This is a genomic window from Nocardioides eburneus, from assembly GCF_040838215.1.
Taxonomy (GTDB): domain Bacteria; phylum Actinomycetota; class Actinomycetes; order Propionibacteriales; family Nocardioidaceae; genus Nocardioides; species Nocardioides eburneus.
Window position 1 is genome coordinate 1 of sequence record NZ_JBFPJR010000012.1, and the last position, 57,191, is coordinate 57,191.

Consider the following 57,191-nt stretch of genomic DNA (forward strand, 5'->3'; position numbering starts at 1 on the left):
GTTCGAGCTATGCCCCACCGCCGGCTGGACCTGGGTCCTCAGACCGGGATCACCAACCGCGCTCAGCGAGCCGGTGCGGCTGAGGGATCTCGTCGACGTTGATGCCGACCATGGCCTCGCCGAGACCGCGCGAGACCTTCGCGACGACGTCGGGGTCGTCGTAGAACGTCGTGGCCTTGACGATGGCCTCGGCCCGCTCGGCCGGGTTGCCGGACTTGAAGATGCCGGAGCCGACGAAGACGCCCTCGGCGCCGAGCTGCATCATCATCGCGGCGTCGGCCGGGGTGGCGATGCCGCCGGCGGTGAAGAGCACGACCGGGAGCTTGCCGGTCGCGGCGATCTCCTTGACCAGGTCGTACGGCGCCGACAGCTCCTTCGCGGCGACGTAGAGCTCATCGGGGCTGAGCGCGCCGAGCCGGCGGATCTCCTTGCGGATCGTGCGCATGTGGGTGACGGCGTTGGAGACGTCGCCGGTGCCGGCCTCGCCCTTGGAGCGGATCATCGCCGCGCCCTCGGTGATGCGCCGCAGCGCCTCACCCAGGTTGGTCGCGCCGCACACGAACGGCACGGTGAAGTCCCACTTGTCGATGTGGTTCTCGTAGTCGGCCGGCGTCAGCACCTCGGACTCGTCGATGTAGTCCACACCGAGCGACTGCAGGACCTGGGCCTCCGCGAAGTGGCCGATGCGGGCCTTGGCCATCACCGGGATCGAGACGGCCTCGATGATGCCGTCGATCATGTCGGGGTCGCTCATCCGGGAGACGCCGCCCTGCGCACGGATGTCGGCGGGGACCCGCTCGAGCGCCATCACGGCGACCGCGCCGGCGTCCTCGGCGATCTTCGCCTGCTCGGGAGTGACGACGTCCATGATGACGCCACCCTTCAGCATCTCCGCCATCCCCCGCTTCACGGGAGTGGTGCCGGTGTGCTGCTGGTTCGCCTCGTCCGGGGAAGTGCTCGCTGCCATGACCGAAATGCTAGGCCGCTCTCGGGCATGAGCCGTCATCGGCGGCCACCGCGAGACGAGGCTTTACCGAGCGAGGGCGGCGCACACGTCCGCGACCGCCGTCGGCACACCGGTCACCGACCACACGACACCCGCGGCCGAGACCTGCCGTCCCACGCCGCCGACGCCGAGGACGAGACCCAGACCGGGCAGCCGATCCCACGGCGGCACGGAGTGCTGGCAGGACACGTGGAGCCGGCCCTGCGCGACGGCGGTGAGGTCCATGGAGCCCGAGCCGAGCATCCGCAGCGTCGCCGCACCGGACGCCACCTGGCTGAACGCGTCACCGACCGGATCGCCGAAGAAGGGCGGATGGAGGTACGTCGTCAGGCACGACTCACCCAGCGGCCGGTCCTCGAGCGTGGGCAGGCGCTCGCCGTTGCGGGTGGTCGGAACGTCCGGACCGCCGACGTACAGCACGTCGTCGTGGGGGTGGTAGACGGCGCCGAGAACCACCCTCTCCTCCTCGCCCTCCCCCTCGGTGAGCGCGAGCGCGGAGCACCACCAGGTGAGGCCGCTGACGAAGTTGTAGGTGCCGTCGACCGGGTCGATGACCCAACGCCGCCCGCTCGCACCCTCCCGCGCGGCGCCCTCCTCGCCGAGGACGGCGTCGTCGGGACGCTCGCGCCCGAGGCGGTCGACGACGAGCCGCTCCGCGGCGCGGTCGGCCGCGGTGACGAGGTCGGAGACCGAGGACTTCTGCTCCGCCGCGATGCCGCCGCGACGCATCTCGAGCGCCAGCCGCCCCGCGTCGCGGACCAGCGCGCCCGCGAGGCGTACGTCGTCGGTCAGCGTCGGGCGAGCCGTGGTCACACCGCGGCCCGGCTCTCCGCGAGCGCCTGCTGGCGGACCACCCAGATGCGCTGGCCGACCGTGATCGTCGAGGCGACGGCCAGCGCCCACAAGGTCAGGTAGATCAGCCAGTCGACGTCGAAGATGCCGGCGAAGCCCGTCATCACCAGGATGGAGACCAGCCGGTCGGACCGTTCCGCGATCCCGACCTTGGCCTGGAAGCCGAGACCTTCCGCGCGCGCTCGGGCGTACGACGTCACCGACCCCATCACGAGACACACGACCGCGAGCCAGGTGTAGAGCCGGCTGTCGCCCGGACCGGCGAAGTAGAGCGCCAGCCCGCCGAAGATCGCGCCGTCGCCGATCCGGTCCAGCGTCGAGTCGAGGAACGCCCCGAACTTGCTGGTCGTGCCCGTCAGCCGCGACATGTGGCCGTCGATGAGGTCGCTGAAGACGAAGCAGGTGATGAAGATCGTGCCGCCCAGGCGGTGCCCCTGGGGGTAGAACGCGAGCGCGCCGACGCAGACGCCGACGGTGCCCACGAGGGTCACGGCGTCGGCGCTCACGTGCAGCTTGATCAGCAGGTGGGCGACGGGCGAGAGGACCTTCGTCCAGAAGGCGCGGAATCGTTCGAGCATGGCGGCAGCAGGCTACCGGTCCCGGCCGCGGGCGCACGGATCGGTGCCGCGCGGCGGGTTCAGCACAGGGCGCCCACGCGCTGCGGGTCCTCGAGCACGGCCTCGAAGGCCAGCTCCGCGGCGCCGACCAGGCTCGAGTCCTGCCCGAGCCGGGCGGCGACCACCGTGACGTCGGCGGGCGGCGAGAGCAGCACGCTGCGTCGTACGGCCTGCTCGACCCGGGCCGACGCGCTCTCCCACAGCTGCGCCAGGCTCCCGCCGAGGACGATCACCTCGGGGTTGAAGATGTTGATGATCGACCGCAGCCCGACGCCGACCCAGCTCGCCACCTCGGCGACGGCCTCGGCGGCGCGGACCTCCCCCGCCTCGGCGGAGGCGATGACCTCGGCGACGGCTTCGGGCCCGCCGCCGGGCAGGCGTCCGGCGAGGGTGAGCAGCCGGTTCTCGCCGACCTTCATCTCCCAGCAGCCGACCCCACCGCAGCGACAGGTGGGCCCGCTGCCGTCGACCTGCAGGTGGCCGACCTCGCCGGCGTACCCGCCGACGCCCTCGAGCAGCGTGCCGCCGACGAGGAACCCACCGCCGATGCCGACGCTGGCCGAGAGGTACGCCGCATGGTCGTGTCCCACGGCCGCGCCGCGCAGGTGCTCGGCGACGGCGCCCAGGTTGGCGTCGTTGCCGCTGCGGACCGGCAGCTCGAGCCGCTTCGCGAGGAGCTCGGTGAAGGGCTCCTCATGCCACCCGAGGTTGGGGGCGAACTGGACCAGGCCGTCACCCGCCCTGACGGCGCCCGGGACCGAGACCCCCACCCCGAGGTAGCGCTCCGGCGCGTCCTGCTCGAGGATCTGCCCCACCATCTGTGCGATCGTCTCGACGACGTGGTTGACGTCGTGCCTGCCGCGCTGGTGGCGCCGCACCCGCCGGTCGAGGACCGTGCCGCCGAGCCCCACGAGTGCCACCGCGACCCGGTCGACCCCGAGGTCGACCGCCACCACGGCGTTCTCGGCCCGCGGCTCCACCAGGTGGGAGGGCCGCCCGCGGCCCTCGCGGGCGGCCACCCGCTCCCGCACGAGGCCGAGCCCCATCAGCTCGTTGGTGAGGCCCCCGACCGTGCTGCGGTTGAGGCCGAGGAGCCGGGTCAGCTCCGACCGCGTCAGCGGCCCGCGCTCGTGGACGGCACGCAGCACCGCACGGAGGTTGCCCCGGCGCAGCTCCTCGGTCCCCCCGCCGACCGCGGGCGCCGCCGTCGCGGACGCCATCAGACGTGCCCGGTCGCACTCGCTCGCTTGCGGCTGAGAGCGTCGACGCTCGCCGCGAAGAGCAGCACCAGCCCGGTGACGACCCAGACCCTGCCCTGGGACTGGTTGAGCAGCCCCATGCCGTTCTGGATGACGGCGACCACGGTGCCGCCGATCAGCGCGTCCACGACGCGCCCCTTGCCGCCGAAGAGGCTGGTGCCACCGATGACGGCCGCGCCCACGGCGAAGAGCAGTGTGGTGTCGCCACCGGTGTTCGGGTTCACCGAGTTCGTCCGGCTCGCGATGAGGATGCCCGCGATCGCCGCGATCGTGGAGGAGACCATGAAGCAGCTCAGCTTGATCCAGGCGACGTTGATGCCGGCCCGGCGCGCCGCCTCGGCGTTGCCACCGACGGCGTACACGTGACGGCCCCAGGCCGTCCGGCTCAGGGCGAAGCCCAGGACCAGGAGCAGGCCCACGATGATCAGCAACGAGTAGGGCACGCCCTTGAGCGAGTTGAGCGCCGGGTTGCGGCTGCGCTCCTTCGACAGGTAGGCCACGACCGCGATCACGACCACGGCCACCACGCCGCTCTTGACGGCCCAGACCGCCAGCGACTGCGCGGTCAGTCCCTTCGCGCGGCGGCGGGTCATGGTGAGGAAGCCGAGGCCGGCGTACGCCACCACCAGCGCGATGCCGAGGACCCATCCGAGCCAGACCGGCATGCTGTCGTTGTTGAGGGCGTTCACGAACTTGTCCTGGTAGGGGATCGTCCCGCCCTCGCCGATGATCAGCAGCAGCACACCCTGGAAGCCGAGGAAGCACGCGAGCGTCACGACGAACGACGGGATGCCGAGCCGCGCCACGAGCAGGCCGATCCCCCAGCCGATGACCGCACCGGTCAGCAGCCCCGCGATCAGCGACGGGACCAGTGGCCAGTCGTGCTTGGTGAGGACGACGCCGAGGACCGCGGCCGACGTACCACCCGAGTAGCCCGCCGACAGGTCGATCTCCCCGAGCAGCAGCACGAACACCAGGCCCATGGCGAGCACGGTGACACCGGCCGACTGACCGATCAGGTTGGCGAAGTTGAACGAGTTCGTGAACGTGTGTGGCCGCAGGATCGAGAAGACGACGACGAGCGCGACCAGCCCGAGGACGGCGGGCAGCGAGCCGACGTCGCCGCCACGGACGCGGGCGAGGTACGCCGAGAACGCCTGCCCGAGCGAGTCGGACTGCTGCGGTGGCGGCGGCTGCTCCTGCGGCGCCGCGGGCTTGGTCATGGTGGCACTCATGACGCGCTCCCTTCGTCGGAGCCGGGGACGCGACCGGTGGTGATCGCCTGGACGACCCGCTCCCGGTCGGTGTCCGCGACCCGGATCTGGCCGACCATCTGACCGAGGTAGAGCACGGCGACCTCGTCGGCGACCTCGAAGACGTCGTTGAGGTTGTGGCTGATGAGGACGACGCCCAGGCCGCGGTCGGCGAGGCGGCGGACCAGCTTGAGGACCTGCTCGGTCTGCGCGACGCCGAGCGCCGCGGTCGGCTCGTCGAGGATGACGACCTTGGAGTTCCACAGCACCGCACGCGCGATGGCGACGGTCTGCCGTTGGCCGCCCGAGAGCGACGCGACGGGGGTGCGCACGGACTTGAGCGTGCGAACCGAGAGGCCGTCGAGGGTCTCCCGCGCCTGCTGCTCCATGGTGTCCTCGTCCATGACGCCGCGGCGAACGATCTCGCGGCCCAGGAACATGTTGTGGACGACGTCGAGGTTGTCGCAGAGCGCGAGGTCCTGGTAGACGACCTCGATCCCGAGCTCGTTGGCGTCCTTCGGTCCGTGGACCTTCACGGGCCGTCCTTCGAAGAGGTACTCACCCTCGTCGAAGGAGTGGATGCCCGCGATGCCCTTGATCAGCGTGCTCTTGCCGGCGCCGTTGTCGCCGACGAGGGCGGTCACGGCACCGGGGCGTACGACGAGGTCGACGCCGCGCAGGACGTGCACGGCTCCGAAGCTCTTCTGCATGCCGCGCAGCTCCAGCAGGGGCGCGGCGAGATGGTCGGGCCCGGTCTTCTCGGGCGCTTCGACGGTCACGAGGACCCTCCCTAGGGATGTGGGGACGTGCGGGACCGGTGGCCCGTCCACGTGGGGCGGGCCACCGGCGGGGCCGGCTACCTCAAGCCGTACTTCGTGCAGAGCTTGGCCACGGCGCCCTTGCAGACCTGCGAGGCGTCCGCCTGCTTGTCCTGGACGACCTGCTTGGCGTTGTCCTTGGTGACCCACACCGGCGTCGCGAGGACGGACGGGATCTCCTTCTTGAGCTTCGTGTCCTCCACCTTGCCCGTCGCGAGCTTGTCGGCCGCGGCCTTGTCGCCCTTGATCAGGTCGATCGCCAGGTCCGAGGCGGCCTTCGCCTCCAGCGTGGTGTTCTTGTAGACCGTGCCGCACTGGTAGCCCTGCAGGATGTTCTGCAGACCCTCGGTGCCGGCGTCCTGCCCGGTGACCGGGATCTTGCCGGCCTGACCATCGGCCTTGAGGCGCGCGATGATGCCGCCGGCCATCGTGTCGTTGGCGGAGATGATGCCGTCGATCTTGCCGTTGTTCTGCGTGTACATCTGGTCGAAGACCTGACCCGCCGTGGTGGCGTCCCAGTTCCCGGACTGGTCACCCACCAGGTGGTAGTCGCCCGAGCTCAGCTTCGGCTTGAGCGCCTGGGCATAGCCCTGCTTGAACAGCGCCGAGTTGTTGTCGGTGGCGGCACCGTCGACATAGACGATGTTGGCGCTCTTCTTGCCCATGTCGGTCAGGCACTGCTGCAGGCCCTGACCCATGAGCTCGCCGACCTTCACGTTGTCGAAGGAGACATAGTAGGAAGCGCCGCCGCCGAGGGTGAGTCGGTCGTAGTCGATGCTCTGGACACCGGCGTCGGCCGCCTTCTTCAGGCAGGCTCCGCCCGATTCGGAGTCGAGGTTGGTGATCATGATGACCTTGACGCCCTCGTTGATCATCGTGTCGCACAGCTCACCGAACTTGGCGGTGCTGCCGCCCGCGTTCTGGATGTCGGCCTTGAGCCCGGCCGCCTGGAACGCCTTCTGCAGGTTGGGTCGGTCCTGACCCTCCCAGCGAGGCGATGTCGTCGCGTCCGGCAGGATCACGCCGACGTCGGCCGAGGAGCTGCTGCCCCCGCCGCCTCCCCCGCTTCCGCCATTGTCACTGCTTCCACACGCAGCCAGCGACCCGAGCGCCAGCAGCCCCGCCGCGGTCAGCGACGCGACGCCAAGAGTTCTGCGCCTGTCCATACTTCTCGACCTCCATTGCTCGAGCATGTGTGACTGCCGTCACAGATATGTTGCGGACCACAACTTAGTGATCAGCGTCACCTCGAGCAAGGCCTCCCGCGAAGTTCCCCAATTTGGGCCGCTGGGGACTGCGCCGTCCCGGTCGGGCGCCTCCCGCGGACACGCCAGCACCCGCGCGCCGAGGGGCATGCGGGTGCTCGGGAACGAGGAGCGTGCGGCTCTCAGCCCCAGGCGTCAGCGAGCAGCGCGCGGGTGTCGGTGAGGAGCTGCGGGAGGGTCTTGGTGTTGCCGATGATCGGCATGAAGTTCTGGTCCCCCACCCACCGCGGGACGACGTGCTGGTGCAGGTGGGCCGCAATGCCGGCGCCGCCCGCCTCGCCCTGGTTCATCCCGATGTTGAACCCCGAGGCCTGCGAGACCTCGCCGAGCACGGCCACTGCCCGCTTCGTGAGCACCGCGATCTCCGCAGCCTCATCCTCGGTCGTCTCGACATAGCCGGCGATGTGGCGGTAGGGACAGACCATCACGTGGCCGGGGGCGTACGGATAGAGGTTGAGCACGACGTACGCCAACTCGCCGCGGTGAACGATGAGGCCGGTCTCGTCGTCGAGCGTCGGGACGCGGCAGAACGGGCACTCCCGCGCGGACGCGTCGACCGGCTTGTTCTCGCCGCGGATGTAGGCCATGCGGTACGGCGTCCACAGCCGGTCCAGCGCGTCGGCCTCGCCCACGCCGTCCTGTCGCAGCACGCTCACGTCCTCGGTCACGCGGGCCAGACTAACGAGCCCTCGTCCGACATCGGCACGGCGCCCGTCAGGGCGTCGTGGTGAGCCGCTCGGGCTCGAGCAGCTCGACGACGGGCATCGTCGGGTCGATCGAGAGGCCGAAGGTCCGGGCGTGGCCGTCGACGACGAACCAGACGGACTGGGCGACCAGCTTCTCCAGCGCGTCGGCAGACAGCTGCCGGTCGCTGCTCGTGAGCCACCGGCGTACGACGCCGAACACCGCGCCCACCAGGCCGAAGACGAGCGGATCCAACGCCCTGGCGTCCTCCTCGGAGAGCGTCCCGCCGAGCACCAGCATGCCCGCCGCGACGACCTGCGAGACCTCGGTCGCGATGCGCTCCATCCCCTCGCGCAGCGGTCCGTCGACCGCACCGTCGGGATCATGGTCGGCGGCGAGGTGGAGCGCCGGGTGGGCGACCGCCCAGCCGACGTAGGTCCCCACGATGCGGCGGATGATCTGCGGGACGGTGCCGTCGAGGCTCATCGCCGGGTGCAGCTCGCGCCACAGGCTCTCGATGATGCTCTGCTGGACGGCGCGGTCCAGATCGGCGCGATCCTCGAAGTGGCGATAGATCACGGTCCGGGAGATGCCGGCGTGGGCCGCGATCTGCTGCACCTTGACGTCGGCGCCCGGCTCGTTCTCCTCGATCGCGGCCATCGCGGCATCGATGATCTGCTGGCGTCGGGTCTCGTTGTGCTTGTCCCAGCGCGCCTGACGGCCATCGCTCCTCGTCGCCGCCATGGGTCAGTCCCGTCCTCCGCGCAGCCGCGCATAGCGCGGCCCACGCGCGGTCGCGGCGACGCGGAGCATCTCGTCGACGTCGACGAGCTTGACCCGCGGCCGCCCGGCCGCGGCGCCGCGGCGCTTCTCCTCCGCATCGATCGCCTGCCAGCCGGCCAGGTCGACCATCGCCGGCTGGCGTCCACGGATGATCGCCGCGACGCTGCTCGCGTCACCGACGGGCTCGGGGATGACGCCGCTGTCGAGATCGTCGAGCAGCTGGTCGACGCTCTCCTCGGCATCGGTCTTGTTGGTGCCGATGAACCCCGTCGGACCACGCTTGACCCAGCCGGCGACGTAGACGCCGGGCACGACCCGGCCCCGGTCGTTCGGCACGGTGCCGGTGGCGGCGTCGTACGGCAGGTCGGCGACCGGCAGCCCCTTGTAGCCGATCGCGCGCAGCAGCAGACCGGTCTCCAGCAGCTCCGTCTCGCCCGTGGGCACCGCGCGAGTGACACCCCGATCATCGGTCTGGAGCCGGTTGCGGCCGACCTCGACCGCGCGGACCCGGCCGTGGTCGCCGGCGACCACGGCGGTCGGCGAGGCGAGGAACCGCAGGACGATCGTGCGCTTGGCGGGGTCGACCGGGCGGCCGTGGAGCTCCCTGAGGAGCCGCGACTTCACCGAGTCGGCGGCGAACGCCTCCTCGGCCGGCAGGTCGCCGGTGTCGACCACGACGTTGATCCCGGTGTGGCCGGCGAGGCCGACCAGCTCGGGCACCGTGAACGCCGCCTCCGCGGGACCGCGGCGTCCGAGCACGACCACCTCGCGGACGTTGCTGTCGCGCAGCGCCGCGAGCGGACCGTCGGAGACGTCCGTGCGCGACAGCAGCTCCGGGTCCTCGGCGAGGATCCGCGCACAGTCGAGGGCGACGTTGCCGTTGCCGACGATGACGACGCGCCCGGCAGGGTTCGACGCGGCGTCGATCCGGACGTCGAGGTCCTGCTTGTCGGGGTGGCCGTTGTACCACCCCACGAAGTCGGTGGCCGAGAGCGAACCCGGCTGGTCGTCGCCCGGGACGCCGAGCGGCCGGTCGCTCGCGGCTCCGACCGTGTAGAGCACGGCGTGGTAGCGCGCGGTCAGCTCGGCATGGGAGATGTCCTTGCCGACCTCGACCCCCAGGAAGTAGCGGAAGCCCGGCTGGCTCTCGATCTGGCTGAAGAGGTTCTCGACCTGCTTGGTGTGCTGGTGGTCGGGCGCCACGCCGGCACGCACGAGGCCGTACGGCGTCGGCAGCCGGTCGAAGACATCGACCGTGATCTCGGGGTGCTTGAGCAGCTCGTCGGCGGCGTAGAGCCCCGCCGGCCCGGCACCCACCACCGCCACCCGAAACGGGCCGGTGCGTGTGAGCCGGCGTTGCGGGTGGACTAGCGCCAGCGGCGTCCGATCACGGTGCGGGAAGACCTGGAAGTACTCCGCGTTGAGCGCGAGGAACGGCTCCTGGGCGGGCGTCAGCGTGGTGTGCGGGACGATCGCGTCCGCCGGGCAGGCGGTGGCGCAGGCGCCGCAGTCGACACAGGACGCGGCGTCGACGTACAGCATCTCGGCCTCGCCGAACCCGGGCTCGCCGGGGGCCGGGTGGATGCAGTTGACCGGACACGCCACGACGCACGAGGCGTCGGCGCAACAGGATTGGGTGACGACGTGGGGCACGGCTGACCGTTCTTGCTCGAGAGGCCGCAGCCTCGGGAGTCCGGAGTTGTCTCAGTGAGCGGCAGAGGCCGGCTCGCTGCGGAAGCGGGCCGGGCGGCCGTCGATCTTCATGGCCTTCCAGATCTGCTTCGTGACGCGGTTCCGCAGGCCGAGGTTGTCGGCGAGCATGCGCACATCGGAGAAGAGGTCGCGCAGCATCTTGCGGGACTCCGGCGACTCCCACCAGATCTCCTTGGCGACCTCGTCCGGGATGCCCATGTCGGCGAGCGCCTTCCTGCTCGGCTTCATGATCACGTCGCAGAGCCAGCGCATGATCACCGGGTAGAGCGCCGCCAGGAGCTGCTTCTTCACCGGGTTGAGCTCGGGCACGTGGTGCTCGAGGAACTGGTGGGCGAAGCCGATGTGGCGCGCCTCCTCGGCGATGTGGATCTGCATGACGCGGTCCATCAGCGGATGCATGCCACCGGCGCGCATGACGTTCTTCTGGAGGTGGTCGATCGGCTCCTCGCCGGCAAGGATCCCGACGAAGAACGCCTCGGGGAACCAAGCCCCGGCGGTCGCCAGCAGCGGAATCAGCGTCTTGAAGTACGCCGACGAGCCGGTCGCGTCCGGGCAGACGCGGTTCACCAGCTCCTGGAACATCTGGGTGTGGTGGGTCTCCTCGGTCACCTCATGGGTGGCGTAGCGGAACTCCGGGTTGTCGTTGCGGCTCCAGAGCAGGTACTGCATGACGCCGCTGATCAAGAGCTGCTCGAACTGCAGCCCGACCTTGGCGACCATCGCCATGCGGTACATCCCGATCTCGATCTGGCGCTCCTTGGGAAGCGCCTTGTACCACGGGTGGGCGCCGATCTCGTCCGCGTCGGAGAGGATCCAACGCTCGTCGTTCGGGACGACGGCGAACTCCGGCGACTCCCAGTCGATGTCCTTGAAGGCGTCGAAGTGCTGGTCCACCGAGGCCTGCGACAGCGTGCGGAGCGTGTCGTAGTAGCCCTGCCTGCCCTGCGCCTGGTGAGCGCCGGGGGCGACGGCCTTGTCGTGCTTCTCCTGCTGGACTGCAGTCATGTCGAGCACCTCTTCAGCATCGAGTTCAGCGTTGAACGAACGAGGACGTGACCCAGGTTACGCAGACTCGTGTCCCGTAAACAAGAGTACGCGCGACATGGAGTCACATTTATCTTTCATCCACCTCCTGGCCGGTGCGTGCCGGGGCTGAAATGCACGACGACCCGGAGCCGCCCGGCTCCGGGTCGTCGCGTCGCGTGGCGCTGCTAGACCTGCTCGTGCGACTCCACGGCCGCCACGACGCGTGCGATCGCGTCCTCGATCGGCACACCGTTGTCCTGCCGGCCGTCGCGGTAGCGGAACGAGACCGCCCCCTTCTCGGCGTCCTCGCCGCCGGCGATCAGCATGAACGGCACCTTCTGCAGCTGCGCGTTGCGGATCTTCTTCTGCATCCGGTCGTCGGAGTCGTCGACCTCGACGCGGATGCCGGCCCTCTTCAGCCGGTCAGCGACGTCGTAGAGGTAGTCCGTGAAGGCGTCGGCGACCGGGATCGCCTGCACCTGGACGGGAGCGAGCCACGGAGGGAACGCGCCGGCGTAGTGCTCCACCAGGACGCCGAAGAACCGCTCGATCGAGCCGAACTTCGCCGAGTGGATCATGACCGGCTGCTGCCGGGAACCGTCGGCGGCGGCGTACTCCAGACCGAAGCCGGCGGGCTGGTTGAAGTCGTACTGGACCGTGCCCATCTGCCACGTGCGGCCGATGGCGTCCTTGGCCTGGACGGAGATCTTCGGGCCGTAGAAGGCCGCACCGCCCGGGTCGGGAACCAGCTCGAGGCCGGTCTCCTTGCCGACCTGCTCGAGGATCGCGGTCGCGGTCGCCCAGTCCTCGTCGCTGCCGACGAACTTCTCCTTGTTGGTGTCGTCGCGGGTCGAGAGCTCGAGATAGAAGTCGTCCAGACCGAAGTCCTGCAGCACACTCAGCATGAAGTTGAGGAGGTGCTTGACCTCCTCCGGCGCCTGCTCCTTCGTGCAGTAGGAGTGGCTGTCGTCCTGGGCGAAGCCACGCACGCGCGTCAGCCCGTGGATCACGCCCGACTTCTCGTAGCGGTAGACGTGCCCGAACTCGAAGAGCCGCAGCGGCAGCTCGCGGTAGGAGCGGCCCCGGCTCTTGAAGATCAGGTTGTGCATCGGGCAGTTCATCGCCTTGAGCTGGTAGTTCGCGCCCTCGAACTCCATCGGCGGGAACATCGTGTCGGCGTAATAGGGCAGGTGGCCCGAGGTGTGGAAGAGGCCGTCCTTGGTGATGTGGGGCGTGCCGACGTAGGAGAAGCCCTCCTCGATGTGGCGCCGACGGACGTAGTCCTCCATCTCCCGCTTGATCACCCCACCCTTGGGATGGAAGACCGGGAGGCCGGACCCGATCTCGTCGGGGAAGCTGAACAGGTCCAGCTCGCGGCCGAGCTTGCGGTGGTCGCGGCGCTCGGCCTCCTCGAGCCGGTGGAGATGCTCCTCAAGCGCCTCCTTGGTCTCCCACGCGGTGCCGTAGATGCGCTGGAGCTGCTTGTTCTTCTCGTCGCCGCGCCAGTACGCCGCCGCCGACCGCATCAGCTTGAACGCCGGGATGCGCTTCGTGGTGGGCAGGTGAGGGCCGCGGCAGAGGTCCTTCCACGCCGTCTCGCCCTTGCGGTCGAGGTTGTCGTAGATCGTCAGCTCACCGGCGCCGACCTCGACGTTCGCGCCCTCGGCGGCGCCCTCCGCGTGGCCGGAGCCCTTGAGGCCGATCAGCTCGATCTTGTAGGGCTCGTCCTGGAGCTCCTCGATCGCCTCCGCGTCGGTGACGACGCGCCGGGAGAAGCGCTGGTTCTCCTTGATGATCTTGCGCATCCGGGACTCGATCTTGACCAGGTCCTCGGGCACGAACGGGGTCTCGACGTCGAAGTCGTAGTAGAAGCCGTCCTGCACCGGCGGGCCGATCCCGAGCCTCGCCTCTGGGAACAGCTCCTGCACCGCCTGGGCCATCACGTGGGCAGTCGAGTGCCGCAGGATGTCGCGACCGTCCGCGGAGTCGATCGCGACGCCCTCGACCTCGTCGCCGTCCTGCAGCTCGTAGGCGAGGTCCTTCAGGCGGCCGTTGACCCGCCCGGCGATGATCGCCGGCTCGTCCTTGAACAGCTCCCAGGCCTTCGTGCCCGTCGTGACCGTCCGCTCCTCACGCCCTGACGCGGTGAGTACGACGATCTTCAGCTCGGACACGGTTGCTCCTGTGGTCGGGTCGGATGCCGCCGAACGGCGGTCGCTCGATCGTATCCGGAGCGTCGGGGCCGGCGCTCATCGGTGAGCCGCGCCGCGCGGTCACCGTGAAGCGAGTCGTGGCGAACCGCAGCCGCTGGTTCGCCGTACGCACGATCTCGAAGCCGAAGCCCACCTGGCCCACCGTCGTGCGCGTGGGAAGCAGGCCGCGCCGGACGAGCGTGCGGAGGGGCTTGAGCAGGCCCAGCGTGCCATGCGCGAGCCGGCGCCCCGGGACCAGCGCGATGTAGGAGTGCCCGGAGCCAGTCCAGATCTGCCACCGGACGTGGTTGAACCACAGGTGACCGGCACGGCGCCCGTACGGCACCTGGCGGTGGTTGTCGGTCCAGATCATGACCTCGTTGCTGTTGTTGTCGGCCACGCCGTTGAGCCAGAGGTCGTACGCCGCGTCGTAGATGCCCCGTCCAGGCGTCCGCGCCGCCCAGGAGGTGCGCAGGACGTGGAACGACGAGAGCCGCGGCTCGTGCCCGGTCGCCCAGTTGTGGAAGTCGCGGTGCGTGTTGGGGTAGCTCTTCACGGCGGTGTCGGTCGGGTTCGCGACCTTCGCGTCGACCGTCCACCGCGCCCGGCTGCACACCCGCAGGTGCTGCGACATGCGGTAGCCCGACGCGTTCCACATGTCGTTGTCGACCGTGTAGGCCCCTCGGCTCCACATGCCGTGGTGGGCCCAGGTCGCATAGACCGGATGCGGACAGGCGGGTGTCGTCGCCGTCGCGGGCGAAGGCCGGGCCACGAGCGCCAGCAGCGGCACGAGGAGGAGGATGGCGAGCGGCGCAGCCGCCGCCGTCGTACGACGCAAGAGCCTGGTCGAGAGCACCGCCCCACCCTCCTGTCTGTCGAACGCGCCCACCATCCCCAGAATTGGGTATCCGACGGCGCCGTCGTCATGCCGCCATCACACCCGTCGGCGGCAGGACCCATGACACGGATCACCCAGGAAGCCGGATAGATCGAGCGGTCCCCGACGTTCAACCCCCAGGAGTCGCCCGGCCCGACCGCTGCGTCTCCCGCTGTGCCGGAACCCACCCCGTGCGCGTTCCCGCCGCAAAGCAACTGTCTCCGTGCACGAGGAACTCCCCCGCTTGTCTTCACCGTTCAACACGCCCCTCCGCTTCGCCATCGCCGCGCCCGCCCGGGCGATCTCCCTGTCCGCCGCCATCGCCATCGCTGCGACCCTCGTCGTGGCGGTCCACCGGCACGACCACTCCCCGGAGGCGACCGCGAGCGGCGCGCGCCCACCCGTCGCCGCGAACGCACCCGTGCGACGCGAGCTCGCCGTGTCCCGCTCCTGGGATCGCCTGGACAACCAGGAACGCGTACGGCACGCCGCGCCGGCGCGCACGCACGCGGCCGGGCCGCCCGCGAGGTCTCGACCGCCCCTCCGGAAGGCTCCTCACCCGCGGCTCCCGGTCGCTCCCAGCGACGCCGCGCAGACCGTCGCCGCGGCGATGAGCTCGACCGTCAACGTGCCGGGACAGTGTCTGGCGTGGTCGCGTGAGCAGGCGGGGATCCCGTCGAAGTACGCCGACGCGACCAGCGCCTGGGACCACGCGACCGGGCGGCACCCCGACTCCGCGGACCCGCCGCGCGGCGCCGCCGTCTATTGGACCGGCGGCAGCAGCGGACACGGGCACATCGCCATCTCGCTGGGCGACGGGCAGGTCCGCTCCTCCGACGCCGGCGGCACCGGCCAGGTCGCGACCGTCTCGATCCGCCATCTCAGCCTCGAGTGGAACCTGCAGTACGCCGGGTGGGCGAACTCGATCAACGGCTACACGATCCCCGGGGTCGCCGCCGCCTGACCGGTGGACGGTGTCTGCATCCGCCGGGACGTCGCTGTATCTTCACCCGAAGTGAGGCGCGTCACCAGGAGGTAGGTGTGGCGGCGAAGTCGGATCTCCCTGCGACGACGAGTCGATACCTGCGCTTCGGCCACCCCGGAGCGTTCAGCTCGGCCGTCAGCGCGATGTATCGCCCCGTCGTCTTCGAGTCCGCGCCGCGCGGGCGGTTCTCCGGGACGATCGGGGCCTACCAGGTCGAGGACCTGTTGGTGACCCACGTGGACGCGACGACGCACGAGTTCCGGCACGAGGGCAGCGGTCCCGCACCCGACGCGGATCCGGTCAAGGTCTTCGTGCCGGTCGAAGGAGTGGCGGTCCTGCGGCAGCGGGAGCAGGAGGTCGCTCTCCGGCCCGGAACACTCGGCCTGGTCGACACGGCGCAGACCTACTGGATCCACGGCGACCACGGGTTCGACTGCCTCATCCTGATGCTCCCGCGCAACGCACTCGGCCTGGAACCCGACGCGATCGCGGAGCTCGCCGCCGCCCGTCTCGGCGCGGGCTCCCTCGAAGGCGTGGTCGTGCCGTACCTCTCGGGCCTGGCGCGGAACCTCGACGTGCTCGCCGGCGCCAGTGGACGCCGCGTCGCCCACACGACCGTCGAGCTGCTGTCCACACTGCTCCACGCCGAGCTCGGTCCCCGCCTCTCCGTCACGGGGGCGCAGCGGGCCGACCTGCGGCAACGAGCGCACGCGTACGTGCGGGAGCACCTCGACGACCGCACGCTCTCCCCGAGCACCATCGCGGCGGCTCTCCACGTCTCCCCGCGCTACGTGCAGAGCCTGTTCAGCGAGACCGGAACGACGGTGACCGGCTTCGTCCGGGCCCAACGCCTCGACGCGTCCCGACGCGACCTCGCCGACCCCCTGCTCGCCCACATCGGCATCGCCGACGTCGCCGCGCGGTGGGGCTTCGCCGACGGGCCACACTTCACCCGGGCGTTCAAGCAGGCCTTCGGCATGACGCCGAGCCAGTACCGCCGGGCCGCGGGCGCCGTCGCTGCCCACTGACGTCCTGGGCGTCAGGCGCCGTACGCGACGGCCACTGTGCGCGCTCGTGCAAGGTGTTGTGCGGCGTCGTTCAAGCCCTCCGCACGAGACCGTTGCCAGCATGTGAGAGCCGTCACACCGATGGCTCTGACTTGCGGAGGTTTCCCCGATGAGCGTTCACCAGCTCAGCGCCCTGCTCGCCGCGGCCGCCGAGGCCGGCGGCTCGGTCCCCAACTTCTCCGACCCGCCCCAGAAGGCGCGGGCGGACTTCGCCGCGTTCCTCGGCGGCCTGCCGGTCCCGGACGGGATCGCCGTCGAGGCCCGCGAGGTCGCCGGCGTCCCTGGGCTGCAGGTGACCCCCGTGAACGGCTCCGACCGGGTCGCGGCCCTCTATCTCCACGGCGGGGCGTACGTCGCCGGCGACCCGCAGGGCTACCTCGGGATCATCGGCGGGATCGCCAAGGCGAGCGGCTTCGCGGTCTTCGCCCCCGACTACACGCTCGCGCCGGCGAAGCGCTTCCCCGGTGCGGTCGACGAGGCGCTCGCGGTCTACCGCGTCCTGGCCGAGGAGGTGGGTGCCGACCGGCTCACCGTCGTCGGCGACTCCGCGGGCGGCGGCCTCGCGCTCGCACTCCTCGTGGCGGCCCGCTCCGCCGGCGTACCGCAACCGGCTGCTGCGGTGCTCCTCTCGCCGTGGGCGGACCTGACCTGCTCGGGCGAGTCCGCGTCGGGGCGCGCCGACCGGGACCCGCTGCTCTCCCGCCAGCAGCTGCTCGACGCGGCCGCGGTCTACCTCGACGGGGCCGACCCGCGCGACCCGCTCGCCTCACCGGCCCTCGGCGACCTCTCCGGGCTGGCGCCGATCACGGTCCACGTCGGCACCGAGGAGGTGCTCTACGACGACGCCGTCCGCGTCGCGGACGCCTCCGGCGGGACGCTGCGCGCCTGGGACGGCATGGTCCACGACTGGGCCCTCTTCTGGTTCGCCGTCGACGAGAGCGCCGAGGTCCTCGCTGAGGTCGGCGCGACGGTGGCGTCCGCGACGTCCATCAAGGAGACGATCTGACATGAGCACGACGACCATCCCCGAGCAGCGCGACGTGATCATCATCGGCGCCGGCATCGCGGGCCTCTACATGCTGCACACCTGCCGCACGCTCGGCCTCGACGCCGTCGTCCTCGAACGCGGCGACGGCGTGGGCGGCACGTGGTACTGGAACCGCTACCCGGGCGCCCGCTGCGACGTCGAGAGCCTCGACTACTCCTACTCCTTCGACGACGACCTCCAGCAGGAGTGGCGCTGGGCCGAGAAGTACGCCACGCAGCCGGAGATCCTGGCCTATCTGGACCACGTCGCCGACCGCTTCGACCTGCGCCGCGACATCCGACTCGCCGCGAACGTCGTCAGCGCGGAGTTCGACGAGCGCACCGAAGGCTGGACGGTCGACACCGAGGACGGCCGGCGGTTCACGGCGACGTACGTCGTCGCGGCCACCGGCGTGCTCTCCCAGCCGAAGGTCCCGAGCTTCCCGGGGCAGGACGACTTCCGCGGCACGGTCCTCGTGAGCTCGCAGTGGCCGAGCGACGGGTTCGACTTCACCGGCAAGCGGGTCGCCGTCATCGGCGCCGGCTCGACCGGCATCCAGATCACTCCCCTGGTCGCCGAGCAGGCCGAGCAGGTCTTCGTCATGCAGCGCACGCCGAGCTACTCGATCCCGGCGTACAACCGGCTCCTCACCGACGAGGAGTTCGCCGCGGCCGTCGCGGAGTATCCCGAGCGTCGCCGGACCGCCCGCACCACGTTGCTCGGCGTCGACACCCGCAACCCGAACGTCTCCACCTTCGAGCTCCCGGAGGCCGAGGTGCGGGCGGCGTACCAGCGCAACTTCGACTACGGCGGCCCGATGAAGCTGCTCACGACCTTCAACGACCCGATCGTCGACCAGCGGGCCAACGACGTCGCGGCGGCGTTCCTGGCCGAGCGCATCCGCGAGCGGGTTGGCGACCCGGAGCTCGCCGAGCGGCTCATCCCCGACTACCCGGTCGGCTCGCGGCGCCTCTGCGTCGACACCGACTACTACGAGACGCTGCGTCGCGACGACGTCGCGCTCGTCGACCTGCGCGAGGCGCCGATCGTCACGTTCACCGAGAGCGGGATCCGGACGGCCGACGCGGAGTACGCCGTCGACGTGATCGTCCTGGCGACCGGGTTCGACGCCATCACCGGAGCGCTGCGTGCCATCGACCCCCGCGGCAGGTACGGCGCCTCGCTGCGCCGCAAGTGGGATGAGTACCCCGCCAGCTACCTCGGTGTCATGGTCGCCGGCTTCCCGAACCTCTTCACCATCACCGGGCCACTGAGCCCGTCGGTGAACAGCAACATGTTCGTCGCCATCGAGCAGCACGTGGAGTTCATCGCCCGCCTGCTCGAGCACGCGGTCGACCGTGGTCATGCCCTCGTCGAGGCCACCGTCAAGGCCGAGGAGGGCTGGATCGCTCACGCCGCCGAGGTGGCGAACATGACGGTGTTTCCGCTGGCCGACTCCTGGTACACCGGCGCGAACATCGCCGGCAAGGCGAGCGCGGTCATGCCCTACCTCGGCGGGATCGGCGGCTACCAGCAGGTGATCGACGAGATCGCCGACGACGACTTCCGCGGCTTCAAGGTCTCCGAGCGAGCCCTCGCCTCCGCCTGACCAACCCCTCGATCCACAGGAGAACCGATGAGCATCCAGATCCGAGCCAGCGTCGTCGAGAAGGTCGGCGCACCGTTCACCTACACCGACCTCGAGCTCGACGAGCCCGGCGCCGGCGAGATCCTCGTCCGCATCGTCGCGTCCGGCGTGTGCCACACCGACGCCAACACCCGCAGCGGGGACATGCCGCTCCCCCTGCCCGGGGTGCTCGGTCACGAGGGCGCCGGCATCGTGGAGGCTGTGGGCCCCGGCGTCACCTCCCCCAAGGTCGGCGACCACGTCGTCCTCGGCTGGCCCTACTGCGGCGAGTGCAAGAACTGCCTCGAGGGCGAGCCGCGCTACTGCCTCAGCATCGGCCCGGCGCTCGTCGCCGGGGTCCGGTTCACCGGCGAGAAGACCGGCACCAGCGGCTACCGCCGCCTCGATGGCTCGTCGGTCTCCGGCCACTTCTTCGGCCAGTCCTCCTTCGCCACCCACTCCCTCGCCCTGGCGCGCCAGGCTGTCGTCATCCCCGAGGACGTGCCGCTCGAGATCGCCGGTCCGCTCGCCTGCGGCATCGCCACCGGCGCAGGCGCGGTGCTCAACACCGCCCGTCCCCAGGTCGGCGCGAGCATCGTGGTGTACGGCGCCGGCGCGGTCGGCCTCGCGGCGATCATGGCCGCGACGAACACGCCGGCCACCACGATCGTCGCCGTCGACGTCCACGAGTCCCGTCTCGACCTGGCCGCGAAGTACGGCGCGACCCACGTCGTCAACGCCTCCTCGACCTCCGACGTCGTCGCCGCCGTGCAGGAGATCCTCGGCGGCACCGCCGACTTCGCACTCGACTGCACCGGGGTCATCCCGGTCGTCGAACAGGCCATCGACACCGTCGGCATGCTCGGCACCGCGATCCTCATCGGCGGTGCCCCGGCCGAGGCCACCTTCACCGCCGACCACTTCCGCACCCTCTTCGGCAAGCGGATCGTGGGCACGCTCGGCGGCAGCGGACGCTCCGAGCGACTCATACCGGCGCTCCTCGACCTGTGGCGCCAGGGCCGCTTCCCCTTCGACGAGCTCATCGAGGCCTTCGACTTCGAGGACATCGAGGGCGCCCTCGAGGCCAGCCACCGCGGCGACGTCATCAAGCCCGTCGTCCGCATGCCCGAGCCCGCCGGCCACTGACCGACCCTGACACGAGGAGTCCCCATGACCACCGACACCATCTCCACCTCCGTCTGGGAGGGCAAGCTCTACTCCGACGGCTGGCAGCCCGGCTCCGGCGAGCCGATCACCGTCACCGCGCCCGGCACCCGAACCGTTCTCGGCAGCGTCGGCACCGCGACCCCGACCGACCTCGACCGGGCGGTCGCCTCGGCCCGCGCCGCCCAGCGTGCGTGGGGCCGCGCGCCGTACGCCGAACGCGCCGCCGTGATGCTCAAGGCGGCGGCGCTCCTCCAGGCCGAACCTGAGCGCCTCGCGCCGATGCTCGTCGCCGAGTCGGGATCGGGCCAAGGCAAGGCAGGCTTCGAGGTCGGCCTCGTCGTCTCCGAGCTGCAGGAGTGCGCGGCGCTGGCCTCGCACCCGTCCGGCGAGGTGCTCCGCTCGGTCAAGCCGCGGCTCTCGCTCGCCCGCCGCGTCCCGATCGGCGTCGTCGGCGTGATCGCACCGTTCAACTTCCCGGCCATCCTGGCGATGCGCTCGGTCGCACCCGCGCTCGCGCTCGGCAACGCCGTCGTACTCAAGCCCGACCCGCGGACCTCCCTCTCCGGCGGCCTGCTGCTGGCGGAGCTGCTCCAGGAGGCCGGCCTGCCCGACGGCGTCCTCCACGTCCTCCCCGGAGGCGGCGATCTCGGCGCCGCACTGGTCGCCCACCCCGACGTACCCTGCATCTCCTTCACCGGCTCCACCGCGGCCGGACGTCGGATCGGTGAGGCGGCCGGCCCCTTGCTCAAGCGAGTCCACCTCGAGCTCGGCGGCAACAACGCGATGCTCGTGCTGCCGGACGCCGACGTCCAGGCCGCCGCCTCCGTCGCCGCCTGGGGGTCCTTCCTCCACCAGGGCCAGATCTGCATGACCACGGGGCGTCACCTCGTGCACCGCTCCATCGCCGAGGAGTACGTCGCCGCGCTGGTCGACAAGGCGAGGAACCTGCCCGTCGGCGACCCGACGGACCCGGCGAACGCCCTCGGTCCCCTCATCGACGACCGTCAGCGCGACCACGTCCACGCGATCGTGACCGAGGCGGTGGAGCACGGCGCGACGCTGGCCGCCGGCGGCTCCTACGACGGCCTCTACTACCGGCCGACCGTCCTGACCGGCGTCACGCCCGACAACCCGGCGTGGACCCAGGAGATCTTCGGCCCCGTCGCGCCGGTGCAGGTCTATGACGACGTCGACGAGGCGATCGACATCATCAACGCCTCGGAGTACGGCCTCTCGGTCTCGATCCTGACCGCGAACCCGTACGCCGCGTTCGAGCTGTGCGACCGCATCGAGTCGGGAGCCGTCCACGTCAACGACGCGACGGTGGACGACGAGGCGGTGATCCCCTTCGGCGGGAGCAAGGCGTCCGGGGTCGGCGGCCGCTTCGGCGGACCGCACGCCAACCTCGACACCTTCACCGAGACCCAATGGGTCACCCTCCAGGGCGATATCGAGCGCTACCCGTTCTGAGCGGCGACGCCGCCAGGCCGTTGGTGCCCCTGCCGCAGACACCTGGTTGACCAGAGGCTGAGCCACCCTCTGAACTGGGTCCCAGGCACCGTGACCCGGGGCCGGCCCTCCCGCGGCCGGCCCCGGGAAGACGAACGAAGGAGTGAACGATGTATTCGGACCTTCAGGACAAGGTCGCGCTCATCACCGGCGGCGCAGGCGGTCTCGGCGCGGCGACCGCGAGGGCCTTCCTCAACGAGGGGGCGAAGGTCGCCATCGTCGACCTCGACCAAGGCGCGCTCGACGCCACCGCGGCCGACCTCGCGGCCGATCCCGACCGACTCATCTCGATCGCTGCCGACGTCAGCAAGGATGAGGACGTCAAGCGCTACGTCGACACCACCGTCTCGACGTGGGGTCGGATCGACGCCTTCTTCAACAACGCCGGGATCGAAGGCAGGGTGGCCCCGCTCGTCGACCAGGCCGTCGCCGACTTCGACCGCCTCGTCTCGATCAACATCCGCGGGACCTGGCTCGGCCTCCACTACGTCCTTCCCGTGATGTATGCCCAGAAGTCCGGCAGTGTCATCAACACCTCCTCCATCGGCGGCCTGTCCGCCGGTCCGCTCCCGGTCTCGCCCTACGTCACCTCCAAGTTCGCGATCACCGGGCTGACCCGCATCGCGGCGGTCGAGTCCGCGCCCTATCAGGTCCGGGTCAACTCCATCCACCCCTCGCCGGCCAACACGCGCATGATGCGCTCGCTCGAGGAGGGCTCCGGCGCGGCCCAGGAGGACATCGCGCACTCGATCCCGCTGGGCCGCTACGCCGAGCCCGGCGACATCGCCAACCTCGTGCTCTTCCTCGCGTCGACGCAGTCCGCCTTCATCACCGGCTCGCAGCATCGCATCGACGGAGGCATGCTCAGCTGAAGTGACGGGGCTGATGAAGTCGGATGCCGTGGTGCTGCCGCACCACGGCATCCGAGTGAACTCCCTGCACCCGGGGCTGATCCGCACACCGATCACCGAGGGCATCGCGACGACATGATCCCGACGACGACATGATCCCGATCCCGCTCGGCGCCGCGCTCCGGGCAGCCCGAGGAGGTCGCCGCATTCGTCGTCTTCCGAGGAGTGGTCGTATGCCACCGGCTGGGAGTTCGTGACGAACGTCAGGAGCGCGCAGGCGGACGCGTGAGGTCGGGGACGGCGAGGCCATGGACGTCATCAGCGGCCACGAACCGGTCGGGGCGCAGGGCGATGACCGTGGTCCCGTAGCGGCTCATCCAGTCGAGCATCGCGTGGTCCAGGTCGATCACGTCCGTCTCGGCCTCGGAGTAGGCGTCCTTCGGGCGAACCGTCACGTAGCGAGCACCGAGGGCGTCCCAGCCGGCCTTCTCCTCCGGCGTGAGCACGGTCGCCGGATCGACGTTCGCGCCGAGCAGAATGAAGCCCTCACCGATGAGATCATCGAGGAGGTGCTCCAGGCCCATCGGGTCGCACACCCGGGGCTGCGGGATCATGCGAGCGATCGCGGAGTCGTCGCTCGCCACCGGGCCGCGGAACCACCCATCGGCCAGGACGGGGTCGCGCGAGAGCGGCGGCCCCCACGGGGTGACCTGGAAGGACGGGTCCGGGGCGCTCATCTCCGCGATCTCCTCGGGAGTGGCGAGCCCCTTGATCACCCGGCCGTTGGTGACCGCGACGTGAGTGTAGAAGGCGACGTTCGGCCGGCGTTCCGCCTCGTAGGTGTCGAGCACCGCCTCGTCGAGCCGGCCGTGGAGCACACGAGCGAGCTTCCAGCCGAGGTCGTAGCTGTCACGGATGCCGGACTGCATGCCGGCACCGGCCCACGGCGGCATGAGGTGCGCAGCGTCGCCGGCGAGGAAGATCCGCCCCTGGCGCCACGTCTTCGCCATCCGGACGTGGTGGCGGTAGAACGCCCACTGGTGCAGCGTGACGTCCTTCTCGTCGTGGCCGAGGGAGTGGATGAGCGGCCAGACCTGCTCCTCGGTGGCGTAGTCGTCGGGGGTCTCGCCCGGACGCAGCGGGATCTCCCAGCGGTGAGCGCCGGTGCCGACGGCGACGTCGACGACCGGGCGGTCCCGGTCGGTCCAGAACGTGAGGAAGTCACGGTCGGGCCACCATCGCTTGGCGTGACAGTCGATGATGATCCACTGCTCGTTCTCGGTGTCTCCCTCGAGCGGGATCCCGAGCATCTCCCGGGTGGGGCTCGACCCGCCATCGGCCGCGATGGCGTACTTCGCGCGGATGACCCGGGTGGAGCCGTCGGAACCGATCGAGGTGACGGTCACGCCGGTCACGTCCTGCTCGACCTTGAGGACGTCCGCGCCGTAGAGGACGGTCAGGTGCTCGCCGTACAGCTCCTGGGCAGCGGTGCGGAGCTCGGCCTCCATGGTCGGCTGGTAGAGGTTGTAGAAGCGCGCGTCCGCCCCGAGGTTCGACGGGTCGTGCCATACGCGCATGACCTCCTTCCGGTCGTAGGTCAGCCACCGCAGGGCGAGCTGCGGGTCGATCGCACTCCGCATCCGGTCACCGACCCCCAGGTTCTGCATGATCCGCATGGTCCAGTCGTTGACCGTCACCGCGCGGGCGCGGGGATAGATCGACTCCTCGCGCTCCAGCGCGATCACGGAGACGCCGTACCGGGCGAGCGTCAGGCTCGCCGCCAGGCCGGTCGGCCCATAGCCGATGACCGCAACATCCGCGTCGTAGCCGTCGCTCATGTGGAGAACTCCCTCTCGTCTCGATGGAAGCCGCGCAGCGTCAGTTGTGCAGCACGAAGTCGGTGACCAGCCGGTTGAACTCATCGGCGTGCTCGAGCTGAGCCCAGTGCCCACACCGGTTGATCAGCACGGCGCGCGAGTTCGGGATGGCGGCGGCGAGGAACAGCGTGGACTCGAAGGAGACGACACGATCATCGCGACCGTGGATGAGCAGGGCCGGCGCCGTCACACCCGCCAGCTTCGTCTTGTCGGCCCAGATCGGGATCGGCGCCTTCGGGCCCGCGGCGACGACGTTGTCGAGATGCTCCTGACCCTTGAGCGCCGCCGTGGAGCGCTCCTCGGTGAGCTCGGCGCTGGCGAAGCGCGCCTTGTCGTAGACCATGATCTCGACCAGGCGACGCATGCCTTCCGGGCTGGCGTCCCGGTAGGCGTCGTACATGATCTTGAGCCCCTCGCTGAGGCCCCCACCCGCACCGAAGAGGAAGGGGCCCATCTGCAGCGGCGGGCCCATCGTGATCAGGTGGGAGACGCGCTCGGGCCGCTCCGAGGCGAGCCGGATCGAGGTGTGGCCGCCCATCGAGTTCCCGACGAAGGCCGCCTTCTCGATGCCGAGGGCGTCGAGCAGCTGTACGGCGACGTCGACGTGGTCGAGGGTGGCGAAGTCGACCGGGTCGGAGGCCCCCCAGCCGGGCATGTCCGGCGCAATGACGCGGAAGTTCTGCGAGAGCGCCTCGATGTTGGGCGAGTAGTTGCTCCACCCGGTGGCGCCCGGGCCGCCGCCGTGCAGGAGCACGATCGGCGGTGCGTCCGGGGAGCCCGCCTCGTTGTAGTGGATGTGCCAGTCCTGGGTGTGCAGGTCCTTGCCGGTGGATTCAGCGGTGATGGCCATGGCGGGGGTTCCCTCTCGGTTCATAGGGGCGGTACGGGAGTGTGTGGCGAGCGGTGGGGCTCAGCGGATGTAGTCGTCGTGCAACTGGCTGGCGACCTCGCTGGCCGGCCGGTGGCCCCAGCTGTTGAGACGGTCGAGGGTCTTGACCTCCCAGGTCGCGTCGTCGATGAGCAGGCCGCCCCAGCCGTACTCCACGGCGAAGCCGGACGGGGTCTTGACGTAGAAGCTGAACATCATGTCGTTGGGGTGCATCCCGAGAGTCATCTCGAACGGCTGGTGCGCCGCGAGGCAGCGATCCCAGGCCATGCCCACGTCCCGGATGTCGCTCACCTCGATCATGAAGTGATGCGTGCGCTTGGTGTGCGGCATGTCGCCCAGTGCGACGGTGTGGTGGCGCGGGTTGCAGTGCAGGAAGATCAGGTCGGCGAAGACGCCGGGCTTGACCTCCTCGATGATGACGTCACTGATCTTGAATCCGAGAAGGTCGACGTAGAAGGCGAGATACTCCTCGCGCGAGACGCCCTTGGACATCAGCACCTGATGGCCCGCGCCGCCGGCTCCGGTGACGAAGGTCCCGAGCAGGTACTTCGACTCGAACGGCGCCTCCGCGTCGGCGAGCCCGGTGACCAGCTCGATACGGTTGCCGATCGGGTCGGTGGTGGCGAACAGGCGTTGGACCTGACGCTCGCTGGTGAGTGCGCTGTCGCCCTCGGTCACGTCGAGTCCGGCGTCTCGCAGCCGCGCCACCAGCTCGTCCAGCTCGGCGTCGCTGGCCACCTCGTAGCCGCTGGCGACCAGGTCGTCCGCGGGCCCCTCCTCGAGGACCCAACGGTGGATCTTGTCGTCGGTACGCAGCGTGAAGCCGTTCGCGGTCTTCTCGCCGTACTCCATCCCGAGCAGGTGGACGCCGAAGTGCTCCCACTCGGCCAGGTCACTGACCTCGTACACGACGTATGAGAGTTCCTTCACTCCGCTCATCGCAGAGTCTCCTTCCGATGCCTTGGTCTCGCCGCGGAGCCGGGGAGCTCCGCCGTGCGAGGAGTCTTGGGCGGTGAGACTCACCTCACAAGGCCGCTGTTCATTCAATGAGCCGGCGCCAGGGGCGATCAGAACGCGGTACGTCGCTGCGCCGGCCGCCACCCGAGCATGCGCGAGATGTTCAGCCCGCTGGTCACCACGGCGGGCAACACGGCGTGCTCCTTGACCGACCCCGAGCGCACCACCACCGAGAGGGCCGCGACCACGGCCCCCTCGGCGTTGAAGATGCGCGTCGCGTAGGAGTTCGCGCCGGTGGTCAGCTCGCCGCGTACGACGGCGGTGCCGCTGGAGCGGACATCGGCGAGCTCGGCTCGGAGGCGATCGGGATCGGTGATGGTCTGCGGCGTGAACGCCCTGAGATCGCGGCCGAGGACGGCGTCGATCAGCTCCGTGCCGGCATGACCCAGCAGCACCTTCCCCACCGCCGAGCAGTGCAGCGGCAGGCGTCCGCCCACCTGCGAGATGAGCCCGACGGCCTTCGGAGCGGAGAACCGTTCGATGATCACGGCTTCGTCGCCCTCGAGCACGGCGAGCTGCACGTGCTGGCGCAGGGCCGTGTAGAGGTCCTCGATGAAGGGCTGGGCCAAGGTGCGCAACGGCTCGGTGAACGGCGCCAGCGTGCCCAGTCGCCACATCTTGAGGCTGATGGTGAAGCGGCCGTCGGCGGTGCGGTCGAGCGCGCCGGCCTCCGCGAGCTCCAGCGCGTAGCGCCGCACCGTCGCCCGTGGCATTCCCGTCTCGCCGATCAGGTCGGAGATGCTGAGGACGCTGCGCCCGGGACGGAACGCGAACAGCACGTCGAGCAGACGTGAGCTCACGCTCCTCCCGGGTTCGCTGGTGCGCGGCATGGGCCGTGATTCTGCTCTACTGCGGTTCGGCGTCGGCGACCAGGTCGACGGCCGGGATCTCGTCGAGAGCGGGGTGCAGTGGGTCGACCAGCGCCTGCGAGACCGGCTCGGCCGACACGGCGCTCTTCCGCCCGATCGTGCCCACCACCGTGAGGATCGCGGCCACTCCTGCAGCGGTTCCCACCACGACGAACGCGGTGGTGTAGGCGCCGCTGAGAGCGTGGAGCGCGAGACCGTGGGCTGCCGAGCCCGGCGTACCCGGCGGGAGGCCGTTGACGGCCAGGGGGCCACCGACCTGGCCGATCTGGGTCGCGGCAGCCACGTCCGGTGCCGGCAGACCGGCGCCGGCCAACGAGGTCATGAACTCCTTGCCCGCCCGGCTCAGCGCCACCGCGCCGATGAGCACGGGTCCGAGAGCGAACCCGAGGTCGCGGATCATGTTGATCGTGGCGCTCGCCATGCCCGCAAGGTGCAGCGGCACCGAGTTGATGGCCACCGCGGTCATCGAGTTCAGGGCCAGCGAGAAGCCCAGCCCGACGACGACGGTCGGCGTGATGAAGGGGGCGAGACTGGTGTTGTCCGCGTCGAGCGCGACGTAGCAGTAGTCGCCGGCGGCCATCAGCGCGAAGCCCGCCGCCAGCATCCAGATCGGGCTCACGCGGTGGAGCAGTCGCGACATCACCGGGATCAGGACGAACGTCGGCGCCTGGAGCGCGACGAAGACGACCGCGATCCGGAGCGGGTCCTGGTGCTGCATCGGGCCCATCCAGATGCTGAGGGCGTAGCCGACCCCCAGGAAGGAGAACATGCCCACGACCGCGACCACGGAGGTCACCAGGAAGGCACGGTTCTTGAACAGGTCGAGGTTGAGGATGGGCGAGTCCGAACGCGCCTCGACCGCAAGGAAGACCGCGAGGAGAACAGCACCGACGACGAAGCAGACCACGATCCGGGGCGCGCTCCATCCGTCCGTGGGTCCCTGGACGGCAGCGAAGAGCACGAGGATCAGACCGATCGCGAAGAGGGCTTGGCCCGGGATGTCGAGCTTGCGTCCCTCGGGCGCAGAGGACTCCGCCGAGAACGCCGCGGTGAGCACGATCGCGAGGAGCGACAGCCCGGCGAGCACCCAGTACGCCCCGCGCCAGCTGCCGTAGTGGGCGAAGGCGCCGCCAAGCAGTGGGGCGATCCCGCCGCCGGCGGAGAGAAAGCCGGCCCAGATCGCGACCGCTTTCGCCCGACTGCGGGGACTGCGGGCGACCGCCGCGGCCAGGGAGAGCGTGCCTGGGAGCATCGCGCCCGCGCCGATGCCGTTGAGCGCCGCCCCCACCCACAGCGCGTGGGGGCTGCCCGCGGTGGCACTGACGATGTTGCCGATGAGCAGCAGCGCCGTGCCGGCGAGCACCAGCCGCTTGCGGCCGAACAGGTCGCCAAGGACTCCGAAGGTGAACTCGAAGACCACCACGGCGATCATGAAGGAGGACGTGATCCAGGTGATGTCGTCCCCCGTGGCACGGAGGTCGGTCTGGAACATGCCGTTGAGCGTCGCAGGGATCGAGCTGTTCGCCTGGGCGACGAGCACGGTGCTGCAGGCTCCGACGAGCGTGCCAAGGAAGGCACCGCGGGGAACCTGCGCGATGAACCCGGTGGGCTCCGTGTCAGCGATGGTCGACATATCTCTCTGCTCTCGTGAAGAACTGGGGCACGCGCAGTTTTCGAGCGCCATATCAGTGGCACAAGTCACATGTTCATTGAATGGCCGCGTCGTCGAGGTGTTCATTCAATGCACTTGCCCGGTCCGCTCGCCGCGACGCCGCCGCATGATGGCGGCCGATTGATTCCGGTCTGGACAGATGGAGCGTGCGAGAGATGAGCGACAAGCACCCGCAGATCACGATCCTCGGCGGCGGGATCGGCGGCTTGGCGGCCGCTGCCTTCCTTCGCCAGGAAGGGCTGACCTGCACGGTGTACGAGCAGGCGCCGGCGTTGACCGAGGTCGGCGCGGGTCTCGTGGTCGCGCCCAACGCTGCCCGGCTGCTTCGCCGGCTCGGCGTGCTGGGCCGGTTCGCCCCCCAAGCCGTGCCCCTGAAGGTGGGCTGGGAGTTCCGCCGCTGGCAGGACGGCCGGGTCCTCTCCGCGGAGGACCTGGCGACGGCCAGCGTGCGGCTCTTCGGCGAGCACACCTACACCGCGCACCGGGCCGACCTGCTGGCGGCGATCAGGAGCGCCGTACCGACCGACGCGCTACGGCTGGGCGAGCGTTGCGTCGGGGTGGACCTCGACGGGCTCCATCCCCGGCTCCGGCTCGAGAGCGGCCGGACGATCGAGACCGACGTCCTGATCGGCGCTGACGGCGTCCACTCACTGACCCGGCGCGCCATGGTCGGCGACACGTCGCCGACCAGCTCCGGGATCTGTGCCTTCCGCGCACTCGTGCCCGCCGCCGATGCGCCGACACTGGCCAACCGGCGTACTCAGACCCTGTGGATCGGCCCGGGCCACCACCTCGTCCATTACCCCGTCTCAGCAGGCAAGTACGTCAACGTGGTCGCCTTCGCGCCCGCGGGTGACTACACGAGAGAGTCCTGGTCGGCGACCGCCACCACCGAGGAGCTGCTCACCGAGTTCGAGGGATGGGACCCACGCCTGATCGACCTCATCGAAGCCGTCGACACCCCCGGACGCTGGGCGCTGCTCGACCGCGCGCCGCTCGACCGATGGACCGTGGGGACGGCGACCTTGCTCGGCGATGCCGCCCACCCGATGTTCCCCTTCTATGCCCAAGGCGCCGCCCAGGCGATCGAGGACGCCGCCGTCTTGGCGCAGTGCCTCGGTGACGATCCGTGCTCCCCCCGCTCGGCGCTGACCCGCTATGAGGAGCTTCGGCGGCCACGCACGACTCGGATCCAGCGAGACAGTCACGCGCGCGCCCACCTCAACCACCTGCCTGACGGCGCCGAGCAGGAGGCGCGCGACGCGGCGTACGCTGCCGCGGACCCGCTGGCCGCCAACAGCTGGATCTACGGATACAAGGCCTAAGCCCGATCGCCTTCGACGCTACGGCGTCCGATCGACGAAGGCGACAGCACATGGCGGATCCGGTCACGCTCGCGCGAGGAGAACCCGCGCGCGTCTCCTGGAGGCCACGAGCCGAGGAGCCTTCCGGTCCGGCCTCGTGCGGGCCACGGAGGTGGGTTCGCCTTGCCATCGGGAGGTGCGGTGGGCCAGCGTGATGGTCCGATCGACCGGCGACCGGCGTCGGACACTCGAGACGAGAAGGTGAGCGTGAGCACTGTCGAGGTCGCCACGTCTGCGTTCGTGGCACTGATTCCGATCACCAACCCCCTGGGCGCGGTGGCGGCGTTCGCGGGGCTGACCGCCGGTCAAGCACCTCCGCAGATCCGGCGGCAGGCGACCATGACCGGCGTCTACGTCTGCGCCATCCTGGTGGCCTTCGCCCTGCTGGGCACCCTGATCCTCCATGCGTTCGGGATCACGATCCCGGCGCTGCAGATCGCCGGCGGCCTGGTCGTCGCCCACTCGGGGTTCGGCATGATCGTCCCACGGGCGCCACTCACCGCCGACGAGGCGTCCCATTCGTCCAGCAAGGACGACGTCTCGTTCTCCCCCATGGCGCTGCCCCTGGTGGCCGGACCAGGCGCCATCGGCGTGGTGATCGCCCTCGTCGCCCGCAGCTCCGGCGTGGAGGACCGCCTCGGCGTCGCCTGCGCGGCCGCCGCCATCGGCGTCCTGACCGCGCTCGCGCTCCGCTTCGGTACGCCGGTCATCGACCGCCTAGGCCCCAGCGGCGTCGGCGCGCTGACTCGCGTGATGGGCTTCCTCATCCTCGCGATCGGGGTCGAGCTGATCATCCACGGCGTCCTTGCCGTGAGCGCTTAGTAGGCCCCGCGGCGAGGTCTGCAAAGAGGAGCGAACAGCAGTTGCCGTGCGCCGCACACACGCCCGGCTGGCCCGGGCGGCCGACGTCTCCGCTTCGGGCGCTACGCCGTTGAGCTCAGGTTTCACGACGGAGGCCGGTATCAGGGATGCGGTATGAGTTCGGGATCCAGCTTGACGTCGATGAGCAAGGGCGCAGTCCTGTTGGCGATCACTTTGGGAAGCAGATCCAGGTCTGCGCTTGCTCGAACCGTGTAGCCCTGTCCACCCAAGGCCTCAGCCACGGCTGCGAACTCGGGCCACGAGAAGAACGAGATCGCCGGGTCCATCTCTCGACGTCGGAATTGGAGATGCTCCGCTCCGTACGCCCCGTCGTTCATGATCACGACAATGACGTCGCTTCCGTGCCGTACGGCGGTGTTGAACTCCTGGAGTCCGCCGAGCATGAAGGAGCCGTCGCCAATGATGACGAGAGCAGGCCGGTCCGGCTTCGCCTGGGCGGCGCCGATGGCATTGGACATGGCCAAGCCGATCGATCCGATGTTCAGTGGATGGATGTAATCCCCGGGGGCCGGCGCAGTGAGCACGCGGATGGAATCAAACCAGAATCGTCCGCCGTCCAGGATGAGAGTTCGCTTCGCCGGGACTGCGACCTCTAGAGCTCGCAGGAACTCCACGTTGTCAACGGTGCCCGGCACCTGGGTCCCATCAATGCGGTCGTCGTCGAGGTTGCCCCGGTCAGCTGCGAGGCGCTGCTCCATGGCATCGCTGCGGAACCCGGTGGGGGGAACCTCTGCCGCATCGAGCCAGGCCACAATGACATCTGCGGTGGCTCCGGCATCGCCGACCACTGCCACGTCCACCGGGGTGAGCAACTCCAGCGCTCCAGGATCGGTATCGACATGCACGACACGCTTCCCCGCAAGGAGCTCGCCGCGCATCGTCGTCATCTGATTGAGGCCCGCACCGAAAGCGATGATGCAATCCGCAGCGGCGATGACCTCTGTGGCCGCTGACGATGAGAGATTCCCGAAGAATCCCAAGTCGCAGAACTCGCCGCGAAAAAGGCCATTCCCCTTCAAGGTGGTGGCTACCGGCGCACCAATCCGCTCGGCGAGGCGGAGCAGGGCGCTCTTCGCCTCGATCGCCCGTGCACCACGGCCCGCGAGCACGACCGGGCGTTGGGCCGAGGCGATAAGCCCGACCGCCCGATCGAGCGCGTCATCACTCGGCCGGATACCGGCCAGGTCGAGGACAGCAGGAACCCGAGGCTGGTAGTCGACCCCAATCCAGGTGAAGTCGACCGGAATGTTGAGCACGATCGGACGCCGTTCCGTACGCGCACGGTGCAGCGCCTGATGCACATCCGCAACCAGGGTACGCGGAGAGCGCAGCTGCTCAAAGCCTGCACCAGTCGGCATGACGAGATCGCGCTGTGGGAGATTCTGCATGTGCTGCTTGTCCTCGACCGCCGTGTCACCCGTGATGACCAGGAGCGGGTCGTGTCCGCGAGTCGCGTCGATCAGCGCGGTGATCGTATTGCTGATTGCGCCATGAGTGACAGTGGCGACGCCCAGGTCGCCCGTGATCCGGGCGAAGCCGGTTGCCATTGCGACCGCGCCGCTCTCGTTGGCCGCGCTGACGTAGGCGCCGCCGCGACGCATGTAGTCGTCGACCATGAATAGGTTGGCGTCGCCGATGACCCCGAACATGGTGTCGACGCCCGCGTCCTTGAGCGTGGCGGCGAGCGCTTCGTAGAACTTCATCGCATACTCCTCAGCTGCGTGTGGAACGGGAGAGGAAGGAGCTGACCGCCTCGCGGTGTTCCTGTGTCTGGTGCAGACCGGCTTGAACATGGGCTGACTCCTGCAGAACGGAGTCGAGGCTGTGGCCCGTGATCTCACGCAGCATCTGCTTCGTGCGCCGCACCGCAAGCGGTGGGTTCGCTGCCACGCGCGCCGCCAGCGCATTGGCGGCAGGCAGCGAGTCGGCTGGGAGAACAACCTGCGAGACTAGGCCCCACTCGAGAGCGGTCTGAGCGTCGACGCTCTCGCCGGTCAGCGCCATCTCGGCAGCTCGGGCGTGGCCGACGACCCGCGGCAGGAAGTACAGGCCCCCGTCTCCGGGGATGATTCCGACCTTCACGAATGACTCGGCGAAGAACGCTGTTGTGGAGGCGATGCGCAAATCGCACATCAAAGCCAGGTCGCATCCAGCGCCGACGGCGGGACCGTTCACCGCAGCGATCAGTGGTACGTCGCAGGCACGGAGCGCCCGGGGGATTCGCTGTACTCCGTGGCGATACCCGTCGGCAAGACGGCTGGGACCAGCGCCGAACATTCCTTGGCGAGCGGCCATCGCCTTCAGGTTGCCCCCTGAGGAGAAGGCGAATCCCGACCCGGTCAGCACGATCGCCCGCACGCTCTCGTCAGCGGCGACCCGCTGCGCGGCATGAACGAGGGCGTCGACCATCTCGTCGTCGGTAATCGGGTTGCGCTGTTCAGGACGGTTGAGGGTCCAGGTCTCGATATAGCCGGCTCGGGAGATGAGCAGGGAGGTGGGCATGGCGGTCAATGTAGGAACGCCGGCGGACCGCAGCAACGGCTCCGGATCTCGTTTGATCCGGCTATTGGCCATCTCCAACTGCTTGACGGAGGCGATCTTGGTCGACAAGCGGGCAGGAGCGAAACCGGCGTCATCCCTGCTCAGAGCGGATTCTGTCCGCCGCCACACGGCTCGCCGCGCACTCACTGCATGGCGAATGTGGGTAGGAGTATCGATGCCATCGATAGTCAGGCTCGGGATTTCAGGGGTTCACAGAGGGTGACAGTTTTCACATTCTCGGGGTGGGTCCGCGGCCTGTGTCGCTCGACCCAACTCCGCCCGGCGGGCGTTGCCCGCCGCCCCGAGGAAGGAACCGAAGTGACATCTGTATCGAAGGAAGAGTTCCGCCGCGGCTGGCCGATCCTGATCGCGACGATCATCGGACTAGGGACCAGCGTGGCCGCGCTCGGCATCTACTCCACCGGCCTGTTCTCGGCGAGTCTGCATAACGAGTTCGACCTCTCGGTGGGCCACTTCGGACTCGCGTTCACGCTTCTCACCCTCGGCATGGCGGTGGGCTCGCCGCTGGCCGGCATTGCGGTGGACCGCTTCGGCCTCCTTCCGCCAGTCATCTTCGGGGCGGTGTGCGAGGCCATCGGGTTCGCCATCATCGCCAGCCTCGTGCACTCCCTGGCCTTTTACATGGTCATGATCTTCCTGGTCGGCCTCTTGAGCGCGTCCGCGGGTGCCGTCCCGTTCTCGCGGGCGTTGGGAGTGTGGTTCGACCGCTCCCGCGGCCTGGCGCTCGGGATCGGCATGCTCGGCATGGGCTCGGCCGGCGTCATCGTGCCGCGGGTCATCACCCATGTGATCACCGCGCACGGCTGGCGGACCGCGTACTGGGCCCTTGCTGCCACCGCGATTATCGGTCTCCTGCCGAGCCTGATCGCCCTGCGCTCGCCCTCCGCGCCGGCTCAGGCCAACTCCCGCTCCACGATCGCCGACGGTCCCGACATCTCCGTCATCCTTCGCAACCCGCTCTACTGGCGCACGATGGCGACCTTCACTGCCCTCAACGTCGCCTTCGGCGGGCTGCTCCCGTACATGGTGCCGATGCTGCACTCCTACGGCCTCACAACGGCGGATGCGGCGTCCGCTGCCTCGCTGAGCGGGTTCGCGGTGATCATCACCCGCTTCGCAATCGGCGGCCTCTTCGACCGCACCAGCGCCCCGCGGGTGGCCGCCGCGATGTCGGTGGTGTGTGCGGCGGGCGTTGGCGCGCTCGCGCTGGGTGGACGCTCCTTCGCCTTCGCTCCCCCGATCGCCCTCGGCATCATGCTCGGAGCGGAGATGGACGTCATCGCCTACTTCGTGTCGCGCTACTTCGGGCTCCATGCCTTCGGACGCGCCTACGCCGTCGCCTACACAGCGTTCGTCCTCGGCGGATGCGTTGCACCGGTCTGGTTCGGCCACATGGTGGCTGGTGCCGGTTATCGCCCCACTCTGTTCCTGGTCATGGCCCTCGTCCTGGGGTGCGCGGTCGCGTTCCTGACGCTCCCGGACACACGGACGAGCACTGCCGCTCCATCTCCGCTGCGCCGGCAGACCGGTCGTCCGGCCGGGGCCACCCAGACGCTCTGAGCCGCTGACCACCAGCTCGCGAAAGGAACCATGGCCGTGCCCTCGAGCTTTCCGCATCGGTCGCCTCGCACCCCACTAGCAGGCATCCGCGTGCTCGATGCCTCTGCCGGCGTCGCCGGACAATTCTGCGGGCGCCTGTTCGCCGACTTCGGAGCAGACGTCGTCCTCGCGGAGCACCCGGGGAGACGCTCGACTCGACACTGGGTTCACCCACAGACCGGGAGCGCATCGGACTCGTTGTTCTGGCACCTCAACCAGGGAAAGCGCTCGGCCGACCTCACGGTCGCACACAGCGACCTGCACTACGACGTCTTCATCACCGATGGGAGCCAGGCGGTTACACCGCCCACCGGTGTACTGGTCTGCTCGATCTCCAGGTTCGGAGAGGAAGGGCCCTACCGGGACTGGCGCGGACCCGAGATCGTCATGCAGTCGCTCTCGGGTACGGCGTACACAACCGGTCGGCAGGACCGGGAGCCGCTCTACGGCTTCGGCCACAGGGTCGCCTACTCCGCGGGCGCCGCCCTCTACGCCGCGGCTGTGGCACAGCTCTTCGCGATCTCGCCCGCGACGACCCGGCGGAACGTCGCTGTCAACGAGTTCGAAGTCGCGGTCGCGATGTCCCAGAACGCGATCACGCAGTACGCCTACAACCACACTCAGCAGGACCGGAGTCAGTACTCAGGCCCACTCGGCATGTTCGAGCTCGCCGATGGCTGGGCCTTCCTCTTCATCTTGCCCGGCCGATGGCGAGCGCTGTGCTCGATCCTCGGCCTCGATGAGTACACCGACGACGAGCGATTCGCCACGTACGGCGCGCTGGTCTCGAACTGGAAGAGTGCCGAGCAGCTTCTCGCTCCCGCCCTGAGGGCATGGTCAGTAGGCGAGTTCGTCGGACGGGCACAACAGGCCCGCCTGGCAGCATCGGCGGCGTACACGACCCGCGACGTCCTCCGGTGCGCCCACCTGGCACACCGTGGCTACTGGAGCAACGTCGAGGTGAGCCGCGACCGCGGACGTCACAGCCGGCGACTCCGATTCCCTCCCCTCGCGCCGACGCTGGCGCCGCCGGAGGACGAACGCCGGCCCGCGCCCGAGGCCGGCGCGCACACGGCCGAGGTGATCGACCAGTGGCGTCGCCCGGCTGACAGTTCGCCCTTCCTAGGATTAACCGACAGCTCTCGCCCCCTTCAGGGCGTCACCGTCATCGAGCTCACCACCTCGTGGGCGGGGCCGATGGCCGGCCGCATGCTTGCATCGCTCGGCGCCGACGTCATCAAGGTGGAGAACCTGGACCATCCCGACGCGTGGCGCGGCGGGCAGACTCCCGGCGATCCCCGGCGCTACCCAGACCTCGATCCTGGACCCGACCCGTACAACCGAAGTTCATGGTTCAACGCGCAGAACCTTGGGAAACGGTCCGTCGAACTCGATCTGAAGGATCCTGAAGGCGTCGCGGTGATGCTCGATCTCATCGAGCGTGCTGACCTCTTCCTCTCCAACCTTGCCCCAGGCTCGCTGCCCCGTCTCGGGCTGGACCCGGATGTCATCCGTGCCCGCAACCCATGCCTCATCACGCTACTGCTCTCTGGTTTCGGTGCCGGCGGCCCCATGGCTGGCCATGTTGGCGTCGGCCCGACCGTCGAGGCAACCACCGGTGCCACCTGGCTGATGGGCTATGGCGACGGGCGACCCCAGGGCACCGGGGCCGCCTACCTCGACCCGATCAGCGCCTGGAGTCTGTTAGGCACGGCCGTCTCGGCCCTCTACGGGCGAAGTCGGGACGACGGATCCCTCGCGTCGGCCACCCCGATCGAACTCAACCTGCGAGAAAACGCCTTGCAGTGGATGGGCGAGTTCCTGTGCGAGGAGGCTATGCGCCCGACAACGCACGTCACGAGCCTGAGGCCGAATGCCGACCGCAACTGTTACGCACAGGCCGTCCTTCCTGCCCTCGGCGCGGATGCGTGGATCGCCGTCCGCGTCGAGACATCTGATCAGTTAGTGGCAGCGGGCTTCAACGATCTCGACGTGCTCCGTGACTGGGTCGCAGGCCAGCCCGCCAACAAGGTCGCCCAGACGCTCCAAGGCCGCGGCATCGCGGCGGCGCCCGTCAACACCGGCGCCCGACTCCACGACGACCCACACCTTCTTGCCACGCACGCCGTCGCGTCGATCACTCATCCTCGCGCCGGAACCGCCCGATACAGCCTGTCCCCCATCCGGGCAGACAGGGATAACTCGCGACATCCAGCACCCGCACCCACACTCGGCCAGCACACGGAGGAAGTGCTCGCCGAGATCGCCGGCTACTCGCCAGCCCGGATCGCCGACCTGGCCGCGCTCGGCGTGATCGCACGAATCTCAGGCCTGCAGCACGACGCGGCCGACGTCACGGCGGAGGTCGTGGTATGACACGACTTGAGCTCCCCACCGGCCTCGGCCTCGAGGTCGACGACCTCGGGCAAGGCCGCACGCTCCTGTTCCACCCGGGCTTCTCCCAGACCCGGGAAGCCTGGCACCCGCTGACCGCGCGTCTACTCGACGACTACCGCTGCGTCGTCTTCGATCCCAGGGGGCACGGACGCTCGGACAAGCCGCTGACCAGCTACTCACTGGCTGAGATGGCCGGCGATGTGGCCGACCTGATCGATGCGCTGGATCTCAACGACGTAACCCTCGTTGCCCACTCCCTCGGAGCGGCCGTCGCGCTCACGCTTGTTCTGAAGCAGCCCTCGACGGTCAGTCGCCTCGTGCTGCTCGGCCCAGTCGCTCCAGCGCGCGGGCGCCGTACCGATGTCGAAGCCGGGCAGAACTTCCCTGTCGAACGCGAGACGGAGCGACTGACCAGTACGTGGGTCGACCGACAACTGGAGAATCAGAGCCCCGGACGGTTCTACGCGAGAGCGTCGGCGGAGACTGCTCGATGGCTGGCATGGAAGTCGCTGGAAATGCCGGTGCACGTCGCCGCCCGCTATTACGCGCAACCGCGAATCGACTTTCGCGACCAACTCGCCGATCTCACCCTCCCGTGCTTGGTCGGCTGGGGCAGCCTCGACCAGGTCTGCGACCCGTCCTGGGCGAGCTGGTTCGCCGATAATCTGGGCGCCAACTGGCGCGTGCGCGAGTTCCCAGGATGCGGCCACGGCCTCATGGTCGATGCACCCGACCTCATCGCCGATGCGATCCGGGAGTTCGTACCGAGATGACTGCCACCACCGCCCTCTGGAAAGAGCCCGACCTGATCGCTCCCCGGATCACAGCACCGAGCGACGACAATCCCGCGCACACCAGTGCCGCACGCGACCACGGACTCCCCGGCCCGATCATGACCGGACCCGCCCTGCTCGACCACTCCCTGGCCGCACTCGCACGCCGCCTGGACTCGCCACCGGTTGGGGTCGTTCGAATCCGCTTCCTCCGGCCGGTGCCGCCACAACAGCAGCTCATGCTCCGGTTCACGACCCCTGCGTCCCCGAGCGCCGACCCGGACCACTCCATCCCGCAGCCGAGCTGGGAGATCGTCGCGGACGAGGGCACCGCCTTCGTCGCAGGAGCCGCCGTGCTCACCGCACCCGTGGAGGCGCCGCAGCCCGTGGTTCGTGGAAGAGGCGCGCGGCTCCTTGTCGGCGGGGGCGGTGTCGAGGACCTTGCCACGCGATCGCGTGACGTTCGCCAGCGCCACCACACGTACTGGCTCCCGGAGGAGCTTGTCGATCCGGGTTTCTACGTCGAGGACACGATTCTCCGGGTACGGGAGGCCATCTCCTTCGAGGGCCCAACTCTCCAACCGGGCATCGAACTCACCCTCGTCCGCCACGTCGCTACCGGCACCGCCCTGGAGTTCACCGCGCACGTCGTCGGCCTCGGAACCTGGAGGCGCGGCCTGTCGGTGGAGTACCGCGCCGTCTTCCGCACGTCCACGACTCACGAACTGGTAGCCGCCGTCTCATCGGCAGCTCTGGAGGTGCGGCCCGAGATCCCTCAGGCCGACGCCCATCCCGTAGTCCCCCAATCAGAAGGGAACTGAGACATGTCGAACAGCAGAACCGGCGCGGTGCTCCAGGCTTCCGCCGACGTCGTTGTCGTCGGTGGCGGTCCGTCCGGGCTCGTCGTGGCGGCCGAGGCCGCGGCCGGCGGCGCTCGCGTCGTGCTCCTGGAGCAGCGCGTGGAAGGCACCACCTCACGCGCTGGCACCATCCTGCCGCGCGTCCTGGAGATCCTCGACAGCCGCGGGCTCTCGGGCCGGATCATGAAGCGGGCTCAGGAGACCCGGTCCTACCCTTACGACAGCGGCCATATCTGGGCCGGGTTCGAATGGGTCGAGTGGCGGCACCTGGAATCCCGCTATGGGATGACGATGATGATCCCCCAAGGCATCACCGAAAGCATCCTACGGGAGTGGGCCGCCGAATCCGGCGCCGACTGCCGCTACGGCTGGGCCGCCGACGACGTCGAGATCTCCGAGACCGGGGCGAGCGTCCGAGGCACCGGTCCTGAGGGGGCGTTCGAAGTCCGGGCACCGTACGTGGTGGGCGCCGACGGCGTACGCAGCTTGGTGCGCGACCGAGCCGGCATCGCGTTCAAGGGACGGCCAGCCAGTTTCACCGGCGTCATCGCGGACGCGTACTGGGACTACCGCTGGCCGAGCGGGCGCCGACACTTCGACAACGAACTCGGCTGGGTCTCGGCTTTCCAGTTCGGCCCTGGTATCACGCGCTTCATCATGGTCCACCGCGACGAGCGGAACCGCCCCAAGGGAGACCCGATCGATGCAGTGGAGCTCTCCGAGAGGCTAGGAGAGGTCATCGAGGAGCAGATCGAGTTCACCGAGCTAGCCTCGGCCTCGCGGTTCACCGACTCTCACCGCATCGTCGATTCGTTCCGAACCGGGCCCGTCTTTCTGGTCGGCGAGGCAGCCCGGGTCCACTATCCCGCGAGCGGGGTCGGCATGAACTTCTGCATCCAGGACGCCTTCAACCTCGGCTGGAAGCTCGGAGCCGTATGCGCCGGTCACGCCGACGACGCGCTGCTCGACACCTACGACACCGAGCGCCGGCCTGTCGCCCAAGAACTCCTGCAGAGCGTCGACGCCCAGGTCGCCATCCAGTTCAACTTCTCGCCCGAAGGCGTTGCGATGAAGCGACGCTTCGCCGAGCACATGTTCGAACTGCCCGACGTCCAGCGCCACATTTGCAAGGAACTGAACGGGCTGACCGTCGCCTACGACACCCAGGCGAACGACCCACTCGGTGGACTTCCCATGCCCGACATCGACGTCGCCACGATCGGCGCAGAGATCGTTCGCATCGCCGAGCTGCTACGCGACCACCGGTTCGTCCTGCTCGTTCTCGAGCGCAACGTCGACCTCGACCTCGGTCCATTCGAAGAGTTGTGCAGCACGGTGGTGTGCCGAGCGACGCGACGGCCCGCTGCGCTCGACGGCGTCGATGCCGTACTGATCCGGCCCGACGGATATGTCTCCTGGGTACGCCGTACCGGCGAGGTCACCCCCACCGTAGAGGAGCACTTGAAACTGCTTCTCGGCAAGTGAGCGAAGCCGCGGCCGGGCCTACCATCGAGCCGTGACCGCCCGGAAGAGAACGAGCCTCGACCTGAACCTGCTCACTTCCCTCGACGCTCTGCTCCGGGAACGCGGGGTGAGCCGGGCGGCCGAGCGGGTGGGTCTGAGCCAGCCGGCCATGAGCGCCGCCCTGAGCCGTCTGCGCCGGGAGTTCCAGGACCCGTTGCTCGTGCGCAACGGCAACACGTACCTGCTCACCCCCTTGGCGACCGTGCTGCTGGAGCGTTCGACCGCCGCCTTGGCAAGCGTCGACCGACTCTTCGACACCCGGCCGTCGGTGGACATGTCGTCCAGCACACGTCGCTTTTCCGTCGTGCTCTCCGAATACACACTCGTCTCGGTCGGTGAGCCGGCAGTACGCGAGATGCGACACACTGCTCCCACCGTGAGCTTGGACTTCATCCACATGCGCGGCGAACTCGTGGAGCGTGCCGTGGAGTCGCTTCGCGGCGCTGACGCCCTCGTCGTTCCCCGGGGATATGTCTTCGACCTCCCCAGCCTGGACCTCTTCGTCGACGAATGGGTCTGTGTCGTCGACACTGGGAGCCTTGAGGGCGGGACCGCCGTGACGAAGTCGGATCTGCGTCGTCGGCCCTTCGCGGTCTTCCAGGCAGATCCGCACAGCACCAACACCGCACTGCGAAGTCTCCGCGCCCAGGGACTGGACCCACAGGTCGCTGTCTATGCCGAGAGCTACCTCGCCATGCCCTACTTCGTGACCGGCACCGATCTCGTCGCGCTTTTCCCCGCATCCCTCGCACAGCGAATCCCGAATGACTTCGGGCTATCCGTGCTTCCCTGCCCGATCCCGCTGGCTGCGATGAAACAGGCCCTCTGGTGGCATCCGGTCCACAACGGTGATCCCGAGCACCGGTGGTTCCGGGAGACGTTCCACGCCGTCGCCAGTGGCCTGGACTCACGAAAGGTTCTGGCCGTCGCCGGCGACGAGACCGACCTCAACGACAGACAACCAAGTACGTGACGCTCGACCACGCCGCTGACCACCTTGGCCTGTCCGTCAAGACGATCCGCCGTCGGATCTCGACTGGCGCCCTGCCGCCGTACCGTCCGGATGCCGCTCGATCCGCGTCCAACTCCACGATCTCGAGGCCGCGACCAGCGCGTGAAAGCGCTCGGTCGGGCTGGCCCGGTGGTCGAGGCCCTTGCTACCCGTCCTTCGGGATGCGACCCATCAGGTAGAACTCATGGTTGGGCATCAGGCCGCCCCAGTGGACCAGGCGATTGCTCATCGCGAAGAACGCGGTGATGGCACCGACGTCGTAGACGTCCTCCTCCGTCAGCCCGTACGCACGCAGCCCGTCGAGATCGGCGTCGACGATCTCCCATGGCCGCGTCGCCAGCTTCACCGCCACCGCGATGATGGCGTACTGCCGCTCGTCCAGGTCGGCCTTGCGCCAGTCGGTGGCGAGCTGGTCGGAGATGTAGGGGTTCTTGGCGCGGATGCGGGCGATCGCGCCGTGTGCGACGACGCAGTACAAGCAGCCGTTCTCGGCGCTGGTCGCGACCACGATCATCTCGCGGTCCGCCTTCGACAGGGCCGGTGTCTCCCGGTCCATGAGGGAGTCGTGGAAGTCGAAGAATGCCCGCATCTGCTCGGGCCGTTGCGCAATACCGCGGAAGACGTTCGGGATGAATCCCGACTTCTCACCGACCGCGATCACGCGCTCACGCAGGTCCACTGGGAGGTCCTCCACGTCGACGACGGGAAAGCGCCTCAGCACAGACGGGTCCATCCGGTCAGCCATTCGGTCCTCCTGTCAGTACACCAACGGGACCCAGTCAATACGACGCCACCGCGGGCGACGGCGAGCCACCGCGGGCGATGGAGCTCACGCCCGCTGCGCAGAGCAGAGCCCCCGCTGCGCAGAGCAGAGCCCGCGGTGCACGGAGCGACCTGTGTGGAGCGTCAGGGTCCCGAGTGCGTCGAGGGATCGAGGAAGGCGTCGCCATGGGCTCTTTTTCAAGCGTCGCCGACACGTCGTCGAGAGCTCCTCCACGGCCGAGTAAGGCCGCGTGTGCGACTGATCCACAATCGAGCGTCGAAATGCTCGAATCGCCCATTCCGGATACGAGGCCCCGGCCGGGACCTAGCGTCTTGAGGTGTGCTCGCCGAACAAGTCATCGCCCGCGGACGAATCCGCCCCTCTTCATCGTGTCCCTCACCGCGATGAGCACCGAAGCATCTCGGCAGAAGTTCACGTCTCACCCGCTGTACTTCGACATCCTTGCCGACGACGAACAGGCGGAGGTCCGCGCCCTTCTCGCCCGACACCTCGTCGGCGGCACCGTTCCGACTTCACACGTCATCGACTCCGCCATCAGCGCCGTCCTTGCGCGGCGGACTTGGTCCCGACACTTCCGGGACGGCCACCGATCAGCGAGCGCCTGAGCGGCTGAGGGCAATGGGGCGCCCGTCGACGGCCTGCCAGCAGGCCGCACCCTGCCCCGCTCCACATGGCAGCCGCCGCAACGGGCTACCGGAGCGGCATGAACGGTCACGAGGGCGTTGACCCGTCGGAGCTGCTGGACATCTTCGATGACCTGGAGGGCAGTCTCGTTTGCCGGGTCTGCGGTGCGTTGGTGCCTGCGGATGAGCGTTACACCCGGATTCATTGGGATTGGCACGAGGCCTCGAACGGGGCGTGATCATCGGCGGCCGGCACGGCCGCGCCGCTCAGGCGCCCTGACCCAGAGGCTCGATCTCGCCGCGGTCGACGAGCTGCTCGAGGGCCGCCGAGCAGCCGGCCTGCCAGCGGCCGCGCTGGTCTTGGAACGAGACCACCGCTTCACCGGTGCAGGTTTCTGCGCCGGGCTCGCCGGCCCGGTGGTGTGAGCATCGGCCCGCGGCCGCGGGCGTGCCGGGTTCGTAAAGATCGGGATCATAGGCGTACGACGGACTCATGCGACCACCGTCCTCTCAGAACATCGATCGTCCCACCTCAGCGGTCGACTGAGGGCGGGAGCGGTCATCCAGCGGTTCCGGGTTTCGCTCGCGGATGCTGTCCGGATTGTCGCCACCGCGGTGTCAGTCGCCGGGCCATTCGCCGGTCCATCGTTGGAAGAGTCGGGCGCCGCCGCGATTGATCAGTGCGCGTACGGCGGAGAAGATGGCGCCCTGGATGACCGCGGCGAGCAGGATCTGCCGAAGCCGGTATTCAGACTCCAGCGGTTTAGGAGCGTCGTCGCTGCTCGTGGGCACCAGATGCTTCCAGACCTGCTGGAAGATCTGGCCGGCGACGAGCCCACCGATGAGGCTGCCCACCAGCCCCCAGGGTCGGTAGAGAATCTTGGCTGGCTTGCTGGCCGGTTGTTCGCGTCGCATGGGAGGCCTTCCTTCGATGTGTCTTTGCTCGGTGGCCGTCCACCTGGCCGAGTCGCGGCAAGCGCCACGGTGATGAACGGCGTCGGTGTGCCTGTTGCTCGCGGGAGTGCGGGTACTAGCCATCGCCACCCCGGCTGCGGCGCAGCCTGCGGCCGCGCTCGATGTCCTTCCGCCGCTTCTTCGCGGCCTTGTCGCTGACACGGGTGTCGCGCGCCGGCAACTGCAGTTCCCTCTCAGCCGGCAGACCGGCCTGAAGCTGGCGGCCGCGCTCAAGCTCGGCGTCGAGTTCGGCGCCAAAGAGAAGCGCGAGGTTGGTGATCCAGAGCCACAACAGGAAGACGATGACGCCGGCCAGGGAGCCGTAGGTCTTGTTGTAGGAGGAGAAGTTGGCGACGTAGAACCCAAAGGCCACCGAGGCGAGAATCCACACCACGATCGCCAGGATCGCTCCGATGCTGATCCAGCGGAACTTGGGTTGCTGCACGTTCGGGGCCGCGTAGTAGAGCAGCGCCACGATCACGACAACAACGACGAGCAGGACCGGCCACTTCGCGATGTCCCACACCGTGACCGCGGTCGATCCAAGCCCGATGGCGTTGCCGACCGCGCGAGCGGCCGGGCCGGTCAGGACCAGGCCGATCGCGACGAGGGCGGTGAGGAGGACGGTGACGAGAGTGAGCACCAGCATCAGGGGCCGCAACTTCCAGATCGGACGGCCCTCCTCGATCTGGTAGATGCGGTTCATCGCCCGTGCGAAGGCGCCGACATACCCGGAGGCCGACCACAACGCCGCAGCGAGACCGATGACGAGGGCGAAGCCGGCACCACCACCGTTGGCCAACTGGGTCAAGGTGGGACGCAGGGTGTGAGCGGCGGAGGATGCCCCCACGTCAGTAAGGATCTGCAGCAGCGTGTTGACGGTGCTTTGTGCCTGCCCGACCAGACCCACCAGCGAGAGCAGAGCGACGGCCGCGGGGAACAGCGCGAGTACCGCGTAATAGGTCAACGCAGCAGCCAGGTCGGTGCACTGATCGGCCGAGAACTCACGCAGCGTCGTTCGCGCGACGTAGAGCCACGACGGCTTCGTGATATCGCCCGGCGAATCCGGCTTCATCTCGCCGTCAGCGTCAGGGACATCGCCCCTCGCGGCATCGCCACGGTCGCGGCCGTCGCGTGCGGACCGCCGACTCATCGATGCGTCCGACGCCAGATCACGACCGCGACCACGCCGCTCAGTCCGATCAAGCCGACGCCGGCGGCCACCGCGCCGAGCGGTGCCGCAGCGGTGGACCGGCCGTGCCCGTCGCTCAGGTGCCCTACGCCCCGGTCCCTGGCGTGACCGGCACCGACGACCACCCGCTGCCGCAGTCTCATGGCGGCCTGCCTCAGCTGGGACTTCTTGGCCTGGAGAGCCTCCCGGCTCCGGGTCTTCACATCGAGCCGCGCCGTGAGTTGATCCACCGTGTGGGCAAGCTCCTGGCGCGTCTCGTGCAAGTCGGCCTCGAGGGCCTGCACCGCCGGATCAGGCACGGCATCCTCGTTCTGCTTGTCGCCCGCGACATCGGCGCGCTCGCGTCCCTCGGCCCCACCGGGGAACCGGTCCTCCGTCGTCACTGGATGCTCCCTTCGCCGTGGGCGTTCGCACCGGACGCCTGGTCGTGGTGCTTGACCGCATCTACATCGCGCTTGAGGTTCTCCGTGACCCGTTCGGGGCCCAAGGGCGTGGCGCGGGCCACCTGCTTCTTGCCGAAGAGCGCCATCCCAGCCGCCGCAGCCAGCAGCACGAACGCCACGATCAGCGCGGCGAGCCACGCATCGAGAATCAGGGTCAGCGCGAGGACGACGACCGCGATGAGCACCCCCACGCCGTACAGCGCCACTACTCCGGCCGCACCGAAGGCGCCGAGCCCGACGCCGGCGCGCCTGCCCTTCTGAGTAAATTCGAGGCGCGCCAACTCCAGCTCGCCCCGAACCAGACTGGTGACCTCCTGCGACAGGCGCGAGACCAGCTCGCCGGTGGAGGCGCTATCCGAGGTCGCCTCCGCCGCCGCCTCACCGGGGCCGGGGGCAGCGCCGTCGAGCCCACCCATGCCCGCCGTCATGAGAGCGTCCCCGAATCCGGCGTCGGCCCGGCTGCCCCCGGGGCGTGTTCATTGATCGCGTCTCGGACCGAGTTCTGGGCCTTACCAGCCGCCTCCTGAACGCGTGGGTCCTGCCACCAGCCCTGCGCCTTCGCGACGATCACGTCATAGCGCTCGCGTCCGGCACGTGCCCCCACGACGTAGCCAATCCCAAACGCGGCCAGCATCATCGATTTCTTGACCATCGGGCATCCCTCTCTTCGGACATCCCCGGCGGTAACCGGCAGACTTACACCGTAAACAGCAGGCGTCACCTGGGCGGCAGGCGTCGCGGTCGAGGGGAGCCTCGGGCATGCGGACGGCGCCCTATCCTTTCCCTGAAGGAGGCGCTCATGTCCGCAGGCGACGACGCTCAGGAAGATCCGCCGGAGGACCGGCCCGGACAGCACCCCGACCCAGCGGCTGGCTCGCCAGCGAGCCCGGAGACCGCCGCAATCGATGCCGATGCCGAGGTGGTCCGAGGTCGCCAGCCTCCGTCTCAACGAGTCACGCTGGACCGGGATCGGATCGTCATCGCCGCCCTGACGTTCATCGATCAGTACGGGCTGCCGGGCCTCTCGATGCGACGCCTAGGCAGCATGCTCGATGTCGAAGCGATGTCGCTCTACCGCTACGTGCCCGGCCGTGAGCACCTCCTGGACGCGGTCGTCGAACGCATCATCGACGAGATGCGGGAGGACCCCGACGTCCTCGACCTTCCCGAGCACGGCTGGCAGGATTTCCTCCAAAGATTGGCGCACGGTGTCCGCCGCGTCGCACTGGCCCATCCCAAGGCATTCCCACTCGTCGCGTCACGCCCACCCGAAGCGCCGTGGCTGCGTCCGCCGCTGCGGAGCCTGACCTGGGTCGAGACGTTCCTGGTCGGTCTCAACAGCGAAGGCTTCAGCGACCTCGCGGCCGTGGCGGCATATCGCGCCTTCACCAGCTTCCTGCTGGGTCATCTGCTGCTCGAGGTCGCCGCCCTGGGCGCCGACGTAGGCCCTCTCGACGTCGTCGACGACGACCTGGACAAGTCGCTCGCTCCCTACCCCACGGTCCAACGCCTCCACGCGCCCCTGCGCGAGGACCATTCCGCCGCCGAGTTCGAGGAGTCCCTGGAGAACCTCCTCGAACGCCTCGCGCTCATCAAGGCCGAGAACTAACCACGTTCCTGCGTGGATTGTCCGTGCGGCCACCGGTCGGACGCGTGGTCAGGACGCCTGTCCCAGGCTTGCGGCACAGAGCGGTCTCGAGGATGCCGTCAGCCGAGCTCGAAACGGTCCGCGTCCATGACCTTGACCCACGCGGCCACGAAGTCGTTGATGAACTTGTCCATGGCGTCAGCGCTGGCGTATACCTCCGAGAGCGCACGCAACTCCGAGTTCGACCCAAAGATCAGGTCGACGGCAGTGGCGGTCCACTTCAAGTCGCCGGTGGAGTAGTCACGAATCTCGTAGACGTCGTCCTCGGTCTCGGAGGCCTTCCACGTGGTGCCGGGCGCAAGGAGGTTGACGAAGAAGTCGTTTGTCAGCACACCGGGACGCTCAGTGAGCACACCATGGTGCGCACCGCCGACATTGGTGCCCAAGGCACGCATGCCGCCGACCAGCACCGTCATCTCCGGCGGGGTCAGGTCGAGCATGTAGGCGCGGTCAACGAGCAACTGCTCCGAGGGCATCTTCTCGTCGGGACGCAGGTAGTTGCGGAAGCCGTCGGCGCGCGGCTCGAGTACCTCGAACGAGTCCACGTCGGTCTGATCCTGGGTCGCGTCCGTGCGGCCCGGATGGAACGGCACGGTGACCTCGACACCGGCGTCCTTGGCGGCCCTCTCGACAGCTGCGCTCCCACCGAGGACGATCAAGTCCGCGAGTGAGATCTTCTTCCCGCCGGTCTGGGCCGCGTTGAACTCGACCTGGATCTCCTCGAGCCTCGTCAGCACGGTCGCGAGCCGGTCAGGCTCGTTGACCGCCCAGCCCCTTTGCGGCTCCAGACGGATGCGGGCGCCGTTGGCTCCGCCGCGCTTGTCGGTGGACCGGAAGCTTGCGGCCGAGGCCCAGGCAGTCGTGGCGAGTTGGGAGACAGAGAGGCCACAGTCGAGCAGCCTGGCCTTGAGAGCCGCGATGTCGGTGTCGCCGACGAGTTCGTGGTCGACCGGCGGGACCGGGTCCTGCCACAGCTGAGGCTCGGGCACCCACGGACCGAGGTACCGCGTGACGGGGCCCATGTCACGGTGGAGCAGTTTGTACCACGCCTTGGCGAAGGCGAGTGCGAACTCATCAGGGTTCTCCATGAACCGGCGCGAGATCATCTCGTACGTCGGGTCCATCCGTAGCGCAAGGTCGGTGGTCAGCATGCTCGGCTTTCGCTTCGGCGAGTCCGGCGTCGGGCCGGGGACAATGGTCTCGGCGTCCTTCGCGACCCACTGCTTGGCACCGGCTGGGCTCTCGGTGAGCTCCCACTCGTAGCCGAAGAGGATCTCGAAGAACCGATTGCTCCACTCGGTTGGCCGGTCAGACCAGGTGACCTCCAGGCCGCTGGTGATCGCGTCAGCGCCCTTGCCCGAGTTGTAGGTCGACATCCAGCCCAGGCCCTGTGCCTCGATCGGCGCAGCCTCCGGCTCAGCACCGACGTACTCCGGCGCCGGAGCAGCGCCGTGGGTCTTGCCGAAGGTGTGACCTCCGGCGATGAGCGCGACGGTCTCCTCGTCGTTCATCGCCATCCGGGCGAAGGTCTCGCGGATGAAATGGGCCGCGCGGACAGGGTCCGGCTGCCCCTGCGGACCCTCGGGGTTGACGTAGATGAGGCCCATTTCGGTCGCCCCGAGCTCGGACACCATCTCGGTCTCACCGACGTAGCGCTCGGGCCCGACCCAGTTGTCCTCCGGACCCCAGTAGACCTCCTCCGGCTCCCACACGTCCTCGCGACCGAAGCCGAAGCCGAACGTCTTGAAGCCCATCGACTCCATCGCGACGTTGCCGGCGAGCACCAGCAGGTCCGCCCAGGAGATCTTCTGGCCGTACTTCTGCTTCACCGGCCACAGCAGGCGGCGGGCCTTGTCGAGGTTGGCGTTGTCGGGCCAACTGTTGAGCGGGGCGAAGCGCTGGCCCCCATCACCGGCTCCACCACGGCCGTCGAAGATGCGGTAGGTACCCGCGGAATGCCAGCTCATCCGGATCATCAGCCCGCCGTAGTGGCCGAAGTCGGCGGGCCACCAGTCCTGCGACGTGGTCAGCACCTCGATGACGTCCTGCTTGAGCGCTTCGACGTCGAGCTTCTTGAACTCCTCGGCATAGCTGAACCCTGTGCCGAGTGGGCTGCTCTTCGTGGAATGTGCGCGCAGCACCGAGAGATCCAGCCGGTTCGGCCACCAATCCTTCAGAATGCGCGGCTGGCTTGTCCTCGGCGTAGGCGAGGGCATCCCCGGGTTCTCGCTCTCGCTGACGCTGGCCGTGTCGTGGTGTGCGGCTGGGCAGCCGAGTTGGTTCTCTGACATGGTGCCACCTTTCGGGACGGGTCGATCAGCAACGAGGAGGAGCCGAGCACGCGCGGCAGGGGAGACGGCTTGGCCACCGACCAGCGGGCGGGTCGGAGTTGCCCCTCGCGGGGCGGTCAACGCAAGGCATCTGCGAGTTCGACGAGGTCGGTCGCCACGACGTCCGGCGGTATGAAGTAGTTCGGATAGCGGGCTCCGTTGCGGTTCAGCCAACCGGTCCGGAGACCGGCCCGAGCAGCTCCGTCGATGTCCCAGGGATGTACCGCCACCAACATCGCGTCTGCGGCGGACACGCCACAGGCGTCGAGCGCGTGCGCATACGAAGCCGGATGTGGCTTCCAGGGCGCCGCGTCCTCGACGCTCATCAGCGTTTCGAACGCATCCTCGAGGCCGGCGCGCTCGACCAAGCCACGGGCGAGGGCGGCCGACCCGTTGCTGAGCGTCACCAGGCGTACACCGAGCTCTTGCAGGGCGTGGACGCCGTCGACGACGTCGCTCTGCACGCTCAACGAGGCGAAGGCCCTCATCACCTCGTCCACCGACGATTCCACATCCGGCGCGACGTCGGAGACGGGATGGGACTCTCCCGCACCACCCGCGGCCAGTCGAACCCGCAAAGCCTCAGACGCGAGGTCGGCGAACCGGGGCCTCACACCGACCACCGTCAGCGCAAAGCCGTCGCGCAGAACGCCGGCGAACCATGGCTCCACCGCGCTGCGCGTGAGGCCGATGCGTTCGAAGCTGCCAGCGAGCGGACCCAAGTCAGACAGAGTCTCGTTGACGTCGAAGATCACCATCGCCGGCGTCCCGGTCGCTGTGTGGCCGGTCTCTCCCGATTCGCTCATGTGCTCATCGCTCTCGACACGCGTGGGTGGTCCGGCGGCCTCAGCGCTCCACGAGCTTCGCGAAGGTGCTGTCCTCCCCGCTCGCCTTCTTCTCCTGGTAGAGCAGCGCGAGGCCGTTGTTGTCGAAGGTCGTGAACCACTCTTCCCAGCTGATGTGCTCGAGCTGGTCCTCGCCGGCGCCGCCCGGGAAGTCGATGCGGAGCACGCCGGTGCCCGCCCCGCTTCCCTCAGTGCCGCGAACGCGTGCCGGTGAGCCGTCGTGCTCGTCCACCCACCGGCGGATCTCGTCGTGATCGATGGTCGTGTGGGTCTCCGAGGCCATCGTCGCCTCCCTCTGCTCGACTGCGTATCAACTGCTTGGTACCCCGCTGCGACCGCCTCGTCACCCGATTCAGCCCCGGAGCCGGCGGAGAAGGTCACCCTGGTCGAGGATGTCGAGTGCGAGTGTGCGATATCCGACCTCGTCGAAGAGCACCGTCAGCCGGTCGTCCTCGACGTCCGTGACGACGCCGTCGCCGAACTCCTGGTGCCGGACGCGGGCCTGGACCGGGAAGTCTGCGTTGGACTCGTCGGCGGGCTCGGGGGCCAGCCCCGAGCGACAGTTGTCGCAGACATCGCACCGCATCGGCGAGGGCTCACCGAAGTAGCCGAGCAGGAACTCGGCTCGGCAGCGCTCGGTCTCGGCATAGCTGCGCATCATCTCGACTCGCGAACGCTCGAGGTTGCGATGCGCCTCCGCGAATTCGGCCGCGGCCTCGATCGGATCCTCTCCAGGGCGAGCCTCACGGGCCAAGGTCAGGAGGTTCAGGATGGTGCCGGTCTTGCGCCGTCCGAGCCCTGACCGCTCGGCGACGACGCGCGGCTCGACGGCTCCGTCACTGGTGGCCTCCAGCACGGCGCGCACGTCGCTACGCCGGGGCACTGCGGGCGAGAAGAACCGCCCAAGAGACAGATCCTCAGGACGGTAGATGAGCAGGCCGCTCGCAGGGGCACCGTCGCGGCCTGCGCGTCCAACTTCCTGGTAGTAGGTGTCGGGCGACTCCGGCACCTGGGCATGCACGACCATCCTGACATCAGGCTTGTCGATGCCCATCCCGAAGGCGGAGGTGGCCACGATCGTGTCGACCTCGCCGGCGAGGAACTCCTCATGGGCGGCCTCGCGCTTCCGTCGTCCCAACCCGGCGTGATAGAGAGCGGTACGCCGGCCGGCCGCCTCGAGCAGGGCCGCGTACTCCTTCGCCGCTGGACGTGTCCGGCAATAGACGATCACGGAGCCGGCGGTGCGCTGCACCGCATCGTGCACCGCTGCGCGCTGGTCCTCGACGGTGGCGCACCGCAGGACCGTGAGCGCCACGTTCGGTCGTGCGAATCCGGTGACGATCGTCCTCGCGTCGCGGAGCCGCAGACGATCGTGGATGTCGTCGCGCACCGGGGGTGCGGCGGTCGCGGTCATCGCGATCAGCCGCGGTCGCTCCTCCCCCGTGACCAGGCCGTCAATGAGGTCGCCGAGGCGGAAGTAGTCGGGGCGAAAGTCATGGCCCCAGGCCGAGACGCAGTGTGCCTCGTCCACGACGACCAACCGGGGGCGTAGCTGTGCCACCTCTCCACGAACGCCCTCGTTGGCGAGTTGCTCCGGCGCGAGGAAGAGATAGTCAAGCTCCCCCGCAGCCGCTCGCCGGAACGCGTCATCACGCTCCGACGCAGTCTCGGCCGAGCTCAACCGAGCGGCGTGCAGGCCCCTGCCGCCCAGCGTGATCCCCTCGATCTGGTCCTTCTGCAACGCCAGGATCGGAGAGACGACGAGAGTGAGCCCCTTCACCAGCACTCCGGCGACCTGATAGACGAGCGACTTCCCCGCGCCGGTCGGCGCGACGAGAAGCACGTCGTACCCCTCAAGCAGCGCTGTGGTTGCCTCTTCCTGTCCTGGGAGCAGCTCGTCGTGTCCGAAACGGTTGCGGGCGACATCCCGCACGCGGGCCTGATCGTCAGGCATGGGCCGTCTCATCCCGCGCCGACCGCGGGACGTAGGCCACGGTCGAGACGGCCCGACGACCCCGCGCCGTCCATCCGTCGCGCCGCCCGGACGAAGAGGTTCATCGCGTCAGCGTCCGTGCCAGAAGACGTCGAAACCTCAGGAGGACGCCCTGGGCCGCGGACCCCGACGGGGCGTGCTCGTCCGATGTGATGCTTGCGCTGAGGGTCATGTCGTCCTTCTACTCGAAACCTTCGGCCGGAATCTCCCGATGCGGTGCCGGCGGTACCCGCGCGGTGGGATGGCCAGACACGTCGACTGCCTCTGTGTGCGGCCGCTCCTGTCTTCGGCGCATCGCTTCACTTGGATTCACGCGTCGCTGCACGGCCGCCTGTCACCAACGTGATGGCTGGGTACAGCTCATGCCGTGAGCAGCCGCGAGTACGTCGCACTGGGTACGTCGTCGCAGGTCCCGACCCGCGAACGGGCTCATCACGGCGGACTGCTGCGGTGGGACAACGAGCTGGTGCTCCTCGATCCCGGCGAGGGCACGCAACGTCAGCTCACTTTGGCCGGGGTAACGGCCGGCATCACCCGGATCGTGCATCACGCACCTGCACGGCGACCACTGTCTCGGCCTTCCCGGCGTACTCCAGCGGATGGCGCTCGACGGGGTCGCCCGGCCAGTCGACCTTTACTACCCCGCGTCGGGTCAGGAGTACGTCGACCGGCTCCGGCGGGCCAGCGTGTTCTACGAAGCCGTCGATGTCCGCGAACACCCCGTGGCCAGTGACGGCGCGGTGGACGCGTGGCCCGGCGTCGAATTGCGAGCCGCCGCTCTTGACCACCGAGTGGAGACGTATGGGTGGCGGCTACAGGAGCCCGACGGCCGGCGGATGCTGCCCGACAAGCGTGCTGAGCGATGAGCAAGCCCTCGCGGAGCAGGCGACTGACCCGGTCGGTTCTCGCTCACCTTGCACACGCCCATGGCCACCTCACGGCCGCGCAGGCGGCGCAACTGGCAGAGTGATCGGGTTCTCGCCGCTTGGTGCTGACGCACTTCTCCCAACGGCACCGCGACGAACGGGCCTTCGCCCAGGAGGCACGTCAGCACTTCTCCGATGTCTACGCTGTGCGGGATCTCGACCGCGTGACGGTTCCCCAGAGAATCCAATGACACGGTACTCACCGCCGAGGGTGGGACGACGCCGCCGAAGAGGCAACCGTCGTCCGCGACTGGTCGTTGTCTCTCCACGCAGGTTGGGTACGAGATCGGCTGCGACATGCCGCCGAGTCGGCGGCCGTAGCCGGGCTCCCGCACGGACCGCCTAAAGGGACTCCAAGTCATGCGCGGTCCTATAACGGTTCAGCCGATCACGACTTGCTTGGTAGGCGTCCCACACCGCGACCTGCGACCCGTTCATCTCGGCGGGCACGTGCTCGCGGTCGCCGTTCCGGTCGGGGCGCACCTCATCCCAAGCCATCTGAGCACTGAGGAAGTCCTCGAGCAGTTGCTTGTGTTCAGGAGTGTCGCGCGGGTCGGGGTCCATGACGTAGACGCTACGCCGTGCCGGCGTGGAGAGGTGGCATGAGCTGCCGCCAGCCGATGCACCGCCATCAGGACGGGCAACCGCGCGCACAGCGGTGCCCTCACGGCCACGAGCGCGTCCGTTTCAGCCCACTACGGCGCGCCCTGCGGACTGCCGGTCGCGAGATCACACTTATAGGGGGCAGTGCGGTCCGGGCACCGGCGACGCCACCGCGGACCAGCGGACGCCAGTCGACCACGGATGAAAATTGATCCTCACCGAGTCCGGGATGCAGGCGACGAGGCGAGGGCCCGACTGTCGCGGCAGACTCACTCTGCTGTTGTCGGTCGTGCTTCCTCACGCCACACGTTCCACGCGCGTGCGGTCTGTCCGCCCACGCTCCGGGCAGCAGTCGACGCCTCGCCGGAGCTGAGATAGCGAGGCGTACCCAACGCGAGGGCTTGGAGCTGGGTACGGGCATTGACTTCGGTGTAGACCGCTCGATAGACGGCTTCGGGCAGGGATGCACCGACGGCGACCGAGCCGTGACCACGCATCAGGATGACCGCATCATCCCCGAGTGCTTCCGCCAGTGACGCCCCAAGGGAGGACGACGTGATGAGCAGGTCGCTCGCGTCCCCGGCGTGATCGCTTATCTCGAAGACCGCTGTGCCGCTCGTGGGCAGGAATCCCGCCATGTGAATGATGGGGAGGAGCGGCGTGCTCGTTACACCCAACGGGATGACTGAGGCGGAGTGGCTGTGCACTATGGCCATCACGTCGGGCCTACGTCGATAGATCTCAGCATGGATGAAGCGTTCGAGGTAGAGGGAGCGCTCGGCTGACGTCGTCGCTTCGAGGTCATGGACAAGCAGATCCGATGCGGTGACAGAGCCGGGCGCGAGATTTCCTGAGAGCAGGAATCGGTCCATCCCCGGCGCAACGCGGGAACTGACGTGTCCGAACGCGTCGAGCACTCCTTGACGTACGAGGATGCGATTAGCGGCCACCAGGTCGTCGCGCAGCGCGTTGAGCTCATCGGAGGCGACACCGCTACCTGTCGCTGCGCCCGGAGCCGCTTCGCCGCGATCCGGACTGTTCGCGTTCCCGGGAGTCATGTGTCGTCGTCCCTTCTCTCTCGCGCCGGATGTCGTCGTGGTCAGGGTCCCGAGGTCGGGCCCACCAGTATCGGGCCGCGCCGAGTGGGCGGATGCATGGGCTCGAAGATGCGGTTCGGTAGCGTCGCTCGGGTATCGCTCCCTGCGTCGACGGCCGAGGAGCCGAGATAGTGGTTGCTGACGTCGGGGTCGGTGAGAAGTGCCGCCGCGCTGTCGCTGCGAACGAGGACGCCGTTCTCGAGGATCGCGCCGCGTTGGGAGACGCCCAGTGCAGCGGTCGCGTTCTGCTCTGCGAGCAGGACACCCATGCCGTCGTCGGTGAGGCGGGTGAGGACGGAGAGGATCTGCGTGACGATCTGGGGGGCGAGTCCAAGAGAGGGTTCGTCGAGCAGTAGGAAGGCGGGGCGGCGTACGAGCGCCCGCGCGATTGCGAGCATCTGCTGCTGACCGCCGGAGAGCAGTCCTGCCGCCCGGTCAGCGAAGTCCTGGAGGATCGGGAACAACTCGAAGGCCTGGTCCAGCCGTCCCTTCCGCTCCGCGCCGCGAAGGCCTGTACCGTGCAGGCCGAGCTCGAGGTTTTGACCGACTGTGAGGTCGGTGAAGACCTGGCGGCCAGCCGGGACCAAGGAGATCCCACGACGCGTGCGCTCGGCGGCATCGAGCGACGTCACGTCGGTGCCGTTGAACAGCACTTTTCCGGTCACCGCCCGGTGCAGGCCCGCGGTGCTATGGAGCAGGGTCGACTTGCCGGCTCCGTTCGCACCGAGCAGCGCCACCACCTCGCCCGGCGCGACCTGAAGGTCAATAGAGCGCAGGGCCGCCACGCGGCTGTAGTGCGCACCGAGGCCGTTCAGTTCGATCATGACGCCACTCCCAGATATGCCTTGCGCACGGCGGCGTCCTCGCGGACCTCGTTCGGGAGGCCCTCGGCGATGACGCGTCCGGCATCCATCACGGTGATGCGGTCGCTGATGGCAAGCACGAGCGACATGTTGTGCTCGATCAGCACGAGCGATACTCCGCCCGCACGGACCGCGTCGAGCACATCCGCGAGCTCGCGGGTCTCGCTGTCGTCCAGGCCGGCGGCCGGCTCATCGAGCAGCAGCAGCTTCGGTGCAGCCGCGAGGCCACGGGCCACCTCGACGAGCCGCTGGGCGCCCGCGGGCAGATCCTGGGCCGGCGTGTCGGCGAAGTGACGGAGGTCGAGGAAGTCGACCAGCTCGTCGGCGCGAACGACCAGCTCACACTCCTCGCGCCGGGTCCTCGGCAGCCGGAGGGCGTCGGAGAAGAACCGAGCTCGGGTGAAGCGGTAGGCGCCGAGCATGACGTTCTGTCGCACTGTCAGCGTCGGCACCAGCCGGGCGGACTGGAATGTCCGCATCAGGCCGAGCGACGGCAGCTCGCGGGGTGACATACCGGTCAGCTGGTGGCCGCAGAACTCCACCGAGCCTTCGTCGGGTCGGGTGAAGCCGGTGACCAGGTCGAGCAGGGTGGTCTTGCCGGCGCCGTTCGGGCCGATGACGGCGCGGATCGTGCCCTCGTCGACCTCGAGATCGACGGACTGGACGGCGGCGACTCCGCCGTAGCTGCGGGAGATCCCGCGTACCGTGAGCAGTGCACTCATCTCTGATCTCCTCTCGCATTCGGTTGGCTGCAGGTGCCGTCGTACGGAGTCCTCATCGCCCGGCCCCCTGGGCTACCGCATGCCGACTGACGCGGCGCCACGCCGAGGCGACGCCGTCACGGACGGCGCCCCACAAGCCGGCCGGGAAGTAGGTCATGACCGCGATCAGCACCAGGCCCGCGACCAGCGGCTCCCAGTTGCTGAAGGTCTGCCCGACCTGCGGCAGACCCTGGATGACCAGCGCCCCGATCAGCGGGCCGATGACACTGCGGGAGCCACCGACGGCCACCATG

Annotated in this window: 53 protein-coding genes (1 of these 53 running past the window's edge); 17 read left to right on the forward strand and 36 right to left on the reverse strand. The window is 68.9% G+C overall.

Going from position 1 to position 57,191, the window contains the following annotated elements:
• Nucleotides 1–49: 49 nt before the first annotated feature.
• From pdxS to AB3X52_RS08620, 13 genes are all read right to left on the reverse strand, one after another.
• Nucleotides 50–967, reverse strand: coding sequence for a pyridoxal 5'-phosphate synthase lyase subunit PdxS (gene pdxS, locus AB3X52_RS08560; RefSeq protein WP_367993273.1), 918 nt, complete (start codon nt 965–967; stop codon nt 50–52).
• Between the two features lie 63 nt (nt 968–1,030).
• Complete coding sequence (locus AB3X52_RS08565; RefSeq protein WP_367993275.1) at nt 1,031–1,819, reverse strand: inositol monophosphatase family protein; 789 nt, start codon at nt 1,817–1,819, stop codon at nt 1,031–1,033.
• On the reverse strand, nt 1,816–2,436 hold the full coding sequence (pgsA, locus tag AB3X52_RS08570) for a phosphatidylinositol phosphate synthase (RefSeq protein ID WP_367993277.1): 621 nt from the start codon (nt 2,434–2,436) through the stop codon (nt 1,816–1,818). Before pgsA ends, AB3X52_RS08565 begins: the two co-directional genes overlap by 4 nt.
• Before the next feature lie 59 nt (nt 2,437–2,495).
• Complete coding sequence (locus AB3X52_RS08575) at nt 2,496–3,695, reverse strand: ROK family protein (RefSeq protein ID WP_367993279.1); 1,200 nt, start codon at nt 3,693–3,695, stop codon at nt 2,496–2,498.
• Nucleotides 3,695–4,969 (reverse strand): sugar ABC transporter permease, encoded by a 1,275-nt coding sequence (locus AB3X52_RS08580; RefSeq protein ID WP_367993281.1) that lies wholly within the window; start codon nt 4,967–4,969, stop codon nt 3,695–3,697. Before AB3X52_RS08580 ends, AB3X52_RS08575 begins: the two co-directional genes overlap by 1 nt.
• On the reverse strand, nt 4,966–5,766 hold the full coding sequence (locus tag AB3X52_RS08585; protein WP_367993282.1) for an ATP-binding cassette domain-containing protein: 801 nt from the start codon (nt 5,764–5,766) through the stop codon (nt 4,966–4,968). The genes AB3X52_RS08580 and AB3X52_RS08585 overlap by 4 nt, the downstream gene beginning before the upstream one ends.
• Before the next feature lie 77 nt (nt 5,767–5,843).
• Complete coding sequence (locus AB3X52_RS08590; protein ID WP_367993284.1) at nt 5,844–6,971, reverse strand: sugar ABC transporter substrate-binding protein; 1,128 nt, start codon at nt 6,969–6,971, stop codon at nt 5,844–5,846.
• 221 nt (nt 6,972–7,192) lie between these two features.
• Complete coding sequence (locus AB3X52_RS08595; protein WP_367993286.1) at nt 7,193–7,738, reverse strand: HIT family protein; 546 nt, start codon at nt 7,736–7,738, stop codon at nt 7,193–7,195.
• 46 nt (nt 7,739–7,784) lie between these two features.
• Entirely contained in the window at nt 7,785–8,498 is a 714-nt protein-coding gene (locus tag AB3X52_RS08600) for a TetR/AcrR family transcriptional regulator (protein WP_367993288.1), read from the reverse strand.
• 3 nt (nt 8,499–8,501) lie between these two features.
• A complete protein-coding gene (locus tag AB3X52_RS08605; protein ID WP_367993290.1) occupies nt 8,502–10,190 on the reverse strand; it encodes an FAD-dependent oxidoreductase in 1,689 nt (562 codons plus the stop codon).
• 51 nt (nt 10,191–10,241) lie between these two features.
• Nucleotides 10,242–11,255 (reverse strand): AurF N-oxygenase family protein, encoded by a 1,014-nt coding sequence (locus AB3X52_RS08610; RefSeq protein ID WP_367993292.1) that lies wholly within the window; start codon nt 11,253–11,255, stop codon nt 10,242–10,244.
• A gap of 206 nt (nt 11,256–11,461) precedes the next feature.
• On the reverse strand, nt 11,462–13,450 hold the full coding sequence (gene thrS, locus AB3X52_RS08615; protein WP_367993294.1) for a threonine--tRNA ligase: 1,989 nt from the start codon (nt 13,448–13,450) through the stop codon (nt 11,462–11,464).
• Nucleotides 13,407–14,324, reverse strand: a complete 918-nt coding sequence (locus tag AB3X52_RS08620; RefSeq protein ID WP_367993296.1) for a GH12 family glycosyl hydrolase domain-containing protein — start codon at nt 14,322–14,324, stop codon at nt 13,407–13,409. The genes thrS and AB3X52_RS08620 overlap by 44 nt, the downstream gene beginning before the upstream one ends.
• Before the next feature lie 265 nt (nt 14,325–14,589).
• Here AB3X52_RS08620 and AB3X52_RS08625 point away from each other — a divergent pair, with 265 nt between their 5' ends.
• The 7 genes from AB3X52_RS08625 to AB3X52_RS08655 all read left to right on the forward strand — a co-directional run bounded on the left by AB3X52_RS08625 (nt 14,590) and on the right by AB3X52_RS08655 (nt 22,599).
• On the forward strand, nt 14,590–15,309 hold the full coding sequence (locus tag AB3X52_RS08625) for a hypothetical protein (RefSeq protein WP_367993298.1): 720 nt from the start codon (nt 14,590–14,592) through the stop codon (nt 15,307–15,309).
• Between the two features lie 77 nt (nt 15,310–15,386).
• A complete protein-coding gene (locus AB3X52_RS08630) occupies nt 15,387–16,358 on the forward strand; it encodes an AraC family transcriptional regulator (RefSeq protein WP_367993300.1) in 972 nt (323 codons plus the stop codon).
• A gap of 148 nt (nt 16,359–16,506) precedes the next feature.
• Nucleotides 16,507–17,403, forward strand: a complete 897-nt coding sequence (locus AB3X52_RS08635) for an alpha/beta hydrolase fold domain-containing protein (protein ID WP_367993302.1) — start codon at nt 16,507–16,509, stop codon at nt 17,401–17,403.
• A 1-nt stretch (nt 17,404) separates the two neighbouring features.
• On the forward strand, nt 17,405–19,033 hold the full coding sequence (locus AB3X52_RS08640; RefSeq protein WP_367993304.1) for a flavin-containing monooxygenase: 1,629 nt from the start codon (nt 17,405–17,407) through the stop codon (nt 19,031–19,033).
• Nucleotides 19,034–19,060: 27 nt separating this feature from the next.
• Complete coding sequence (locus AB3X52_RS08645; RefSeq protein ID WP_367993306.1) at nt 19,061–20,197, forward strand: NAD(P)-dependent alcohol dehydrogenase; 1,137 nt, start codon at nt 19,061–19,063, stop codon at nt 20,195–20,197.
• 24 nt (nt 20,198–20,221) lie between these two features.
• Nucleotides 20,222–21,688: a benzaldehyde dehydrogenase gene (locus AB3X52_RS08650; RefSeq protein ID WP_367993308.1), complete on the forward strand. Its 1,467-nt coding sequence runs from the start codon at nt 20,222–20,224 to the stop codon at nt 21,686–21,688.
• Between the two features lie 149 nt (nt 21,689–21,837).
• The gene (locus AB3X52_RS08655; RefSeq protein WP_367993310.1) at nt 21,838–22,599 is read left to right on the forward strand and encodes an SDR family NAD(P)-dependent oxidoreductase; all 762 of its coding nucleotides are present in this window, start codon (nt 21,838–21,840) and stop codon (nt 22,597–22,599) included.
• Between the two features lie 242 nt (nt 22,600–22,841).
• Here AB3X52_RS08655 and AB3X52_RS08660 read toward each other — a convergent pair whose 3' ends face one another.
• The 5 genes from AB3X52_RS08660 to AB3X52_RS08680 all read right to left on the reverse strand — a co-directional run bounded on the left by AB3X52_RS08660 (nt 22,842) and on the right by AB3X52_RS08680 (nt 28,863).
• A complete protein-coding gene (locus AB3X52_RS08660; RefSeq protein ID WP_367993312.1) occupies nt 22,842–24,416 on the reverse strand; it encodes an FAD-dependent monooxygenase in 1,575 nt (524 codons plus the stop codon).
• A 40-nt stretch (nt 24,417–24,456) separates the two neighbouring features.
• Entirely contained in the window at nt 24,457–25,305 is an 849-nt protein-coding gene (locus tag AB3X52_RS08665; RefSeq protein ID WP_367993314.1) for an alpha/beta fold hydrolase, read from the reverse strand.
• Between the two features lie 60 nt (nt 25,306–25,365).
• Nucleotides 25,366–26,283, reverse strand: a complete 918-nt coding sequence (locus tag AB3X52_RS08670; protein WP_367993316.1) for a VOC family protein — start codon at nt 26,281–26,283, stop codon at nt 25,366–25,368.
• A 128-nt stretch (nt 26,284–26,411) separates the two neighbouring features.
• Nucleotides 26,412–27,161 (reverse strand): IclR family transcriptional regulator, encoded by a 750-nt coding sequence (locus tag AB3X52_RS08675; protein WP_367993318.1) that lies wholly within the window; start codon nt 27,159–27,161, stop codon nt 26,412–26,414.
• A 46-nt stretch (nt 27,162–27,207) separates the two neighbouring features.
• Nucleotides 27,208–28,863, reverse strand: coding sequence for an MFS transporter (locus AB3X52_RS08680; RefSeq protein ID WP_367993320.1), 1,656 nt, complete (start codon nt 28,861–28,863; stop codon nt 27,208–27,210).
• Nucleotides 28,864–29,057: 194 nt separating this feature from the next.
• On the opposite strand from AB3X52_RS08680, the gene AB3X52_RS08685 reads away from it, so the two are divergent.
• On the forward strand, nt 29,058–30,227 hold the full coding sequence (locus AB3X52_RS08685; protein ID WP_367993322.1) for an FAD-dependent monooxygenase: 1,170 nt from the start codon (nt 29,058–29,060) through the stop codon (nt 30,225–30,227).
• A gap of 246 nt (nt 30,228–30,473) precedes the next feature.
• Nucleotides 30,474–31,088 carry a MarC family protein gene (locus AB3X52_RS08690; RefSeq protein ID WP_367993324.1) on the forward strand — a complete coding sequence of 205 codons (615 nt, stop codon included), beginning with the start codon at nt 30,474–30,476 and terminating at the stop codon, nt 31,086–31,088.
• A 140-nt stretch (nt 31,089–31,228) separates the two neighbouring features.
• Here AB3X52_RS08690 and AB3X52_RS08695 read toward each other — a convergent pair whose 3' ends face one another.
• Nucleotides 31,229–32,851, reverse strand: coding sequence for a thiamine pyrophosphate-binding protein (locus AB3X52_RS08695; RefSeq protein ID WP_367993326.1), 1,623 nt, complete (start codon nt 32,849–32,851; stop codon nt 31,229–31,231).
• A gap of 10 nt (nt 32,852–32,861) precedes the next feature.
• Nucleotides 32,862–33,758 (reverse strand): crotonase/enoyl-CoA hydratase family protein, encoded by an 897-nt coding sequence (locus AB3X52_RS08700; RefSeq protein ID WP_367993328.1) that lies wholly within the window; start codon nt 33,756–33,758, stop codon nt 32,862–32,864.
• Nucleotides 33,759–34,007: 249 nt separating this feature from the next.
• Between AB3X52_RS08700 and AB3X52_RS08705 the strand changes: the two genes are divergently transcribed.
• The 6 genes from AB3X52_RS08705 to AB3X52_RS08730 are packed head-to-tail and all read left to right on the forward strand — an operon-like array spanning nt 34,008 to nt 41,836.
• A complete protein-coding gene (locus AB3X52_RS08705; RefSeq protein WP_367993330.1) occupies nt 34,008–35,270 on the forward strand; it encodes an MFS transporter in 1,263 nt (420 codons plus the stop codon).
• 30 nt (nt 35,271–35,300) lie between these two features.
• Nucleotides 35,301–37,685 (forward strand): CaiB/BaiF CoA-transferase family protein, encoded by a 2,385-nt coding sequence (locus AB3X52_RS08710; RefSeq protein WP_367993332.1) that lies wholly within the window; start codon nt 35,301–35,303, stop codon nt 37,683–37,685.
• Entirely contained in the window at nt 37,682–38,479 is a 798-nt protein-coding gene (locus AB3X52_RS08715; protein ID WP_367993334.1) for an alpha/beta fold hydrolase, read from the forward strand. The genes AB3X52_RS08710 and AB3X52_RS08715 overlap by 4 nt, the downstream gene beginning before the upstream one ends.
• Nucleotides 38,476–39,300, forward strand: coding sequence for a hypothetical protein (locus AB3X52_RS08720; protein ID WP_367993336.1), 825 nt, complete (start codon nt 38,476–38,478; stop codon nt 39,298–39,300). Before AB3X52_RS08715 ends, AB3X52_RS08720 begins: the two co-directional genes overlap by 4 nt.
• A gap of 27 nt (nt 39,301–39,327) precedes the next feature.
• Nucleotides 39,328–40,824, forward strand: a complete 1,497-nt coding sequence (locus AB3X52_RS08725; protein ID WP_367993338.1) for an FAD-dependent oxidoreductase — start codon at nt 39,328–39,330, stop codon at nt 40,822–40,824.
• A gap of 31 nt (nt 40,825–40,855) precedes the next feature.
• Nucleotides 40,856–41,836 carry a LysR family transcriptional regulator gene (locus AB3X52_RS08730; RefSeq protein ID WP_367993340.1) on the forward strand — a complete coding sequence of 327 codons (981 nt, stop codon included), beginning with the start codon at nt 40,856–40,858 and terminating at the stop codon, nt 41,834–41,836.
• Nucleotides 41,837–42,020: 184 nt separating this feature from the next.
• Here the strand turns inward: AB3X52_RS08730 and AB3X52_RS08735 are convergent, their stop codons facing one another.
• The 7 genes from AB3X52_RS08735 to AB3X52_RS08765 form a co-directional block, all read right to left on the reverse strand.
• Complete coding sequence (locus AB3X52_RS08735; protein ID WP_367993341.1) at nt 42,021–42,620, reverse strand: peroxidase-related enzyme; 600 nt, start codon at nt 42,618–42,620, stop codon at nt 42,021–42,023.
• Nucleotides 42,621–43,549: 929 nt separating this feature from the next.
• Nucleotides 43,550–43,777, reverse strand: coding sequence for a hypothetical protein (locus AB3X52_RS08740; RefSeq protein WP_367993344.1), 228 nt, complete (start codon nt 43,775–43,777; stop codon nt 43,550–43,552).
• A 123-nt stretch (nt 43,778–43,900) separates the two neighbouring features.
• Nucleotides 43,901–44,197, reverse strand: coding sequence for a DUF4235 domain-containing protein (locus AB3X52_RS08745; protein ID WP_367993346.1), 297 nt, complete (start codon nt 44,195–44,197; stop codon nt 43,901–43,903).
• 115 nt (nt 44,198–44,312) lie between these two features.
• Nucleotides 44,313–45,311, reverse strand: coding sequence for a YihY/virulence factor BrkB family protein (locus tag AB3X52_RS08750; protein WP_367993348.1), 999 nt, complete (start codon nt 45,309–45,311; stop codon nt 44,313–44,315).
• 74 nt (nt 45,312–45,385) lie between these two features.
• A complete protein-coding gene (locus AB3X52_RS08755) occupies nt 45,386–45,811 on the reverse strand; it encodes a DUF3618 domain-containing protein (protein WP_367993349.1) in 426 nt (141 codons plus the stop codon).
• Nucleotides 45,808–46,287 carry a phage holin family protein gene (locus AB3X52_RS08760; RefSeq protein WP_367993351.1) on the reverse strand — a complete coding sequence of 160 codons (480 nt, stop codon included), beginning with the start codon at nt 46,285–46,287 and terminating at the stop codon, nt 45,808–45,810. The genes AB3X52_RS08755 and AB3X52_RS08760 overlap by 4 nt, the downstream gene beginning before the upstream one ends.
• A gap of 8 nt (nt 46,288–46,295) precedes the next feature.
• The gene (locus tag AB3X52_RS08765) at nt 46,296–46,523 is read right to left on the reverse strand and encodes a hypothetical protein (protein ID WP_367993353.1); all 228 of its coding nucleotides are present in this window, start codon (nt 46,521–46,523) and stop codon (nt 46,296–46,298) included.
• Between the two features lie 393 nt (nt 46,524–46,916).
• Between AB3X52_RS08765 and AB3X52_RS08770 the strand changes: the two genes are divergently transcribed.
• A complete protein-coding gene (locus AB3X52_RS08770; RefSeq protein WP_367993355.1) occupies nt 46,917–47,480 on the forward strand; it encodes a TetR/AcrR family transcriptional regulator C-terminal domain-containing protein in 564 nt (187 codons plus the stop codon).
• A 98-nt stretch (nt 47,481–47,578) separates the two neighbouring features.
• Here the strand turns inward: AB3X52_RS08770 and katG are convergent, their stop codons facing one another.
• The 4 genes from katG to AB3X52_RS08790 all read right to left on the reverse strand — a co-directional run bounded on the left by katG (nt 47,579) and on the right by AB3X52_RS08790 (nt 52,648).
• Nucleotides 47,579–49,735, reverse strand: a complete 2,157-nt coding sequence (gene katG / locus AB3X52_RS08775; protein WP_367993483.1) for a catalase/peroxidase HPI — start codon at nt 49,733–49,735, stop codon at nt 47,579–47,581.
• Nucleotides 49,736–49,926: 191 nt separating this feature from the next.
• Nucleotides 49,927–50,655 carry a haloacid dehalogenase type II gene (locus tag AB3X52_RS08780; protein WP_367993357.1) on the reverse strand — a complete coding sequence of 243 codons (729 nt, stop codon included), beginning with the start codon at nt 50,653–50,655 and terminating at the stop codon, nt 49,927–49,929.
• 40 nt (nt 50,656–50,695) lie between these two features.
• Nucleotides 50,696–50,977, reverse strand: a complete 282-nt coding sequence (locus AB3X52_RS08785; RefSeq protein WP_367993359.1) for a hypothetical protein — start codon at nt 50,975–50,977, stop codon at nt 50,696–50,698.
• A gap of 69 nt (nt 50,978–51,046) precedes the next feature.
• Entirely contained in the window at nt 51,047–52,648 is a 1,602-nt protein-coding gene (locus AB3X52_RS08790; protein WP_367993361.1) for a RecQ family ATP-dependent DNA helicase, read from the reverse strand.
• 638 nt (nt 52,649–53,286) lie between these two features.
• Here AB3X52_RS08790 and AB3X52_RS08795 point away from each other — a divergent pair.
• Nucleotides 53,287–53,553: a hypothetical protein gene (locus AB3X52_RS08795; protein ID WP_367993363.1), complete on the forward strand. Its 267-nt coding sequence runs from the start codon at nt 53,287–53,289 to the stop codon at nt 53,551–53,553.
• Between the two features lie 402 nt (nt 53,554–53,955).
• On the opposite strand, the gene AB3X52_RS08800 is transcribed toward AB3X52_RS08795, so the two are convergent.
• The 5 genes from AB3X52_RS08800 to AB3X52_RS08820 all read right to left on the reverse strand — a co-directional run.
• Nucleotides 53,956–54,177: a hypothetical protein gene (locus AB3X52_RS08800; RefSeq protein WP_367993365.1), complete on the reverse strand. Its 222-nt coding sequence runs from the start codon at nt 54,175–54,177 to the stop codon at nt 53,956–53,958.
• 308 nt (nt 54,178–54,485) lie between these two features.
• Nucleotides 54,486–55,274, reverse strand: a complete 789-nt coding sequence (locus AB3X52_RS08805; protein WP_367993367.1) for a class II aldolase/adducin family protein — start codon at nt 55,272–55,274, stop codon at nt 54,486–54,488.
• Between the two features lie 41 nt (nt 55,275–55,315).
• Complete coding sequence (locus AB3X52_RS08810; RefSeq protein WP_367993369.1) at nt 55,316–56,137, reverse strand: ABC transporter ATP-binding protein; 822 nt, start codon at nt 56,135–56,137, stop codon at nt 55,316–55,318.
• Nucleotides 56,134–56,898: an ABC transporter ATP-binding protein gene (locus AB3X52_RS08815; protein WP_367993371.1), complete on the reverse strand. Its 765-nt coding sequence runs from the start codon at nt 56,896–56,898 to the stop codon at nt 56,134–56,136. Before AB3X52_RS08815 ends, AB3X52_RS08810 begins: the two co-directional genes overlap by 4 nt.
• A gap of 52 nt (nt 56,899–56,950) precedes the next feature.
• Nucleotides 56,951–57,191: the 3' end of a branched-chain amino acid ABC transporter permease gene (locus AB3X52_RS08820; RefSeq protein ID WP_367993373.1), read on the reverse strand. It continues 791 nt past the right edge of the window; only the last 241 of its 1,032 coding nucleotides appear in the window; its start codon lies off the right edge, out of view; its stop codon occupies nt 56,951–56,953.

Bases quoted from the DNA above. Each gene is read 5' to 3' on its own strand.
- pdxS (WP_367993273.1), bottom strand. From the start codon at position 967: ATGGCAGCGAGCACTTCCCCGGACGAGGCGAACCAGCAGCACACCGGC.
- pgsA (WP_367993277.1), bottom strand. From the start codon at position 2,436: ATGCTCGAACGATTCCGCGCCTTCTGGACGAAGGTCCTCTCGCCCGTC.
- AB3X52_RS08575 (WP_367993279.1), bottom strand. From the start codon at position 3,695: ATGGCGTCCGCGACGGCGGCGCCCGCGGTCGGCGGGGGGACCGAGGAG.
- AB3X52_RS08580 (WP_367993281.1), bottom strand. From the start codon at position 4,969: ATGAGTGCCACCATGACCAAGCCCGCGGCGCCGCAGGAGCAGCCGCCG.
- AB3X52_RS08590 (WP_367993284.1), bottom strand. From the start codon at position 6,971: ATGGACAGGCGCAGAACTCTTGGCGTCGCGTCGCTGACCGCGGCGGGG.
- AB3X52_RS08600 (WP_367993288.1), bottom strand. From the start codon at position 8,498: ATGGCGGCGACGAGGAGCGATGGCCGTCAGGCGCGCTGGGACAAGCAC.
- AB3X52_RS08610 (WP_367993292.1), bottom strand. From the start codon at position 11,255: ATGACTGCAGTCCAGCAGGAGAAGCACGACAAGGCCGTCGCCCCCGGC.
- AB3X52_RS08635 (WP_367993302.1), top strand. From the start codon at position 16,507: ATGAGCGTTCACCAGCTCAGCGCCCTGCTCGCCGCGGCCGCCGAGGCC.
- AB3X52_RS08640 (WP_367993304.1), top strand. From the start codon at position 17,405: ATGAGCACGACGACCATCCCCGAGCAGCGCGACGTGATCATCATCGGC.
- AB3X52_RS08645 (WP_367993306.1), top strand. From the start codon at position 19,061: ATGAGCATCCAGATCCGAGCCAGCGTCGTCGAGAAGGTCGGCGCACCG.
- AB3X52_RS08650 (WP_367993308.1), top strand. From the start codon at position 20,222: ATGACCACCGACACCATCTCCACCTCCGTCTGGGAGGGCAAGCTCTAC.
- AB3X52_RS08655 (WP_367993310.1), top strand. From the start codon at position 21,838: ATGTATTCGGACCTTCAGGACAAGGTCGCGCTCATCACCGGCGGCGCA.
- AB3X52_RS08660 (WP_367993312.1), bottom strand. From the start codon at position 24,416: ATGAGCGACGGCTACGACGCGGATGTTGCGGTCATCGGCTATGGGCCG.
- AB3X52_RS08665 (WP_367993314.1), bottom strand. From the start codon at position 25,305: ATGGCCATCACCGCTGAATCCACCGGCAAGGACCTGCACACCCAGGAC.
- AB3X52_RS08670 (WP_367993316.1), bottom strand. From the start codon at position 26,283: ATGAGCGGAGTGAAGGAACTCTCATACGTCGTGTACGAGGTCAGTGAC.
- AB3X52_RS08680 (WP_367993320.1), bottom strand. From the start codon at position 28,863: ATGTCGACCATCGCTGACACGGAGCCCACCGGGTTCATCGCGCAGGTT.
- AB3X52_RS08685 (WP_367993322.1), top strand. From the start codon at position 29,058: ATGAGCGACAAGCACCCGCAGATCACGATCCTCGGCGGCGGGATCGGC.
- AB3X52_RS08695 (WP_367993326.1), bottom strand. From the start codon at position 32,851: ATGAAGTTCTACGAAGCGCTCGCCGCCACGCTCAAGGACGCGGGCGTC.
- AB3X52_RS08710 (WP_367993332.1), top strand. From the start codon at position 35,301: ATGGCCGTGCCCTCGAGCTTTCCGCATCGGTCGCCTCGCACCCCACTA.
- AB3X52_RS08715 (WP_367993334.1), top strand. From the start codon at position 37,682: ATGACACGACTTGAGCTCCCCACCGGCCTCGGCCTCGAGGTCGACGAC.
- AB3X52_RS08720 (WP_367993336.1), top strand. From the start codon at position 38,476: ATGACTGCCACCACCGCCCTCTGGAAAGAGCCCGACCTGATCGCTCCC.
- AB3X52_RS08735 (WP_367993341.1), bottom strand. From the start codon at position 42,620: ATGGCTGACCGGATGGACCCGTCTGTGCTGAGGCGCTTTCCCGTCGTC.
- AB3X52_RS08740 (WP_367993344.1), bottom strand. From the start codon at position 43,777: ATGAGTCCGTCGTACGCCTATGATCCCGATCTTTACGAACCCGGCACG.
- AB3X52_RS08745 (WP_367993346.1), bottom strand. From the start codon at position 44,197: ATGCGACGCGAACAACCGGCCAGCAAGCCAGCCAAGATTCTCTACCGA.
- AB3X52_RS08750 (WP_367993348.1), bottom strand. From the start codon at position 45,311: ATGAAGCCGGATTCGCCGGGCGATATCACGAAGCCGTCGTGGCTCTAC.
- AB3X52_RS08760 (WP_367993351.1), bottom strand. From the start codon at position 46,287: ATGGGTGGGCTCGACGGCGCTGCCCCCGGCCCCGGTGAGGCGGCGGCG.
- AB3X52_RS08765 (WP_367993353.1), bottom strand. From the start codon at position 46,523: ATGGTCAAGAAATCGATGATGCTGGCCGCGTTTGGGATTGGCTACGTC.
- AB3X52_RS08770 (WP_367993355.1), top strand. From the start codon at position 46,917: ATGCTCGATGTCGAAGCGATGTCGCTCTACCGCTACGTGCCCGGCCGT.
- katG (WP_367993483.1), bottom strand. From the start codon at position 49,735: ATGCCCTCGCCTACGCCGAGGACAAGCCAGCCGCGCATTCTGAAGGAT.
- AB3X52_RS08780 (WP_367993357.1), bottom strand. From the start codon at position 50,655: ATGAGCGAATCGGGAGAGACCGGCCACACAGCGACCGGGACGCCGGCG.
- AB3X52_RS08785 (WP_367993359.1), bottom strand. From the start codon at position 50,977: ATGGCCTCGGAGACCCACACGACCATCGATCACGACGAGATCCGCCGG.
- AB3X52_RS08790 (WP_367993361.1), bottom strand. From the start codon at position 52,648: ATGCCTGACGATCAGGCCCGCGTGCGGGATGTCGCCCGCAACCGTTTC.
- AB3X52_RS08795 (WP_367993363.1), top strand. From the start codon at position 53,287: ATGGCGCTCGACGGGGTCGCCCGGCCAGTCGACCTTTACTACCCCGCG.
- AB3X52_RS08800 (WP_367993365.1), bottom strand. From the start codon at position 54,177: ATGGACCCCGACCCGCGCGACACTCCTGAACACAAGCAACTGCTCGAG.
- AB3X52_RS08805 (WP_367993367.1), bottom strand. From the start codon at position 55,274: ATGACTCCCGGGAACGCGAACAGTCCGGATCGCGGCGAAGCGGCTCCG.
- AB3X52_RS08810 (WP_367993369.1), bottom strand. From the start codon at position 56,137: ATGATCGAACTGAACGGCCTCGGTGCGCACTACAGCCGCGTGGCGGCC.
- AB3X52_RS08815 (WP_367993371.1), bottom strand. From the start codon at position 56,898: ATGAGTGCACTGCTCACGGTACGCGGGATCTCCCGCAGCTACGGCGGA.